We start from the raw sequence: 45,276 nt of genomic DNA, 5'->3' as shown, positions 1-45,276 counted from the left end.
GGGTACGCCCCGCACGCCGCCTTCGTGCCGCCCACCCGGGCGCCCAACGGGCAGCCGCTGGCCGGTTTCGGCGACCGGCTGCTCGCCTGGCTGATCGACACCGCGCTGGCGAGCGCGGTGGCCATGGTGCTCTTCCTGCCGGTCTTCCTCTGGCTGTGGTTCCGGATGTTCAACGAGATGATGACGGTCGCCCCGGACGGGACGGTGCCCGAGCCCGACCCGGCCACGATGCTGACCGACTTCTTCCTGCCGGTCCTGCTCGCCGAGGCCGGGCTGCTGCTGGTGATGTTCGCCCTCTACTGGCTCTACCACGTCGAGTACGCCCGCCGGACCGGCCAGACGCTCGGCAAGAAGGCGATGAAGCTGCGCATCGTCCCGCTCGACCCGACCGCGCCGCTGACCCGGGGCGTCCTCGGCCGGCGGTACCTGGTGGAGTTCGTCGCCGGCTCGCTGGTGCCCTTCGCCAACTACCTCGACGGGTTCTGGCAACTCTGGGACAAGCCCTGGCAGCAGACCCTGCACGACAAGTTCGCCGGAACGGTCGTCGTTAAGGTTGCACCGTGAGCGTGAGGAGTGAGCCGGGTTTGCGAGCCCCGCAGTCGCGAACTGAGATGACGCCGTGAAGCACAGCGAGGCACGGCCGTGAGCGTGCAGGCCGGCTGGTACGTCGACCCCGCCGACCCCGAGACCCGCCGGTACTGGGACGGCGAGGGGTGGGTCGGCGCGCCGATCCCCGTCGACGCCACCCCGCCCGAGGGACCACCGCCGCCCGAGCCGGCACCCGCCGCCGCACCGGCACCCGTCCCCGCCGCGCCGCACCCGGGCCAGCCGGCCCCGGTGCCGGGCCCGCACCCCGGCACGCCGGCCCCCGGGCCGTACCCGGGCCCGCCGGTCGGTGGCCCGGGACAGCCGTGGCCGGGGCAGGCCGGCCCGTGGCCTGGACAGCCGGGACAGCCCGGACAGCCCGGCCCGTGGGCGGGACAGCCGGGCCAGCAGGGACCGCCGCCGGGCTGGCCGTACCCCGGCTGGCCGGTACGGCCGCCGGCGCCGCGCCCGCACGGGCTGCCGCTCGCCTCGTACGGCGCCCGGCTGGTCGCCCGCCTGATCGACCTCGGCGTGGTGTTCCTGCTCAACGCCGTGGTCAACGGCTGGTTCGTCTGGCGCTACGTCGAGGAGATCTCGCCGTACCTGCGCGAGTCGGTGCGCCGGTCGCTGGCCGGGGACACCTCCACCGACGGGCTGCCCCAGCCGGGCGAGCAGGCCGCAGGGCTCCAGATCGCCATCCTGCTGATCGCCACCGCGCTGTGGTTCGCGTACGAGGTGCCCTCGATGGCCGCCCGCGGCCAGACCTTCGGCAAGCGGCTCATGGGTGTCCGGGCGGTGCCCGTCGAGGCGGACCAGCCGCTCGGTTTCGGCCGGGCCACCCGGCGCTGGAGCACGCTCGGCCTGCCCACCCTGCTCTGGTACTGCTGCGGCCTGGGCCTGCTGCTCCAGTTCGTGGACGCGGTCTCCCCGCTCTTCGACCAGCCACTGCGCCAGGCCCTGCACGACAAGCGGGCGCAGACCGTGGTGGTCCAGCTTCCCCGCACCCGGCCTGACACCCGTACCACCTCGCGCGACCGCGCCAACCCCCCGGGAGACACCCCATGACCGACACCGGACGTCACCAGCCTCCGCTGCGGCTCACCCGCGCCGACCTGGACGCGCTGCCCAACTACGTGCCCGGGCGCAGCCCGGCCGACCTGGCCCGGGAGCTGGGCCTGCCCGAGGCGATCAAGCTGGCCAGCAACGAGGTCCCGTACGGCCCGCTGCCCGGCGTCGTGGAGGCGGTCGCCGAGGCGGTCGCCGGCTCGCACCGCTACCCGGACATGGGCGTGGTGGCGCTGCGCCAGGCGCTCGCCGAGCGGTACGGCGTGGACGCCGACCGGATCGCCACCGGCTGCGGCTCGGTGGCGCTGGCCGAGCACCTGGTCCGGGCCACCTGCCTGCCCGGCGACGAGCTGCTCTACTCGTGGCGGTCCTTCGAGGCGTACCCGATCATCGCGGCGACCAGCGGCGCGACCAGCGTGCGGGTGCCGAACGACGCCGGCCACGGCCACGACCTGGCCTCGATGGCGGCGGCGGTGACCGACCGGACCCGGATGATCCTGGTCTGCAACCCGAACAACCCGACCGGCACGGCGGTCCGGAAGGCCGAGCTGGACCGCTTCCTCGACGCGGTGCCGGACGACGTGCTCGTGGTGATCGACGAGGCGTACCGGGAGTTCGTCACGGACCCCGAGGTGCCGGACGGCCTGAGCTACCTGGACCGGCCGAACGTGGCGGTGCTGCGCACCCTGTCCAAGGCGTGGGGCCTGGCCGGCCTGCGGATCGGCTGGCTGGTCGCCGAGCCGACCGTGGCCGCCGCCGTGCGCAAGGTGGTCACGCCCTTCTCGACGAGCATGGCCGCGCAGGCCGGCGCCCTGGCCGCGCTCGCGCAGGCCGACGAGGTCGAGCGGCGCTGCGCGCTGGTCGTCGCCGAGCGGGACCGGGTCACCGAGGCGCTGCGCAAGTTCGTCCCGGACGCGCCGGACAGCCAGGCCAACTTCGTCTGGCTGCCGCTGGGCGAGCGGGCCGTCGAGTTCGGCCGGGCGTGCGAGGCGCGCGGCGTGATCGTCCGGCCGTTCCCGGGCGACGGGGTGCGGGTCACCATCGGCACCCCGGCCGAGAACGACGCCTTCCTGGTCGCCGCCGAGGCCGCGCTGGCCTGATGGCGCAGGTCCGGGGCCGGTCCGTCAACCCCCCACGGACCGGCCCCGGACGCCTCGACCGACGGGATATTGGGAACTCTAATACCTTTTGTCCGTTTTGTCGAGCGAGCACCGGATCAGGTCGCGGCCAGGAGCACCGGCTCGGCCATCAGGAAGTACCCCTGGTCGTCGTCGTCCGGACGGGCCCGCTCGCGGAGCCGTTCCACCGCCACGTAGCCGCCCGCCGCGTGTGCCCGGCCGGGCTGCCAGCCGATCCCGTCCCGGCCGATGTCCAGGGCGAACCGGGACCGCTCCGCGCCGGTCGTCGGGTCGACGGTGACCAGCTCCCGCGCCTCGGTCAGCAGGTGCACCCGGCCCGGCTCGACCGCCAGGATCCGCACCGGTCCCAGGTCGGCCCGGCGCCACAGCTCCGCGCCGGTGCGGGCGGACCGGCCGGTGACCACGCCGCCCGCGATGACCACCGCGTGCTCGCCGTCCAGCTCGGTGTCCGGGCCGTCCAGGACGGCAGCGGCAACCGGATCGCCGGCGCCGGGGACCAGCCACCCCCGGCCGGTCTCGTCCCCCCGCCCGGAGGTACGCAGCCCGCGGCAGGCCGAGTGCCCGTCCCGGCAGCCGAGCGGCGTCACCACGAGCTGCTCCGGGGCGTCCGGCGGTCGCCAGCGGGTCCGTACCGCTCCGGTCGCGGCGTCCCGGAACTCGATGGTGGCCGGCCCGGCGCAGGAGTCCACCCCGAGCAGCTCGCCGGCGGCCGTCGTGCCCACGTCGGCGCGGCAGCCCCGCGCCACCTCCGCACGCCACAGCCGGCGGCCGTCCGCCAGGGCGTACCCGCCCACCGCACCGGGACCGGCGGCGACCAGCACGGCACGGCCGTCAGCGGCACGGGTCACGTGCAGGCCCGCCGGATCCCAGACCGTGGCGGCGTGGGTCCGGCGCGGCTTCGGCACGTCGCCCGGCTCCGGCCCGTCGGCCCGCCAGGCGACCCGCCCGGTACGCGCGTCCAGCGCCACCAGCTTCCCGTCGGACCAGCGACTGACCACCGTGGTGCCCTCGGCGAGCACCCCGACCAGCTTGGCCGGCCAGCGGCGGTACGACCAGAACGGGGTGACCCGGTGCTTCCCGGAGACGGGCTGGTCCGCGTACACCTGGCGGGCGCCCGCGTAGACGCGGAGCCGGCCGTCCACGACCAGCGGCGCCACCGGCAGCCGGCCGATCACCCCGACCGGCGGGGTCGGCGCGGCCGGGTACGCGCCCCGGGCGACCGTCTCGACCTCGGCGGGCGCGAGGACCCGGAGGATCACGGCGGCCGCCGCCGCGACGGCCAGCACCGCCACGACCGCCACCACGATCCGCCGCCCCGCAGGCTTGCCCATGCCGCACCTCCGCCCGGCACCCTACCCAGCGGCGGTTCCCGGGGGCCGCGCGCCCGGCCGGGGTCGGAGCCTCCGGCGGAGTCGGCTCAGGCGGCCTCGGCGGACCGGGTGGGCCCGACGGCCAGCGCCAGGTCGGCCAGGTCACGACGGAGGGCCCCCTCCACCGCACGGGCCGCCAGGCCGCCGAGGATCAGCGCCAGCACCCGCCCGTACGCGCGGGTCGGCACCGCCTCGTGCTCGACGGTGACCTCGGTGCAGCCGCGCCGCCGGCGCTCCACGGTGCGCAGCGTCCAGGTGATCCGGTAGTCGGCGCCCGCGCCCTGCGAGCTGAGCACCAGCCGCGCCGGGGCGACCGCCTCGACCACCAGGAACTCCTCCGGCTCGGCGACGCCGTCGGGCCGGACCCGGGTTTCCCGCCAGGCGGTGCCGGGCCCGAGGTCGCCGGGGCTGAGGACGTCGACCGCGCCGACCGCGGAGAGCCAGTCGGCCCGCGCCGGGAGGTCGGTGAGGAGCCGCCAGACGTCGACGTCCTGCGCTTCGATGAATGCGGAAACCGTCACCGTCGACATGGCACCTCCCGTGTCGTCCACGGTACGGGCCGTCACCGGGTAAGGGGAGCCTTGCGGTGACATTTCCACCACCGGTGCCCCGATCGGGGCACCGGGCGCGCGGTGAGCGGTCAGGAGCGGAAGGCGTCACCCCGGATCGCGGCGACGAACGCGGTCCAGCCCGGTGGGCTGACCGTGAGCGCCGGACCCTGGGGGTCCTTCGAGTCGCGTACGCCCACCACGCCGTGCGCGGCGACCACGTTGGTCGCCACCTCGACGCAGAGGCCCTGATCGTTGGAGCGGCTGCTGGTGCGCCAGACGGCGCCGGTCAACTCGGTCATCCTCGCGGTCCTTCCTGTTCCACTCGGGTGCGCCCCGGCCCGCACCGCCGGGGCGTACGCAATCCGCGACGATCAACGGCGCAGGAAACGCCCCCGGTCGCACAGCGGGTGCGACCGGGGACGCAGAGTGAACAGGCCGACTCAGCGGGCCGGCAGGACGGTGCCGCTGACCTCGCCGAGGGCGATCGTGGTGCCGTCCGGGCCGGGCGCGGTGGCGGTGATCGTCACCGTGTCGCCGTCCTCCAAAAAGGTGCGGGCGGCGCCGTCGGCGAACTTGACCGGCTCGGCCCCGCCCCAGGTCAGCTCCAGGAACGACCCGACCTGCCCGCGCTCCGGGCCGGAGACGGTGCCGGAGGCGTAGAGGTCGCCGGTCCGCAGGGAGGCGCCGTTGACGGTGAGGTGGGCGAGCTGCTGGGCCGGGGTCCAGTACATGGTGGCGAAGGGGGGTTCGGCGACCCGCTCCCCGTTCCACTCGACCGACAGGCTCAGGTCGAGGCCGAGGTGCGGGGTGTCGCGCAGGTAGTCCTGGACCGGCGGGTCCTGGTCGGGCGCGGGCACGAAGGCGTCGGCCAGCGCGTCCAGCGGGGTGACCCAGGCCGAGACCGAGGTGGCGAAGGACTTGCCCAGGAACGGGCCGAGCGGCTGGTACTCCCAGGCCTGGATGTCCCGGGCCGACCAGTCGTTGACCAGCACCACGCCGAAGACGTGGTCGGCGAAGTCCCCGACCGGGACGCGGTCACCGAGCCGGCTCGGCACCCCGACCACGAAGCCGACCTCGGCCTCGATGTCCAGCCGGACGGAGGCGCCCGTGGTCGGGCCCTGCGCGGTGGGCCGCTGGCCGGCGGGGCGCACCACGGGGGTGCCCGAGACGACCACGGTGCCGGCCCGGCCGTGGTAGCCGATCGGCACGTGCTTCCAGTTCGGCAGCAGCGGCGGCTGGCCGGGGCGGAAGATCTGCCCGACGTTCGACGCGTGGTGCTCGGACGAGTAGAAGTCGACGTAGTCCGCGACTTCGAACGGGAGCAGCAGTTCCACCTCGCGCAGCGGCACCAGCAGCGGCTCCACGGCCGGCCGGTGCGCCGGGTCGGTGAGCAGCTCGGTGACCCGCTGCCGCACGGCGGTCCACTGCGGACGGCCGAGCGCCATGAAGTCGTTGAGGGTGTGCCGCCCGAGCGCGCCGGCGGCCAGCACCAGCCCGGCGGCCTCCGCACCCGCCAGGTCCAGCACGAAGTCACCGATGCGCACGCCGATCCGCGGCTCGCGGTCGCCCTGCCGGAACACCCCGTACGGCAGGTTGCTCACCCCGTACGGCGAACCCGCCGCACCAGTCACCCAGCTCATTCCTCGAAGCCCCCGTTCACCAGCCCCAGCCGGATCAGATCGGTCAGTGGTTCGGAGATGCTGCACGAGCCGTAGCCGACCCAGAGCGGCCGCTCGGCCTCCTGGTGCGCCCGGGCCAGCTCGACCACCCGGAGCGGGTCCGTGGCGGCGAGCAGCTCGGCCACCCCGTCGACCTCGGCGCCCCCGGTGGCGGCCAGCGTCGCCGCCAGCACGTTGACGAACCCGTGGTGGGTGAAGCCGGTCTCCGGGTCCCGGTGCCGGAGCGCCTGGTGCAGCCCGGCGGTCAGCTTGAACGGCAGCCCCCGGTCCCGGCAGGCACAGATCACGGCGGCCAGCTCCACCGGGGTCGGGAAGAGTTCGGCGGCCAGCCCGCCGGTGCGGAACTTGGCGGCCACGGGCAGCCCGCCGGCCCGCGCCGCGGCGAGGGCGTCGAGCGCGCCCATCAGCCCGAAGGTCAGCGGGATCTCCGCGTACACGGTGGTGCCGGTGACGCGCTCGGCGAGCTTGAGCAGGTCGGCCAGGCCGGGCTGCGGGTCCTCGCCGCGCTTGGCGACGGGCGCCTCGACCTGGCGGACGGCGAGCCGGGCGTCCGCCTCGGCCAGGGCCGCCTCCAGGCGGCCGACCGGCACGTCGCCGATCACGCCGACCGCCAGGGTCGCCTCCGGAGCGAGCAGGTCGGGCAGGTCGGGCAGCGTCGAGGCGGGCAGGAGCAGCGGGCCGACCAGGTCGGCGTACCACCCGGTCCGATGCCGGCGGTGGGCGGTCACGGCGTCCGGCAGCGGGGCGCTGCCGGGCGGGAAGACCGCCGCGTCGTCGACCAGGCCGGCGAAGAGGCGGGGCACCTGCGTTGACACGAGACAAGAATCTACGGGACGCTACAAGGAACGGACAACTGCGTCCGATTATCGGACGTCACCGGCCGGAGAACGGGACATATCGGGAGGCGAGATGCCGTACTACCGCAGCGTCGGCGAGGTGCCCCGCAAGCGCCACACCCAGTTCCGCCAGCCCGACGGCACCCTCTACGCCGAGGAGCTGGTCGGCCAGGAGGGTTTCTCCTCCGACTCGTCGCTGCTCTACCACCGGCACGCGCCCACGGCGATCGTGGCCGCCGAGGAGTTCGCCCCGCCCGCCTTCACCCGCGCACCCAACCTGCCGCTCAAGCCGCGACACCTGCGCACCCACAAGCTCGACGGCGCCGGCGCCGACCCGGTGCTCGGCCGGCAGTACCTGCTCGCCAACGACGACGTGCGGATCGCCTACGTGCTGGCCGACCGGCCGTCGCCGCTGTTCCGCGACGCCACCGGCGACCACTGCCTCTACGTGGAGTCCGGGACGCTGCGGGTGGAGTCGCCGTTCGGCGTGCTGGAGGCGGTGGCCGGCGACTACGTCGTCATCCCCACCTCGACCATCCACCGCCTCGTGCCCACCGGCGACGAGCCGACCCGGCTGCTCGCCATCGAGGCCGCCGGCCACGTCGGCCCGCCCAAGCGCTACCTCTCGGTGCGCGGGCAGTTCCTGGAGCACTCGCCCTACTGCGAGCGGGACGTCCGCGGACCGGACACCCCGCTGCTGGTCGACGAGACCGACGTCGAGGTGCTGGTCCGCCACCGGCGGGGTTGGACCCGGTACGTGTACGCGAACCACCCGTTCGACGTGGTCGGCTGGGACGGGCACATGTACCCGTGGGCGTTCTCCATCCACGACTTCGAGCCGATCACCGGCCGGATCCACCAGCCGCCGCCGGTGCACCAGACCTTCCAGGGCCCGAACTTCGTGATCTGCTCGTTCGTACCGCGCAAGGTGGACTACCACCCGGGCGCCATCCCGGTGCCGTACAACCACCACAACGTCGACTCCGACGAGATGCTCTTCTACACCGGCGGCAACTACGAGGCCCGGCGCGGCTCCGGCATCGAGCAGGGCTCGATCTCGCTGCACCCGTCCGGCTTCACCCACGGCCCCCAGCCGGGCGCCGCCGAGCGGTCGATCGGGGCGGAGTTCTTCGACGAGCTGGCGGTCATGGTGGACACCTTCCGCCCGCTGGATCTCTGCGACGCCGCGACCGCCTGCGAGGACGACGCGTACGCCTGGACCTGGGCGCGCCGGGCCTAGCGCCGGGGGTGATGGCCGGGCCGGGCGAGCACGACGAACTCGGCCACCACCGTGGCCGTGATCCCGGCGACCAGCGGCCACGGGCCGCCGACCAGCGCGTAGAGCACCAGCAGCACCGGGGCGGCGGCCACCGCGCACACGGCCAGGGCCAGGGCCGGATCGGCGCGGAACAGCCCGGCCACGATCGTGCCCAGCCGATCGGGCAGCCGGGCCGCGTACCGCCGGGCCAGCAGAGCCCCGCCGACCGCGGTCAGCACCGCGAGGATCCGGGACGGTCCCGGCGCGACCGGCGCCAGGAAGGCGACCAGCACGCCGGCCACCAGCGACCAGCCCGCGCCGTAGAGAACCAGCTCGCGCAACCCGTCCGCCACGGTCCGGCGGGTGTCGCCGCCGGCCGGGTCCAGGGCCGCCGACTCGGCCAGGTGTTCCAGCGCCTCCGCGTAGCGGCGCTGCTCCAGCCGGAGCACACCCGTGTCGTGCCGCGCCTCGGCCAGCGCCGGATCCAGCCGCAACGCCTCCCGGTAGGCCCGCTCGGCCAGGTCGTACAGCTCCAGCCGGGCCGCGACCAGACCGAGCACCAGATGCGCCTGGGCGGTGTCCGGAGCCAGCTCCACACCGCGCCAGGCGGCGTTGAGCGCGGCCTGCCCGTTGCGCGCGCCGGCCAGGATCGCGGCGGCGCTCCGCTGGGCGTACGCGTCGTCCGGGCCGAGCGCCAGCATCTCGTCAGCCGTGCTCGCGGCGGCCTTCCACCGGCCCAGGTCGACCAGGGCGAAGCCGCGCGCCACCAGCGGCGACACGGTCCCGGGGGCGGCGGCCACGGCGGCCTCGGCGATCGGGAGCGCCTCCGCCGGCCGGGCTGCGGCGAGGTGCACCCGGGCCAGCATGGTCAACGCCGCGGCGTTGCCCGGATCGGTGGCGAGCGCCCCGTCGAGTTCCTCGGCGGCCTCGTCGTACCGGCCCAGTTCGGCGAGGAGCTGCGCGCGCTGGACGAAGCCGTCGGCGGCGGACTGGTCGGGGGCGGCGTCGTTCGGCATCCCGCCGAGCGTAACCGCCGGCCGCTGCCCCCGCCGCCGGCCGCGGACGCCGGTCAGGCGCTGTGGCAGCGGGACCGGTCCGGCGAGCGCCCGCAGGTACCCAGGCTGCACCAGCGCCGCAGCCCGCTCTCGTCCAGGAAGAGCCACCCGCACCGCTCGTCCGGGCAGCTGCGGAGGGCGAGCCGGCGCGGGTCGGCGAGCAGGTGGGCCGCACTCCACGCGACCGCGTGCAGGGGCATCCGGAGCCCGGCCGCGAGGTCCGGCCACCAGCGCCCGCGACCGTCGGTCTCGCGCCGGAACACCAGCTCCTTCGCGGCGGTCTCCGCGTACCGGGCGACCACCTCGAACCCGTGCCGGCCGTCCGGGTCGGTCAGGCACCCGTACAGCGCGTGCCGCAGGTCCCGGGCCTCGGCGAGCACCGCCTCGGCCCGGTCGGGGTCCCGCCGGGCCAGGTGCAGCAGCCGGCCCACCGAGACGTCGTCGACCAGCCCCACGTGCCCGGCCCACACGGCCAGGGTGCGGTAGCCGCGCAGCCACTCGGCGCCCGGCAGCGGCGGTTCGTGCCCCCATCCGGCGAAGGTGTTGCAGAAGTCCAGCGCCGGGTGCCCCCCGACGCTCCAGGGCAGGCACTCGTCGCGTACCCGGACCTCGTAGACGGGCCGCCCGGGCCGGTCCAGCCGGTCGTCGCCTCGCAGGATCCGGCGGTGCACCTCCCGCAGGCGCGGTCCCGGCTCGACGCCCAGCTCGTCCACCAGCAACTGCCGGGTGGTCCCGTACAGGCGCAGCGCGTCGGCCTGACGGGCACCCCGGTACAGCGCGGTCATCAGCACGGCGACGAGCTGTTCCCGGGCCGGGTGCCGGGCGGCCAGGGGCATCAGCTCGGCGACCGCCCGGGCGTGCTGGCCCAGTGCGAGCTGCGCCTCGGCACGCAGCTCGACGGCGACCAGCCGGAGCTCCTCGACGGTCCCGTGCAGCCGGTCCCGCAGCTCGCCGTCCGCCGCGTCCGCGAGCAGCGGCCCGCGCCAGAGGGCCAACCCCCGGTCGAGCAGCCGCACCCGCTCGGCGGGGTCGGCGGCGGCGCCGGCCGCCCGCACCAGCTCGCCGAACTCGTCGACGTCGACGCGATGCTCGTCCGCCTCGACGAGGTAACCCTGCCCCCGGGTGCTGATCCGCACCCCGTAGGGCGTCAGCGCTCCCCGCAACCGACCGATGTACGTCTGCACCGCACCGCGGGCCGACGCCGGCGGCCGGCCGTTCCAGAGCAGGTCGATGAGGCGGTCGGTCCGGACCATCCGTCCCGTGTCGAGCAGCAGCACACCGAGCAGGCAGCGCTCCTGACGGCGGCTGCCGACCTCGACCGGCCGGCCCTGGTGGCGGGCCTCGAAAGGTCCGAGCAGGCGGAACTCCATACCGAACAGACAGCCTGGCGCGGGCCGGCGGTTGTCATCCACAGGTGAGCGGATGGTGAGCGCACCGGCGGCCGGTCCGGCAGCCGGGCGGACCGGGCCGGCTGGAGCGGCAGGCGTGGTGGGTCCGTGGTGAGCGGGCCCGGTGATCCTGGTCCGGCCCTGACCAGAAGCACGGATGGAGTGACAATGCGTTTCAAGATGAGCGTCGCGGTGGCGTCGGTCGTGGCCGCGATCGTCACGGCCCTGCCCGGCTCGGCGTCCGCCGCCACCGGCGGCAGCGGCCACGGCGCCTGGGAGCCCGCCCCGCAGGAGGCGTTCGAGATGCCCGCCGGAGCCCGGTGCGACTTCGCGGTGCGGGTCGAACCGATCGTCGACGAGGTCCGGAAGCTGACCCTGGCGACGTACCCGGACGGCTCGCCGAAGCGGGAGCTGTTCACCGGCGCCCTGATCGACCGGGTGACCAACCTGGAGACTGGAGCCACGTCCACGGCGGACGCGAGCGGCACCTCACTGGTCGTCTACGGCACCGACGGGTCGATGACCTGGTACGTGACCGGGCCGGTGCTGCTCGGCTTCCGGGAGAACGCGGGCTCGCTGCCGAAGGGGCTGTGGATCGTCGACGGCCAGTTCACCGTGGAGTTCACGCCCACCTTCGACAAGACCATCACGATGCTCCACGGCACGACCCACAACGTCTGCACCGACGTCGACTGACCGGGCGCGGCGACCGGGCCACCCCGGTCGCCGCGTCACGCCGCCGGCGCCTCGTACACGAGGGCCACCGCGATCCCGGTGAGCCCCTCGCCGCGCCCGGTGAAGCCCAGGCCGTCGGTGGTCGCGGCGGACACGGTGACCGGCGCGCCGACCGCCGCGGAGAGCACCCGCTGCGCCTCCTCCCGGCGGGGACCGATCTTCGGCCGGTTGCCGACCACCTGGACCGACACGTTGCCGATCTCGAAGCCGGCCGCCCGGACCCGCCGGGCGCTCTCGGTCAGCAGGGCCACCCCGGACGCGCCCGCCCACTCCGGCTGGTCCACCCCGAAGTTGGCGCCCAGGTCGCCCAGGCCGGCCGCGGAGAGCAGGGCGTTGCAGGCGGCGTGCGCGGCCACGTCGGCGTCCGAGTGGCCGGCCAGGCCGTCCTGGTCCGGCCAGTGCAGGCCGGCGACCCAGCAGGGCCGCCCGGCCGCGAAGGCGTGCACGTCCGTCCCGATGGCCACCCGAGGAACGATCATGAACCGAGAGTACGCGTCAGGCGCCGGTGGCCAGCAGGTGCTCGGCCAGGGCCAGGTCGAACGGGCGGGTGATCTTCAGGGCCAGCTCCGACCCGGGTACGCAGACCACCGCGACGCCGAGCTTCTCGACGAGGCCGGCGTCGTCGGTGAGCGCATCGCCGGCCGCCTCGTGGGCGGCGGTCAGCACCGACCGGCGGAAACCCTGCGGGGTCTGCACCGCGCGCAGGGCGGCCCGGTCGACCGTGCCGAGGACCCGCTCGCCCGCGTCGACCTCCTTGACGGTGTCGACCACCGGCAGCACCGGGATCACCCCGTCGTGGCCGCCGCGGACGGCCGCGGCCACCGACTCGACCAGCTCGGGCGGGGTGAGCGCCCGTGCCGCGTCGTGCACGAGGATGATCTCCGGACCGGCGGGGACGGCGGCCAGCGCGGCGGCCACCGACGCCTGGCGCTCGGCGCCGCCGGGGACGACCGTCACCGGGGCCACCGGCGCGAGCAGCAGCCGCACCGACTCGACGTCGGCGGCCGGGGCGGCCACCACGATCGTGTGCACCGAGGGTGCGACGGCGATCCGGCGGACCGCGTGCACCAGCAGCGGCTCGCCGGCGAGCGGCCGGAGCGCCTTGGGGGCGCCCGGGCCGAGGCGTACCCCGGCGCCGGCCGCAGGAACAAGGACCGCGACGTCACCGCGCGGATTGAGCTGCGCGGTCACGTCGCGGTCCTCGGATTCGTTTGCTACGGGGTGGGTACGACGACTGCTGTGGATCAGGCCTCGGTCAGCACCTTGTCGAGCAGCGTCTCCGCCTCGTCCTTGGTGCTCTTCTCGGCCAGCGCGACCTCGCCGACGAGAATGTCGCGTGCCTTGGCCAGCATGCGCTTCTCACCCGCGGAGAGACCCCGCTCCCGCTCCCGACGCCACAGGTCGCGGACGACCTCGGCGACCTTCAGCGGGTTACCGGAGGCCAGCTTCTCCAGATTCGCCTTGTAACGCCGCGACCAGTTGGTCGGCTCCTCGGTGTGCGGTGCACGGAGCACGTCGAAGACCTTGCCCAGGCCCTCTTCGCCGACCACCTCGCGCACACCCACGATCTCGGCGTTCTCGGCGGGCACCCGGACCGTCAGGTCACCCTGCGCGACCTTCAGGACGAGGTACTGCTTAGGCTCGCCCTTGATGACCCGAGTCTCGATTGCCTCGATGAGTGCGGCCCCGTGGTGGGGGTAAACAACGGTCTCGCCGACACTGAAAACCATAGGTTCGAAACCCCTTTCGCTGTGTCTAGGGTAACACGCTCAGGCACCGATGTCTCACCGCTGTCCTGACCGTTGGCGCAGCTCAGGGGCCCTGTGAGAGGTATTTCTTCAGCTTGACAGGCGGTCTAGCCGATGGTTTCGACACGCTCCGTGACCAGTGGATGACAACCCGGTAAGAGTGACGGAAGCGTTCACATCTAGGGCTATGCGCTCCTCCCATGGTAGCTCCGGAATTCCAGATGCGCCCAGGTGTGGCGGTACGACGACCGGTGCGGGACGCTGGAGATGGACTGACGTCCGCTCCCGAGACGGCTCCTGGGGGTCCGATGGGCATGCCTGACGCTGAAGGCCACGGGCCGCCGGACGGGCTGCCCGACCTGCCCCCGGAGTGGGGCCGGGTGGTCGTCCCCGACGACGCCTCGGCGCTGGCCGAGGAGGCCCGTCAGGTCCGCCGCGAGCTGCGCCGGGCCGACCGCCAGGTCGGCCAGGGGCCGCACCTCGGTCCGGCCGTCCGGCCGTCGATCGGGCTGCCGGTCCTGGTCCTCCTGGTCGCCGTGCTGATCACCCTCACCGGGCTGGCCGCCGTCACCTGGCCCCGGGCCAGCCGCTCCGGGGGCGCGCCCACCGTGCTGCCATACCCGACGGCCCCCGTCGGGCCGCTGCCCGCGCTCGACCTGGTCGGCCCCGACGACGCACCGGTGCCGCTGCGCAGCCTGCTGCCCGCCATGATCGTCCTGGTGGACGCGTGCGCCTGCACGGAGCAGGTCAGCATCGCGGCGGCCGCCGCGCCGCCGGGGGTCACCGTGGTGACCGTCACCGAGGACCGCGCCGCCGGCGCCGCCACCGCACCAGGGGTACGCCCGCTCGCCGACCCGGCCGGCGGCCTCCGCTCCTACCTGCACCTGTCCGCCCATCCCGGCACGGCCGCCGCCCTGCTGGTGGACCGGCAGGGCGCCCTGGTCCGGGTGGTGCCGGAGTTGGGGCCGGTGACCGACTACCGCGACGACCTGGCGCGGCTGGCCGGCTGACCCGCGCTCAGTTGAGCTCGTCCAGCCGGGCGTCGAGGTCGACCTGGTCGCGGGCCGCGGTGAAGCGCACCAGGAGCGGCCCGCCGCGCGCCGTCACCACCACGCGGTCAGCCGGCCCGTTGCAGCTCAGCCCCAGCTCCGTCTCGTCCTCTGACGAGCCGGTGAACCCGACGGAAACCGCGCCCGCGCCCGAGCACGAGACTGTGAGCAGGAACCGGGCACCGTCCGACGCATTCGCCCGGCGGGTCACCGGGCCGCCGTCCGGCATCAGGAGGGACTGCTCCCGCCACACCGTGTGCGAGACGTCGCGCCACCGCGCCACCCCGTCGGGATTCTCCTCGATCACCACCGGCTCGTCCGGATCCGCCTCCGGCCCCGGCACCACCCGACCGGTCTTCACGTCAAGCGTCACCCGGAGGCCGGGTTCGAGGAAGGCGCCGGCGGACGCCGCGGGGTCGGGCCCGGTCCGCCCCAGCGCCGGCTCCGCCGCCCGCCACCAGGCCGCACCGGCCGCCAGCGCCGCCACCGTCAGGCCGGCCAGCAGCGCGCGCCGGATCCGCTCGTCGGGAGCCACGCGCAGAGCGTATCGGCGCGCGGCGGCGGCCACCGACCCGTCAGGCGGTGCGCTCCAGCAGGGACGCGTAGAGGGTGAGGCCCGGCCCGAAGGCCAGCATCACCACCCGCTCCGGCGGCGTCTCCGCCCGGCGCAGCCGGTCCAGGATCAGCAGCACCGTCGGCGACGAGCAGTTGCCGTGCTCGTCCAGGACGGCCCGGGACACGGCGAGCGCCGTCGGCGGCAGGGCCAACTCCCGCTCCACCACGTTCAGGATGCGGGGGCCGCCCGGGTGCACCGCCCAGCCGTCCACGTCGTCGCGGTGCCACCCGTGGCGGGCCAGCAGGTCGTCCACCAGGCCCCGGACGTGGTGCGAGAGCACCTGCGGCACCTTCGGTGACAGCCCCATCCGGAAGCCGGTGTCGGTGACGTCCCAGGTCATGTGGTCGGCCGTGGAGGTGTCGGTGACCGAGGTGACCTCGCGCAGCGCGTACCCCCGGCCGCCGGGGACGACCACGGCGGCGACCGCGGCGTCCGAGAAGAGCGCGTGCGAGACGATCTGCTGGGTGTCCACCCGGGCACCCGGCGGCTGGATGTGCAGGCTGGTCAGCTCCGCGCAGAGCAGCAGCGCGGGGCGGCCCCGGGCCGTCACGAAGTCGCTCGCCGCGCCCAGCCCGGGCAGGGCCGCGTAGCAGCCCATGTGCCCGACGAACATGCGCTGGGTGTCCGGGGCCATGCCCAGGTCCCGGGCGAGCAGGATGTCCAGCCCCGGGGTGGCGTACCCGGTGCAGGAGCAGACCACGAAGAGCCCGACGTCACCGGCGTCCAGGCCGGCGGCCGTCAGCGCCCGGCCGACGGCCTCCTTGCCCAGCGGCAACGCCTCGACCTGGTAGCGCCGCATCCGGCGTTCCGTGGGCCACTCGGAGACGTCCTCCAGCAGCGGGTTCACCGCCGCCTGCCGGCGGGACACCCCGGAGTTGGCGAAGATCCGCTCGGCCAGCGCCCGGGTGGTCCCGGAGAAGTGCTTCGCGAAGAAGCCCGCCCACAGCTCGTCCTGCGCGGCGGACGGCGGCTGCGCCGTACCCAGGCCCGCGATCACCGGCACGCCCATGTCCCCCACCTCTCGTCCCGCAACCCCACGCTTCACCAACGAGGCCCGCCCGCTCACGACTGCGGCCCTCGCAAAACCGATTCACCAAGCCACCTTCGTTCGCGACTGCGGGGCTCGCAGGACCGGCTCACTCCTCGCGCTCACCAAGCCACCCTTCGTTCGCGACTGCGGGGCTCGCAGGACCGGCTCACTCCTCGCGCTCACCAAGCCACCCTTCGTTCGCGCCTGCGGGGCTCGCAGGACCGGCTCACTCCTCGCGCTCACCAACGAGGCGCCGAACCGTCGCGGTCCGGGTCCCCACCGAGCGCGGCGATGCCGAGCCAGTCGGCGCAGACGTCGGACGTGGCCGGGTGCAGCGAGCCGCACCGGGCGTCCCGGTAGAGCCGCTCCAGGGGATGCCCCCGCCGGGTGGCCGAGGTGCCCGCGGCCTCCAGCATGGACGCCGCCACGTCGGCCGCCGTGGTGCCGGCGAGCAGCTTCGCGCGCCACACCCAGCGGTTGGTCTCCTCGTCGCCGGGTGCCTCGTCGACCCGGCGGGCCGCCTCGGCCACCACCAGCTCGGCCGCCGCGACGGCCGCGTCGGCCCGGCCCAGCCGGGCCCGGACCGCCGGCAGGCCGGCCAGGTTGCGGGCGTTGAGGTGCTCGGCCGCCGCGTCGATCGAGGCCCGGGCCACCCCGACGTAGACGGCCGCGTAGCTGGCCACCAGCCAGTGCGGCATGAGCTGGGCGACCACCAGGGCCAGACCCTCCACTCCGCCGAGCAGCCGGTCGGCCGGCACGGTCACGTCCAGGTGCAGGTCGTGGGAGGAGGTGGCGCGCATGCCCAGCGAGTCCCAGGTGGGCTCGACGGTGATCCCCTCCCCGGCCGGCACCAGGAACTGGGAGACCACCGACTGGTCGGTGGCGCTGCGGGCGGCCACCAGGTAGCCGTCCGGGTGGCCCGCGCCGGAGCAGAACGTCTTGCTGCCCTTGAGGTGCCAGCCGCCCTCGGCGGCCTCGTAGACCGTGCTGAGCTGGGACAGCCGGGCGCCGGCGCCGCGTTCGCTCATGGCCACCGCGTACCAGGCGCCCTCGGCCGCCGCGCGGAGCAGCCGGTCCCGGGCGGCCAGCGCCTCATCGGGTACGCCGAGCGCCTCGGCCAGCTCCTCGGTCACCGCCCCCAGCGCGCCGGTGACCGAGGCGTGCATGTTGAACACCAGCGCCGTCGCGCCGTTGCCCCGGGCCAGCTCGGTGGCGACCGCGGCGTACTCGGCGAAGGTGGCGCCCAGGCCGCCCAGCTCGCGCGGCACCATCAGCCCGAACAGGCCGGCCTCGCGGAGGTCGGCGAAGTCCTCGACCGGGAACGAGCCGTCCCGGTCGTGGTCGGCCGCGCGGGCGGCCAGTCGCGGCGCCAACCTGCGGGCCGCCTCCAGCGCGTGCACAGTCATGTAGCCCCCTTCTCGGCGTCCCTTTACCCCGGGCGGCCCCCGCTACCCGCTCCGGTGCCCGCGGCCCTGGTAGAGCACGGCGGTCGACCACGTCGGCACGATGCGCGGCTCCGTCCGGGCGGGACGGTCGCCGCCGCGCAGCCGGCGCAGCAGCCAGGCCAGTGTGCCGCCCAGCTCGGGGCGGATCCCGCGCAGCCGCAGCGCCACGCCGTGGCGGGCGCATTCGGCGGCCAACGCGCGGGCGTCCACGAACAACCGTGGATCGTGGATGCCGCGCGGCACGGTGGGCAGCCGCTCGCCGAGCTCCACCGCGACCAGCCGCGCCAGCAGGGTGTCGTTGAGCGTGTCGAGCACCAGCAGGCCGCCGGGCCGCAGCAGCCGGCAGGCCTCGGCCACCGCGCGGCGCCAGTTCGGTACGTGTTCCAGCAGCTCACCGGCGGAGACCACGGTGGCGCAGCCGTCCGCGAGCGGGACGGCGGTGGCATCGCCCTGGATCACCGTCACGCCGTGCGCGGCGGCCTGGTCGAGGGCGGAGCGGGTCAGGTCCACGCCGACGTGCCGGTAGCCCTTGCCGACCAGGTGGGGAGCGAGCAGGCCGGCGCCACAACCCAGGTCGACGAGCAGCGCGTCCCTTTCGGACGCCGGTGGCACCATGGCCGCACGGGCCCGGGCCAGCCAGTGCAGCATCGCGAACGCGCCGTCCGGTCGCCACCACTCGCCGGCCAGGTCGTCGTACTGGCGGGGATCGTTGGGCGGCAGCACCCGGGGTGGGGTGGACACCGGTGCCGCGTCTCGCATGGACCGAGCGTGGCACGACTCCCCGGTAACGACCAGACTTCCCTTATGTCGATGTCGGTGTTAGGGCTGGTCAAGGCGAGCCACCCGGAGCCGGCCGCCGCGGTGACCGTGGTGGCCGGGCTGCTCGCCCGGGCGGTGGGGCACGGTCCGGGCGGGGTCGCCGTCGTGTCGCTCACGGTGCTGGCCAGCCAGCTCGCCGTGGGCTGGAGCAACGATCTGATCGACGCCGACCGGGACGCCACGGTGGGGCGTACCGACAAACCGGTGGCCACCGGCGCGGTCTCGCGGCGGGTCCTGGCCCGCGCCACCGTGCCGGCCGCCGTCGCCACCCCGCTGCTGGCACTGGCCGCGGGTCCGGCAGCGGCGCTCTGCGCCACCCTCGGCCTGGTCTCGGCGCTGCTCTACAACTGGCCGCTGAAGTCGACTCCGGTCTCGGTGCTGCCCTACGCGGTCTCGTTCGGCGCGCTCCCGGCCTTCGTGGTGCTGGCCCTGCCGAACGCGCCCGCGCCACCGGTCTGGTTGGTCGCCGCCGCGGCGCTGCTGGGCGCCGGGGCGCACTTCGCCAACGTGCTGCCGGACCTGGCCGACGACGCGCGGACCGGGGTGCGCGGGCTGCCCCACCGGCTCGGGCCGGCGGGCAGCCGGGTGGCCGCCGCCGGGCTGCTCCTCGCGGCCACCGTGGCGCTGGTCGTCGGCCCACCCGGACCGCCGTCGTGGGCCGGGTTGGCGGCGGTCGCCGCCGCCGTCGGGGTCCCGGCCCTCGGCTGGTACGCCGGACGCACGGCGACCGGGGACGGCGCCCGACCGGTGGCCGCCTTCCGGGCGGTGATGGTCGTGGCCCTGATCGATGTGGTGCTCCTGGTGGCGAGCGGTCGGGTCGTCTGACCGGTCCCCTCGAAGGTGGCAATACCGGGTCGGCGTGCGGGCCTCGATCAGCTCCAACTACCCTGGAGCGCGGTCTGCGCGGGTATGGCCACCCCGTGTCCGGCGTCCGGCCGGGTGGGGATCGTGACGAGGAGGACCGACGTGACGCGCTCGATCAGGGGTTCCCGGCGGGCGGCCCTGTTGCTGGCCGGTACGGCGGCGGCAGCGAGCCTGCTGCTGACCGGGTGCGGCGCCGGCCAGGTGGCCGAGACCGCCAACAAGATCCCGTCGGTGCAGGGCGTCAACGTCCAGACCCCCGACAACCTCTACAAGGTGCGCGGCCTCTACCTGGAGTTCCCCGGCCCCGAGGGCTACAAGGCGGGTGCGCAGGCCCGGGTCAACGTCGTGGTCTACAACGACAGCCGGGAGCCGGTGACCGTGACCGTCACCACCGACAGCGCGCGGGAGATCGTGCTCAGCGGCGCCGGGGCGGGCAGCGACGAGGCCACCCCGACCGGCTCGCCGACCGAGCCGGCCTCCGCGTCGCCCACCGCGACCGACCCGAGCGCCTCGCCGAGCCAGTCGCTCGGCACCGAGGAGTCGCCGTCGGCCAGCGGCTCCGCCTCGGCCAGCGGATCGGCCTCGGCCAACCCGTCGCCGTCCGCCAGCTCGGCCCCGGCCGGCCGGCCGGCGCGGTTCGAGATCCCGGCCCTGAGCTACCTCCAGCTCACCAGCAACAGCCCGCAGTTCCTCCAGCTCGTCGGCCTGAACGAGGACCTGCTCGTCGGCCAGCGGGTCAACCTGACCTTCGACTTCGGCGGCGGCAAGGTGATCAAGACCGGTGCGGCCGTCGGCGTCCCACTGACCCCGCCGGCGCCCGCCTCGCCCGTGGTGCAGCCGCGCGAGGAGGGTGGCGCCGGGCACCCGGGTGGCCTGGAGGAGGGCGGCAACGAGGGCGGCGGCCACAGCTGACCGTCCCCGCGATCGTCGACGACACCGCCGCCGTGGCCAGCGCCACGCCGGCGGTGTCGCCGTTTCCGGGTGGGCTTTCGTCGTACCGTCCGGTTAGCGTCCTGGGGTGAGCACGCCCCGATCCGCCTCGCCCCGACCCGCCGCCGGTCGCGGCCGCGCCGCCGCCCGTGAGCCCCGCCCGGCCTACGAGTGCGACGCCTGCGGCCACCAGCCACCCAAGTGGGTCGGGCGCTGCCCGGAGTGCGGCGAGTGGGGCTCGGTGGTCGAGTGCACGGTGAGCGGCCCGCTGGTCTCCGGCCGGGTGGTCAGCTCCCGGATGCCCGCAGAGCCGGCCCGCCCGATCGCCACCATCAGCGCCGCGCCCGCCCGGGCCCGGGCCACCGGCGTCAGCGAGCTCGACCGGGTGCTCGGCGGCGGTCTGGTCCCCGGCGCGGTGGTGCTGCTCGCCGGCGAGCCGGGGGTCGGCAAGTCCACCCTGCTGCTCGACGTCGCCCAGCAGTGGGCGGCCAACGCGGGCAGCCCGTCGCTGGTCGTCAGCGGTGAGGAGTCGGTCAGCCAGGTGCGGCTGCGCGCCGAGCGGATGGGCACCCTGCACGATCAGCTCTACCTGGCCGCCGAGAGCGACCTGTCGGCGGTGCTCGGCCACCTCGACGCGGTCAAGCCGGGGCTGCTGGTCCTCGACTCGGTGCAGACGATCTCCACGACCGGCACCGAGGGCGTTCCGGGCGGGGTCACCCAGGTCCGGGCGGTCACCGCGGCGCTGGTCGCGGTCGCCAAGGAGCGCGGCGTCGCCACCGTGCTGGTCGGGCACGTCACCAAGGACGGCCAGGTCGCCGGCCCCCGGGTGCTGGAGCACCTGGTCGACGTGGTGCTGCACTTCGAGGGCGACAAGCACTCCTCGCTGCGCATGGTCCGGGGGGTGAAGAACCGGTTCGGCGCGGCCGACGAGGTGGGCTGCTTCGAGATGCACGAGGGCGGCATCAGCAGCCTGGCCGACCCGTCCGGCCTCTTCCTGACCCGCTACTCCGAGCCGGTGCCGGGCACCTGCGTGACGGTGGCCATGGAGGGGCGGCGGGCCCTGGTCACCGAGGTGCAGGCGTTGATCGGCGCCACGGTCGCCGGCTCCCCCCGGCGCACGGTCTCCGGGCTGGACGGCGCCCGGCTGGCCATGGTGCTCGCGGTGCTCCAACGGCGCACCGAGCGGCTGACGCTGCACGACCGCGAGGTCTTCGCCGCCACGGTGGGCGGCATCCGGGTGGTCGAGCCGGCGGCCGACCTGGCCGTGGCCCTGGCGGTCGCCTCCGGCGGGCTCAACCTGGCCCTCAACCCGCAGCTGGTGGCCATCGGCGAGGTGGGCCTGACCGGCGAGGTGCGCCGGGTCGGGGCGGTGCCTCGCCGGCTGGCCGAGGCCGCCCGACTCGGCTTCCGGCAGGCCCTCGTGCCGCCCGGCTGCGGCCCGGGCAGCAGCGGGGTGGCCCCGGAGAACATGCGGGTGACGGAGGTCACCGACGTCCGGGCGGCCCTCCAGGCTGCCGCGCGCGCGTCGGCGGAGTGACGGTCGGTAGGCGTGCGGTGGGACCGGCCGGGCGATTCCGGACAGCCGGCGCACCCGGTCGGCGACCGGGGGAGCCGGACATCGTGACACATCACAGTAACCACGAGAGCACCCACCGCACCGCAGTCCGTAGACTGTGCCCGTGCCGATCGACCGCGATGCCACCAAGCCCGCCGCGACGACGCCGCACGCCCGCACCGGCGCCGTGGGCTCCCCCACCCGTGCCATCAGCGTGAGCGTCACCGGAAGCGTCGGCGGGGCCGGCGGCGACCCGTTGCGGGCGAACCTCGCCCTCATGGCGCCGGGCACCGCCCTGCGCGACGGCCTGGAGCGGATCCTCCGCGGCCGCACGGGCGCGCTGATCGTGCTCGGCTACGACAAGATCGTCGAGCAGATCTGCACCGGCGGCTTCCCGCTCGACGTCGAGTTCTCCGCAACCCGGGTCCGTGAGCTGTGCAAGATGGACGGGGCCGTGGTGCTCTCCAGCGACGGCACCCGGATCGTACGGGCCGCCGTGCACCTGATGCCCGACCCGTCGATCCCCACCGAGGAGTCCGGCACCCGGCACCGCACCGCCGAGCGGGTGGCACGCCAGACCGGCTACCCGGTGATCTCGGTCAGCCAGTCCATGCGGATCATCAGCCTCTACGTCAACGGCCAGCGGCACGTGCTGGACGACTCGGCGGCGATCCTCTCCCGGGCCAACCAGGCGCTGGCCACCCTCGAGCGCTACAAGCTCCGGCTGGACGAGGTCTCCGGCACGCTCTCCGCCCTGGAGATCGAGGACCTGGTCACCGTCCGCGACGCCGTGGCCGTGGTGCAGCGGCTGGAGATGGTCCGGCGGATCGCCGACGAGATCGCCGGCTACGTCGTGGAGCTGGGCACCGATGGCCGCCTCCTCGCCCTCCAGCTCGACGAGCTGATGGCCGGGGTGGACGCCGACCGCACCCTCGTCATCCGGGACTACCTGCCGGTGGGCCGGAAGTCGCGCACCCTCGACGAGGCGCTGGTCGAGCTGGACCTGCTCAGCGCCACCGAGCTGATCGACCTGGTCGCGGTGGCCAAGGCGATCGGCTACCCGTCCGCCTCCGACGCGCTCGACGCCGCCGTGAGCCCGCGCGGTTTCCGCCTGCTGGCCAAGGTGCCCCGGCTCCCGGCGGCCGTGGTGGACCGGCTGGTGGTGCACTTCGGCAGCCTCCAGCGCCTGCTGGGCGCGACCGTGGAGGACCTCCAGGCGGTCGAGGGGGTGGGCGACGCCCGCGCCCGCGGTGTGCGTGAGGGCCTGTCCCGGCTCGCCGAGGCGTCCATCCTGGAACGCTACGTCTGACGCCGTTCAGCCGGTGATGGTGAGCTTCACCGGCTCGCCGAGCTTGGTGCCCACCCGGGCGAAGAGCTGGTACGTACCGATCGGGGCGTACGGGCCGGCGGCCACGCCGTTCTTGCAGGCGCTCACGTCCCGCCCGTTCCAGCCCAGCTCGTAGGAGCGCTCGAAGTTCGGCGTGAACGACTGCACGTCGGAACCCTTGCCGGTGCCGCAGGTGTCCGACGACCAGACCTTCGCCGCGCCGGCCTTGATGTAGAGCTCCTGCAGGTCGGCCCCGACGTCCCGGCTGCACGTGCGCTCCGAGATGTTCCTGACCTTGAGGCGCAGGGTGACCACCGTGCCCCGCTGCGCGGAGGCCGGCAGCGCCACCGGCGTCACCCGGAGCTCCGAGTCCGCGCAGGTGCCGTCGTCGGCCACCGGGGCGGCCGGCGCGCCGCCGTCGTTCGCGCCGCCGCCGTTCTGGCCGCCGCCGTTGTCGGTGCCCGTGCCGCCACCGTCGCTCGTCCCGTTGCCGCCGCCCGACTCACCCGAGGAGGGCGACGGGCTGGTGGACTGCGGGGTCAGCAGCGAACCGGTCGGGCCGGGAGCGGCCGCCGACGGCGTTCCTCCCGCGTTGCCCCCCGCCTTGCCGGTCGGGGTGTCGTTGCGGTCGGTGCCGGTGCACGAATAGAGCAGGACAATCAGGAAAAGCAGCCCGGCTCCGAAGACGACGGCTCGACGCCGCCAGTACACGGCGGGAGGCAGCGGGCCGACCGTCATACGCATGATGCGTTCACCGTAACGGGGCGACGCCCGGCCCGCTGGCGCGACGCGCCGGAGGCCCTTCGGCCCGGTCCCGCGGTGCTCCAGAATGGACGCCGGAGGTCACCGAGCGGCGCCGCCGGACCACGGCCCGTCAGAGGTAGACCTTGCGCTGGTAGACGGCGTGCGCCCCGGCCACCCGGTCCAGGAAGAGCAGACCGGCGCAGTGGTCGATCTCGTGCTGGAGCGCCCGCGCCTCGAACCCGTCGGTCACCAGCCGCACCGGGTCCCCGCTGCCCGGCAGCACACCCTCCACCACCAGCCGGCTGGCCCGCTTCACGTCGCCGGTCAGGTCGGGCACCGACATGCAGCCCTCCCGCCCGGCCTTCCAGCGGCTCGCCTCCACCACCGTGGCGTTGCACAGCACGAACGCGCCGTGCACGGTGATCGCCTTCGGGTGCCCGGTCACGTCCACCGCGAACACCTGGGCGCTCACCCCGACCTGCGGCGCGGCCAGGCCCACGCAGCCCGGCGACACCCGCATGGTGGCGACCAGGTCGGCGGCCAGTTGGACGATCTCGGCCGAGGTGGGGTCCACCGCCGGGCCGGGCCGGCTGAGCACCGGGTCGGGCGCGGCCACGACCGGGCGTACGGCCCCGGGGACGTCGAGTTTCTCCGGTGTCCAGCCGCCCAGGCCGGCGTACTCCTCCGCGGTCACAGCAGGTCCGGGTCCGCCGGGCGGAGGCTGACCCCCACGCCCAGCTCCGCGGCCGTACGGGCGAGCCGGCCGGCCACCTCGTCGGCGCTGCCCGGCGGCAACTCGACCTCGGCGACCACCACGTACAGCGAACCGGTCAACCGGGTGCTCAGGTCGGTCACGTTGCCGCCCGCGTCGGCCAGCACCCGGGTCATCGCCGCGACGATGCCCATCCGGTCCGCGCCGTGCACCGCCATGACGTACGGCTCGCCGCCGGGCGCGGCCTGCCCGTCGGGGGTGACGGCGCGTACGGTGGCCAGCAGCTGACCGTCGGCGGCGAGCGGGGCCAGCGCGGCCTCGACGTCGGCGGCGGCCGGGCCCACGCAGATCAACGTCATCGCGAAGTGTCCCCGCAGCCGGGTCATCGTCGAGTCGGTGAGGTTCGCGCCGAGCCGCGCGAGGACCTCGGCGACGTCGGCCACGATGCCCGGCCGGTCCCGGCCGATGACGGTGATCGCGAGCTCGTTCATCCGGACATTCTGCCCCGTCGCCGCCAAGGATGTCACGGGTGGCTTTCCCGCGGGTTGGGCGGCGCGATGTCTGAGCCCACCTTCGCCACCCTGGTCAGCCGGTGGTACGAGCGCAACGCCCGCGACCTGCCCTGGCGCGAGCCGGGGATCGGGGCCTGGGCGATCCTGGTCAGCGAGGTCATGCTCCAGCAGACACCCGTGGTCCGGGTGCTGCCCGCCTGGGAGGCGTGGCTGTCCCGCTGGCCCACCCCGGCCGCGCTGGCGGAGGACACGCCGGCCGAGGCGATCCGGATGTGGGGCCGGCTCGGCTACCCCCGCCGGGCCGTACGCCTGCGCGACTGCGCGGTGGCCATCGTGGAACGGCACGGCGGCGAGGTGCCGGAGCGGCTCGACCAGCTGCTGGCGCTGCCCGGGGTCGGGACGTACACGGCGCGGGCGGTCGCGGCCTTCGCCTACGGGCAGCGGCACCCGGTGGTCGACACCAACGTCCGGCGGGTGGTGTGCCGGGCGATCGCCGGCGAACCCGACGCCGGGCCCGCGACCCGCCCCGCCGACCTGGTCGCCACCGAGGAGCTGCTGCCCGTCGAGCCGGCCGCGGCGGCGCTGGCCAGTGCGGCGTTCATGGAACTCGGCGCGGTGGTGTGCACCGCCCGGGCCCCGCGCTGCGGGGTGTGCCCCGTCGAGTCGAGCTGCGCGTGGCGGGCCTCCGGCCAGCCGGCCCCGGCCGGCCCGACCCGCCGCCCCCAGCGTTACGCCGGCACCGACCGCCAAGTGCGCGGCCTGCTCCTCGCGGTGCTCCGCGACGCCTCCGGGCCGGTGCCGCACCAGCGGCTGGACCAGGTCTGGCACGACGACGTGCAGCGGGCCCGTGCCCTGGCCGGACTGGTCACCGACGGCCTGGTCGAGCCGGTCGGCGAGGAGTCCTTCCGGCTCACCGGCGACGGCCCGCCGGTCCCGCTCCCCTGCCCCTGAACCGCCGCTCTGGACGAGGAAAGGCGACGGCCCCGGCGGCTCTCGCCTGCCGGGGCCGTCGCCCTCGATCGGTTGCCCGAACTTACGCCGCGTCGTCCGCGCCCGTGGCGGCGGTGCCGCCGAGGTCCGCCGGGACCGCGTCCGGAACGGCCACCGGCCGGTCGGCGCCCCGGAAGACGAGCTTGGACTTGTCGATGTCGCTCGGGTCGCCCTCGCAGTCCACCACCACGATCTGACCCGGGGTCAGCTCGTTGAAGAGGATCCGCTCGGACAGGTTGTCCTCGATGTCGCGCTGGATCGTGCGACGCAGCGGCCGCGCGCCCAGCACCGGGTCGAAGCCCTTCTTCGCCAGGTACTTCTTGGCGTTGTCGGTCAGCTCCAGGCCCATGTCCTTGTTCCTGAGCTGCGTCTCGATCCGGGCGATCATGATGTCCACGATCTGGAGGATCTCGTTCTCGCGCAGCTGGTGGAAGACGATGGTGTCGTCGATCCGGTTCAGGAACTCGGGCCGGAAGTGCTGCTTGAGCTCGTCGTTGACCTTCTGCTTCATCCGGTCGTAGTTCGACTCGGAGTCGTCAGAGGCCTGGAAGCCCAGCGACACCGCCTTGGCGACGTCCCGCGTGCCGAGGTTGGTGGTCAGGATGATGACCGTGTTCTTGAAGTCCACGATCCGGCCCTGACCGTCGGTGAGGCGCCCGTCCTCCAGGATCTGGAGGAGCGTGTTGAACACGTCCGGGTGGGCCTTTTCGATCTCGTCGAAGAGGACCACCGAGAACGGCCGGCGACGCACCTTCTCGGTCAGCTGCCCGCCCTCGTCGTAGCCGACGTAGCCGGGAGGGGCACCCACCAGCCGGGACACCGTGTAACGGTCGTGGAACTCGGACATGTCGAGCTGGATGAGGGCGTCTTCGCTGCCGAACAGGAACTCGGCGAGCGCCTTGGAGAGCTCGGTCTTACCGACGCCGGACGGGCCGGCGAAGATGAACGAGCCGGACGGGCGCTTCGGGTCCTTCAGGCCGGCCCGGGTGCGCCGGATCGCCTTCGAGACCGCCTTGACCGCGTCCTCCTGGCCGATGACGCGCTTGTGCAGCTCGTCCTCCATGCGCAGCAGGCGCGAGGTCTCCTCCTCGGTCAGCTTGTAGACCGGGATGCCGGTCCAGTTGCCGAGGACCTCGGCGATCTGCTCGTCGTCGACCTCGCTGACGACGTCCAGGTCACCGGCCTTCCACTCCTTCTCCCGCTGGGCCTTCTGGCCGAGGAGCTGCTTCTCCTTGTCGCGGAGCTGGGCAGCGCGCTCGAAGTCCTGCGCGTCGATCGCGGACTCCTTGTCGCGGCGGACCTGGGCGATCCGCTCGTCGAAGTCACGCAGGTCTGGCGGCGCGGTCATCCGGCGGATGCGCATCCGGGCGCCGGCCTCGTCGATCAGGTCGATCGCCTTGTCCGGCAGGAAGCGGTCGGAGATGTAGCGGTCGGCCAGGGTGGCGGCAGCCACCAGAGCGGCGTCGGTGATGCTCACCCGGTGGTGCGCCTCGTAGCGGTCCCGCAGGCCCTTGAGGATCTCGATGGTGTGGGCCAGCGAGGGCTCACCCACCTGGATCGGCTGGAAGCGGCGCTCGAGAGCGGCGTCCTTCTCCAGGTGCTTGCGGTACTCGTCGAGCGTGGTGGCGCCGATGGTCTGCAGCTCGCCGCGGGCCAGCATCGGCTTGAGGATGCTGGCGGCGTCGATCGCGCCCTCGGCGGCACCCGCACCCACCAGGGTGTGGATCTCGTCGATGAACAGGATGATGTCGCCGCGGGTGCGGATCTCCTTGAGCACCTTCTTGAGGCGCTCCTCGAAGTCACCGCGGTAGCGGGAACCGGCGACCAGCGCACCGAGGTCGAGGGTGTAGAGCTGCTTGTCCTTCAGCGTCTCGGGCACCTCGCCCTTGATGATCTTCTGGGACAGGCCCTCCACCACGGCGGTCTTGCCGACGCCGGGCTCACCGATCAGGACCGGGTTGTTCTTGGTCCGGCGGGAGAGCACCTGCATGACCCGCTCGATTTCCTTCTCGCGCCCGATGACCGGGTCGAGCTTGCCCTCGCGGGCGGCCTGGGTCAGGTTCCGGCCGAACTGGTCCAGCACGAGGCTGGTCGACGGCGCGGCCTCGCCCGGCGCGGCGCCCGCCGCGGCCGGCTCCTTGCCCTGGTAGCCGGAGAGCAGCTGGATCACCTGCTGGCGGACCCGGTTGAGGTCGGCGCCGAGCTTGACCAGCACCTGGGCGGCGACGCCCTCGCCCTCACGGATCAGGCCGAGCAGGATGTGCTCCGTGCCGATGTAGTTGTGGCCGAGCTGCAGCGCCTCGCGCAGCGACAGCTCCAGCACCTTCTTGGCCCGCGGCGTGAACGGGATGTGCCCGCTCGGCGCCTGCTGGCCCTGGCCGATGATCTCCTCGACCTGCTGACGGACGCCCTCGAGGGAGATGCCGAGGCTCTCCAGGGCCTTTGCCGCGACACCCTCACCCTCGTGGATCAGGCCCAGCAGGATGTGCTCCGTACCGATGTAGTTGTGGTTGAGCATCCGGGCCTCTTCTTGGGCCAGGACGACAACCCGTCGCGCTCGGTCGGTGAACCGCTCGAACATGCCCTCGTGCTCCTCACGTGCCGTGCGCCTTGATGGTCAGATCTCGGCGGGGCCGGTGCGCGGACGTCCGGGACGGGCGTCCGTGCCTCCTTACTCTATCGCCGCGGACCGACTCCGCTGAGGTCGTGTGTCCCCGCGAATGGCCGTTCACGCGTCGTTTCTGACAACCGTCCGCGCTCAGGAGGTGTTCCGGTACCCCCGCCTGTACGCGCAGAGCGAAATTCGACCGCCGGTGGAAAAGCCCGGTCGAGGGGCTGGAGCGGGGGCGTGGGCGCCCGGCCGCGGTCTTCCACAACCTGTGGACAGAATCTCCACCGCCTGTGGACAACGGCGCGGGACGCCGGTTTCTTCCCGCGCCCGGCGACGCCGCGCACCCGCCCGGCATGGGACCGGACAGACGGCGCAGGCGGGCGGAAACGGCGACGCCGGCCCGGAGAGGCACTCCGGTCCGGCGTCGTGTCGCCCGCTGCGGGGGTCGTCGGGGTCAGTGCCCCGCCTTCGCGTGGTACTCGTCCACGATCTCCTGCGGGATGCGCCCCCGGTCGGAGATGTCCTTGCCGGCCTTCTTGGCCCACGCCCGGATCGCCTTGTTCTGCTCGCGGTCGGCGGTCGCGCCGCCACGTCCCCGGGCGGCCCGGCCACCCACGACCACCCCGCCGCGGCCGACCTTCGTGCCGTGCGCGATGTACTGCGCGAATACGTCGCGCAATTTTTCAGCGTTGGAAGCGGAGAGGTCGATCTCGTACTGCACACCGTCGAGCGCGAACTTGACGGTCTCGTCAGCGTCCCCGCCGTCCAGGTCATCGACCAGCTTGTGAATGATCTGCTTGGCCACGTCCCACATTCCTTTCGAGCAGGGTTGTGCTCCTGCAATACAGAAGCACAATAGCCCGCCCGCCGCTCGCTCCGTCAATAGGACGCGGTAACGACCCGGAGAAGCTCGTGTGCTACTCGGGCCGGACCAACGGGAACAGGATGGTTTCCCGAATTCCCAGGCCGGTCAGCGCCATCAGGAGCCGGTCGATTCCCATTCCCATACCACCGGCCGGCGGCATTCCGTACTCCATCGCCCGGAGAAAGTCCTCGTCCAGCCGCATGGCCTCGTCGTCGCCCCGCGCCGCGAGCTGCGCCTGGGCCACCAGCCGCTCCCGCTGCACCACCGGGTCCACCAGCTCCGAGTACGCGGTCCCCAGCTCGAAACCGAGCACGTAGAGGTCCCACTTCTCGGCCAGGCCCGGCTCGGTGCGGTGGGCCCGGGTCAGCGGGCTGGTCTCCTCCGGGTAGTCGCGGACGAAGGTGGGCGCCCGGAGCGACGGGACCACCAACTCCTCGAACAACTCCTCGGCCAGCTTGCCCGGGCCCCACTTCGGGTCGACGGAGAGGCCGACCTTGTCCGCGTACTCGACCAGGCGGGACCTTTCGGTGCGGACGGTGACCTCCTCACCGAGCGCTTCGGAAAGAACACCGAACAGCGACACCGAGCGCCACTCGCCGCCCAGATCGAACTCGCGGCCGTCGGCGTGGGTGACCACCGTCGAGCCGGCGACCGCGAGAGCGGCCTGCTGCACGAGATTCCGGGTCAGCTCGGCCATGGTGTTGTAGTCGCCGTACGCCTGGTAGGCCTCGAGCATCGCGAACTCCGGCGAGTGCGAGGAGTCGATGCCCTCATTCCGGAAGTTGCGGTTGATCTCGAAGACCCGGTCGACGCCACCGACGACCGCGCGCTTCAGAAACAGTTCCGGCGCGATTCGCAGATACAGATCGGTGTTCAACGCATTGCTGTGGGTCACGAATGGGCGGGCCGCCGCGCCGCCGTGCAGCAACTGGAGCATCGGCGTCTCGACCTCGACGAAGTCCTGCCCGTGCAGGGTGTCCCGGAGGCTGCGCACCGCGGCGGCCCGGGTGCGGACCATCTGCCGGGCCTGCGGGCGGACCACGAGGTCCACGTAGCGCTGGCGGACCCGGGCCTCCTCGCTGAGCGGCTTGTGCGCCACCGGCAGCGGGCGCAGGGCCTTCGCCGTCACCGCCCACTCCTCGACGAGCACCGACAGTTCGCCGCGCCGGCTGGTGATCACCTCACCGGTCACCCCCACGTGGTCGCCCAGGTCGACCAGGCGCTTCCAGTCGTCCAGCCGCTCGGCGCCGACCCGGTCCAGGGAGAGCATCGCCTGGAGTTCGGTGCCGTCGCCGTCCCGGAGGGTGGCGAAGCAGAGCTTGCCGGTGTTGCGCACGAAGATCACCCGGCCGGTGACCGAGACCCGGTCGCCGGTGGCCGTGTCGGTGGGCAGCTCGGCGTACCGCTCGCGGATCTTCGCCAGGGTGCTGGTCCGCGGGAAGCCGACCGGGTACGCCTCGACGCCCTCGGCGAGCATCCGGTCCCGCTTCTCCCGGCGGACCTTCATCTGCTCCGGAAGGTCGTCGGCGGGGTCTACTGGCAGGGCGTTCTGCTCGGTCACGGCACGCTTCCTCAGACGGAGAATTCGGGCGGGGTCAGGCCCCGAGCGTACTCAAGGGGCTGCCGGGTCGTTACGGGATAACCTGCCCGCCATGACCGACCCCACTGAGGCCCTCTCGTTCGGCACGGCCGCCGCCGACTACGACCGCTACCGGCCCCGCTATCCCGAGGCCGCGCTGCGCTGGGCGCTCGACGACCTCACCCCGCCGGCCCGCACCGTCGACCTGGGCGCCGGCACCGGGATCGTCAGCCGCGGCCTGCTCGCCCTCGGGCACGAGGTGACCGCCGTGGAGCCCGATCCGGCGATGCGCGCCCAGTTCGAGGCCGCCACGCCGGGCGTCGCCGCCCGGGAGGGCAGCGCCGAGTCGGTCCCGCTGCCCGACGGGTACGCGGACGCCGTGCTGGTCGGCCAGGCGTACCACTGGTTCGACCGGGAGCGGGCGCACCCGGAGATCGCCCGGGTGCTGCGGGCCGGCGGGATCTTCGCGGCGGTGTGGAACCTCCGGGACGACCGGGTCGGCTGGGTGACCGAGCTGAACCGGATCGCCGAGATCGGCGACACCGTCGACCACCTGCGCGAGACCGTGACCGGCTTCGGTACCCGGTTCGCGGCGCCCGGGTGGGCCGAGTTCGACCACGCCACCACACTGACACCGGACGAGCTGCTCGGCATGGTGCGCACCCGCTCGCACTACCTGACCGCCGGACCGGAGCGCCGCCGTGAGGTCGACGCGGAGCTGCGGGACCTCCTCGCCGGCCACCCGGACCTGGCCGGCCGGGACACGATCAACCTGCCCTACCGCACGCTCGTCGCCCGCACGCGCCGTAGCTGACCCCCCGCGCGGCCGGCCGCCGCACTAGCCTCACCTCATGGTCGACGTCATCCCGGCACTTTCCTTCGGCGCCGCCGCCGCCGAGTACGACCGGTTCCGCCCCCGCTATCCCGAACCGGCGCTGCGCTGGGCGCTGGACGGGCTGGCCGCCCCGGCCCGGGTGGTGGACCTCGGCGCGGGCACCGGCATCCTCACCCGCGGGGTGCTCGCGCTGGGCCTTGAGGTCGTACCCGTGGAGCCGGATCCGGGGATGCGGGCGCAGCTCGCGGCCGCCACCCCGGGCACGACGGCGCGGGCCGGCAGCGCCGAGTCGGTGCCGCTGCCCGACGGGTCGGCCGACGCGGTGGTGGTGGGTCAGGCCTACCACTGGTTCGACCGGGAGCCGGCGCACGCCGAGATCGCCCGGGTGCTGCGGCCGGGCGGCACGTTCGCGCCGCTCTGGAACGTCCGGGACGAGCGGGTGGCCTGGGTGGCGGAGCTGACCCGGATCGCCCACCTCGGCGACAACGCCGGCGACGTGACCGAGAAGTACGCCGACTTCGGCCCCGCCTTCGAGCCGGTCGAGCTGGGCGAGTTCGCCCACGCGACCACGCTCACCCCGGACGAGGTGGTCGGCATGCTGCACACCCGCTCGTACTGGCTGACCGCGGCGCCGGACGAGCGGGCACGGATCGACCGTGAGCTGCGCGAACTCTTCGCCACGCACCCCGACCTGGCCGGCCGCGCGACGGTCGAGCTGCCCTACCGCACCCTGGTCCTCCGCTCCCGCCACCGCTGAGGCTCAGAGGTTGCGCTCGTAGACCATCCGCAGGCCGATCAGGGTGATCATCGGCTCGTGGTGGGTGATGGTGCGGCACTCGCTGAGCACCAGCGAGGCCAGGCCGCCGGTGGCGATCACGGCCTTCACCTCGCCCAGCTCCTCGGTCATCCGCTCGACGATCCGGTCCACCTGGCCGGCGAAGCCGAAGTAGAGGCCGGCCTGGAGGCACTCGACGGTGTTCTTGCCGATCACCGAGCGGGGCCGGGTGGCCTCCACCTTCCGGAGCTGGGCGGCGCGGGCCGCGAGCGCGTCGAAGGAGATCTCGATGCCCGGCGCGAAGGCGCCGCCGAGGAACTCACCCCGGCCACTGATCACGTCGAAGTTGGTGGTGGTGCCGAAGTCCACCACGATCGACGGCCCGCCGTAGAGGGTGTACGCGGCCAGGGTGTTGACCACCCGGTCCGCGCCGACCTCCTTGGGGTTGTCGATGGCGAGCTGCACGCCGGTGCGCACGCCGGGCTCGACGATCACGCTGGGCAGGTCGGCGTAGTAGCGGGCCAGCATGGTGCGCAGCGAGCGCAGCGCGGCCGGCACGGTCGAGCAGGCGGCCACCCCGGTGATCTCCACGGCGTCACCGGCCAGCAACCCGCGGAACATGAGCCCCAGCTCGTCCGCGGTGGACCGGGCGTCGGTCTTGATCCGCCAGTTGTGCACCAGCTTGTCGCCGTCGAAGGTCGCCAGCACGGTGTTGGTGTTCCCGATGTCGATGCAGAGCAGCACGATCGCAGCCTAGACAACCGCCGTGCGGGCGGGCGCGCAGCGGCGGCCGAACCGTATCCTGAACACATCGCGGCATGAACATGGTTCTATCCACGGCACGGCCGGACGGGGAGCGGACATGTCGAGGACGTGGTGGGTCCGGGGGCGCAGCGCCCTGCTGCGCCGTCGCCGGCACGTGCTGGTGCTCGCGGTGCTGGCCGGTGGGGCGCTGTGGATGATCGTCCAGGCCGGGCAGTCGTGGCAACGCCACGGGCAGACCTTCCGCGGCGACCTCTACCTCAACGTCGGCGCCGCCCTGATTATGACGCTCCTGACCTATCTGGTGCTCAACCCGCTCTTCCGGGAGCTCAGGACCGCCACCATCATCGAGCACCCGCGGCTGGACCGGGACGCGCTGATCCAGCGGGTGGCGCAGTCCCGCGAGGTGGTCGCCATCCTGGAAACCTTCACCAGCATGCTGGAGGGGCCGTACACCACCCGGTTCCTCGCCGCGCTGCGCTTCGCCCTGGCCAACGGCGCCACGGTCAAGGTGCTGCTGCTCGACCCGGACTCCCCCGCCGTCCGGCTACGCGCCGAGGAGCTGCGCCGCGCCGACACCGCCGTCGCCATCATGAACAACCTCTACCATTTCGGTCGCCTGCAGCAGCAGCTCGCGCCGGCCGCCCGCTCACGCCTCCGGGTACGGATCTACGCCACCGCCCCCTCGGTCCAGATGTACCGCTGGGACGACAAGGCGTTCATCTCGTTCTTCCCCGTGCACGGCAAGACCTTCGACGCCCAGCAGTTGGAGGCGTTCGTCTCCACCCCGCTCGGCGAGTTCGTCGACGACCGGTTCAGCGAGCTGTGGGAGACGGCCCCCGTACGCGACCTCGACGCCTGCCTGACGCTCAACGTCTGCCTCCGCCGCGGCGACACCGAGCTGGAGTCCTGCGACGCCCGCTACGTCCGGCTGGACGGCACCTGGTACATCGCCGGCGGCGACCTCGTCCGCAACGTCGCCCGGCACGGGCTGGCCGGGCTGAGTGTGGTGCTGCTGAACCGGCCGGAGGCGGCCGGGCAGGCGTTCGCCCTCGCCGAGGCCGACGAGCTGGAGGCCGAGATCTACCACCGCGCACTCCAGCTCTTCCGCGCGAAGTACGGGCTGGACGCCCGGGACGACACCGAGAGTCAGGTCATCTTCAACCTGGTGCCGGCCACCGCGCTCACCGCCCGGCTGAGCTGACCGTCACTCCTCCCGCAGGTCCAGCGCGATGTCCAGGATCGGCGAGGAGTGGGTCAGCGCGCCGACCGAGAGGAAGTCGACGCCCGTCGCCCCGTACTCGGCGGCCACCGGCAGGGTGAGCCCGCCGGTCGCCTCCAGCTCCGCCCGGTCGCCCACCGCGGCCACCACCTCGCGCAGCTGCGCCGGGGTCATGTTGTCCAGCAGCAGGAAGGCGGCGCCGGCCTCGACGGCCTCCACCGCCTCAGCCAGGGTGTCCACCTCCACCTGCACCGGCACCTCCGGGAACGCCTCCCGGACCCGGCGGAAGGCGGCGCCGATCCCGCCCGCGCCGACCTTGTGGTTGTCCTTGATCATGGCGACGTCGTGCAGACCCATCCGCTTGTTGGTGCCGCCGCCCGCGCGGACCGCGTACTTCTCCAGGGCGCGCAGGCCCGGAGTGGTCTTGCGGGTGTCGAGCACGGTCGCCTTGGTGCCGGCCAGCGCGTCGGCCCAGGCCCGGGTGTGGGTGGCCACCCCGGACATCCGGGAGAGCAGGTTCAGCGCCGTCCGCTCGGCGGTGAGCAGCAGCCGGGTGGGGCCGGTCACCGTGGCCAGCACATCGCCGCGCGCCACCCGCTGCCCGTCGTGGGCCACCAGCGACACCTCGACGGTACGGTCCGCCCCGGTCACCTCGCCCACCAGCTCGAACACGGCCGCGGCCACCGGCAGCCCGGCCACCACGCCGTCGGCGCGGGCGACCAGGTCGGCGGTGTCGTTCTGCGCGTCCGGGATGGTGGCGACGCTCGTCACGTCGAGGAAGTCCGGGCCCAGATCCTCGGTGAGCGCGTCGACGATCACCCGCCGGACCTGCTCCGGGTCCAGGCCACCGGCCCGCAGCGCCCGCTCCGTCGACTCCCTCACTGTGCCTCCTTCGTTCGCGACTGCGGGGCTCGCAGGACCGGCTCACTCCTCGCGCTCACTGCTGTTCCTCCCAGCGCTCGGTCAACAAGCCCTCGATTCCGATTCCCGCCACGAGGTGGCCGCGCCACCGCTCGTCGGCCGTCGGGAAGTCCTCCCGCCAGTGGCAGCCCCGGGTCTCCCGGCGGGCGTACGCGGCGGCGACCAGCGTCGACGCCACGGTGAGCAGGTTCGTCGCCTCCCAGTCGGCGGTGCGCGGCACACCCCGGGCCTGGCCCAGCTCGGTGAGGGTGGCCGCGGTCCCGGCGAGCGTCGGCGCCGACCGCAGCACGCCCGCGCCCCGGGTCATGGCCCGCTGCAGGGTGTGCGTGGCCCCCGCCGGCACCAGCCAGCCCTGGCCGCCCACCCAGGCGCCGACCTCGGCCGGTTTCGCCTGCTCGGGCAGCCCGGCGGCGATGTCCTCGGCGATCCGGCGGGAGAAGACCAACCCCTCCAGCAGCGAGTTGCTGGCCAGCCGGTTGGCGCCGTGCACACCGGTGCAGGCGACCTCGCCGCAGGCGTACAGGCCGGGAATCGAGGTGTGGCCGCGCAGGTCGGTCCGGACGCCGCCGGAGGCGTAGTGGGCGGCCGGGGCGACCGGGATCAGGTCGGCGGCCGGGTTCACCCCGATGGCCAGGCAGGAGGCCACGATGGTCGGGAAACGCCGGGCCAGGAAGTCGCCGCCGAGGTGACGGGCGTCCAGCCAGACGTGGTCCGCGCCGGTGGCCAGCAGCACCCGGTGGATGCCCTTGGCCACCACGTCGCGGGGCGCCAACTCGGCCATCTCGTGCTGGCCCACCATGAACCGCTTGCCGTCGCCGTCGACCAGGTGGGCGCCCTCGCCGCGCAACGCCTCGGAGACCAGCGGCTGCTGGGCGAGGCCCGCGCCGGGCTCACCGGCCGGCACGATCAGCGCGGTCGGGTGGAACTGCACGAACTCCAGGTCGGTGACCGCCGCGCCGGCCCGCAGCGCGAGCGCCACGCCGTCGCCGGTGGAGACGGCCGGGTTGGTGGTGGCCGCGAAGATCTGCCCCATCCCGCCGGTGGCCAGCACCACGGCCCGGCCCAGGATGGCCCCCACGCCGTCCTCGCTGCCCTCACCGAGCACGTGCAGGGTGATCCCGCAGGCCCGGCCGAGCCCGTCCGGCCCGTCACCGGGGGCGCGCAACAGGTCCAGCACCAGGGCGTGCTCGACCAGCCGGATCCACGGGTCGCGGCGCACCGCGGCGTGCAGCGCCCGCTGCACCTCGGCCCCGGTGGCGTCGCCGCCGGCGTGCACGATCCGGTCGGCCCGGTGGCCGCCCTCGCGGGTGAGCATGAGGGAGCCGTCCGGGTTGCGGTCGAACTCCGCCCCGATCCGCATCAGCTCGCGCAGCCGGGTCGGGCCCTCCTCGACCAGCACCCGGACCGCCGCCGGGTCGCAGAGGCCGACGCCGGCCACCTCGGTGTCGTACGCGTGCGCCGCCGGCGTGTCCGCCGGGTCGAGCACGGCCGCGATGCCGCCCTGCGCCCACCGGGTCGAACCCTCGTCGATGTTGACCTTGGTGACCACGGTGACGTGCAGGCCGGCCTCGCGCAGGTGCAGCGCGGCGGTCAGCCCGGCGACCCCGGAGCCGACGACGATCACGTCGGTGGTCTCGACCCAGCCCGGCGCGGGCGCGGCGAGCAGCCTCGGCAGGGCCGGCAGGTCGACGGTCGGAAGGTCCATGGGAACAGTCAACCCGAAGGCCTCTCGTCCCGGGCGCCGGGGGCGGGACGAGTGGTTTCGGCTACCTCGTCCGGACCGGGAGGCCCGTCGGCCCGGCCCCCTTGAGCGAGGCCGTCACGGTGCGGTCGCTGAGCCAGAGGTAGCAGCGCACGCCCCGGTCGCCGACCGCCCACCGGCCGGCGCCGGGCGGGCGCACCACCACGCCGCTGCGGAACCGCAGCGTCGGGTCGTCGGGCACACCGGCGTACGCGGCCAGGACGCTGTTGCAGCCGGTGTAGAGGGGCGCCCAGTCGGCGTCCTTCCGCGGGTACGGGCGGTCCGGCGCCGCCCACACCCCGACGAACTCGGCGTCGTGCGGGGTGCGGCAGTCGACCGGCGTGAGCGTCTGCACCCGGCGCGCGTCCCGGCCGGTGCGCTGGCAGCCCAGCCGCAGCGGGGACGGGCCCTTGAGCGCGTCGCGGAGGCTGCCCGTCCGAGTCACCACGGTCGCCGCCGCCTCGACCGTGGTCAGCTCCGCCAGATCGCAGCGGTACCAGCGCGAACCGGCCGCCCAGCCGGGCGAGGTGGGCAGCGCCACGGCCAGCCGCAGCCGGCCGGCCCGCCAGTTGTCACCGACGTAGCGGCCGGCCCGGGTGTCGCAGTCGGCGAAGGCCGTCCGCAGCTCGGGCGAGCCGAGCGCCGGCGGGCCGGCCCGCTCGACAGTGAACATCCCGACGTGCACCGTCTCCACCCGGTGCGGCAGGTCGCAGCCGACCGGGTCGTAGCCGGACAGGCCCACGGTGGGGGTGAAGTCGCCGACCTGGCAGACCCCGGCGGCCGGGGTGAACGCGCCGGCCGGCGGCAGGGCGGCCCAGTCGTCCGTGAGGTTCCCGTCCAGCCCGCCCGACGGGGCACACCCGGCCAGCGCCGCCCCCGCGACCAACGCGGCGACGAGGCTCCGCATCGCCCGGCCCATCGCGCCTCCCCCAGCCCGACGACCGTCGATTCCGACGGTCCGACCAGGGTAGCGGGAAATGACCTTCTGGTGACAGACCGTGCGTGCGGCCCGGGATCAGTTGAGGGCGGCGGCCAGCGGGTTGGGGACGGGGTCGCCGGCGGTGCCCGGGGCGGCCGTGGTCGGGTCTGCGGTCAGGTCGACGACCCGGTTGTCGGCGTCCACGTGCACCACCCGCGGCTGGTACGCGCGCGCCTCGGCGTCGTCCATCTGCCCGTACGAGATGAGGATGACCAGGTCACCCGGGTGCACCAGGTGCGCCGCGGCGCCGTTGATGCCGATCACGCCGCTGCCCCGGCGCCCCGGGATCACGTACGTCTCCAGCCGGGCGCCGTTGGTGATGTCGACGATCGCGACCTGCTCGCCGGGGATGAGGTCGGCCGCGTCGAGCAGGTCCTCGTCCACGGTCACCGAGCCGACGTAGTGCAGGTCGGCCTGGGTCACCGTGGCCCGGTGGATCTTCGACTTGAGCATGGTCCGGAGCATCGGGGTGCCTTTCCGAGGGATCTGGTCGGGTCAGGAACGCGGGGCGAGGTGGATCGCCGTGTTGTCGATCAGGCGGGTGGCGCCGACCCAGGCGGCGACCAGCAGCCGCGCCGCGCCGGAGACCGGGCCGGGCTCCAGGTCGGCGTCGGTGAGCACCAGGTAGTCCAGCCGCGCGCCGGGCGTACCCGATTCGAAGGCCCGGTGGGCGGCGGCCAGCACGGCGCCGGCGTCCGCGCCCTGGTCGGCGGCCTCGACGCCGGCCCGCAGCGCGGCGGAGAGGCTCAGCGCGGCCTGCCGCTCCTCCACCGACAGGTAGCGGTTGCGGCTGGACAGGGCCAGGCCGTCCGGTTCCCGCACGGTCGGCACGCCGACGATCTCCGTCGGCACGTCCAGGTCGCGGACCATCCGCCGGACCAGGGTGAGCTGCTGGTAGTCCTTCTCGCCGAAGAAGGCCAGGTCGGGGCGGGTGAGCTGGAGCAGCTTCAGGACCACGGTGAGCACCCCGTGGAAGAAGCCGGGCCGGCTCAGCCCCTCCAGGTCCTCGCCGAGCGGCCCCGGGTTCAGGCGCACCTTCGGCTGGCCCTCCGGGTACATGTCCGCCACGGCGGGGGCGAAGACCACGTCCGCGCCGGCCCGCCGGCAGATCTCCAGGTCGGCGTCGAGGGTGCGCGGGTAGCGGTCGAAGTCCTCGTTCGGGCCGAACTGAAGCGGGTTCACGAAGATCGTCACGAGCACGTGGTCGGCCCGCTCCCGGGCGGCCCGCAGCAGGGTCTCGTGCCCGGAGTGCAGCGCGCCCATGGTCATCACCACGCCCACCGTGCCGGTGAGGCCCTCGCGGGCCGCCGCCAACTCCTTGCGGGTGTGCACCAGCTCCGTCATCAGCACCTCCTCCGTTCGCGGCCGCGGGGCTCGCCCAACTGCCTCACGCCGACACCCGCATGCCGTCCAGGACGTCCAGCAGCGGCGCCGCGTCGGCCGGCCGCAGCCGACCCGCCGCGATCGCCCGGTCCGCCGTCCGTCGGGCCAACGCCAGGTAGGGGGGCACCGATTCCGGGGCGGTCGCCGCCAGCCGCTCCAGGTGCCGGCGTACGGTGCCCGCGTCCCCCCGGGAGACCGGGCCGGTGAGCGCGTCGTCGCCGAGGCGCAGCGCGTTCTCCAGGGCGGCCCGGAGCAGCGGGGCGAGCACCTTCTCCGGCCGGTCCACCCCGGCGTCGCGCAGCCGGTCGGCGGCCTCGTTGACCAGGGTGACCAGGTGGTTGGCGCCGTGCGCCAGGGCAGCGTGGTAGAGCGGCCGGTCGCCCTCCGCCACCCACTCCGGCACGCCGCCCAGGTCGGCCACCAGCCGGGCGGCGAACGCCCGCAGCTCGGCCGGGGCGGTCACCCCGTAGGAGATGCCGGCGAGGCGGCTCAGGTCGTCCGGCGTACCCGTGAAGGTCATCGCCGGGTGCAGCGCGAGCGGCCGGGCGCCGGCGGCCGCGGCCGGGGCGAGGACGGCCAGCCCGTGCGCGCCGGACGTGTGCGCGACCACCTGGCCGGGGCGCAGCGCGCCGGCCTCGGCCAGGCCGGCCACCACGCCGGCGAGGGCGTCGTCGGGGACCGCCACGACCAGCACGTCGGTGGCGGCGCGGGCCACGGCGGCGGCGGATCGGGTCGGGGTCTGCGGCAGCAGCAGCGCCATCCGGGCCCGGGTCGTGCCGGAGGCGCCGGCGGCGGCGACCACCCGGTGACCGGCGGCGGCGAGGGCCGCGCCGAGCACGGCGCCGACCCGGCCGGCGCCGATCACGCCGACCGTGAGGGTGCGCGGGAAGACGAGCGGGGCGTCGGCGGCCCGGAGCGGGGCGGCCGGACGCGAACGCAGCGGTGCGCTCATGGCAATCGATCCAGTCCTCGAAGGGGGTACCGGTCGATCGCAAGTATGCGCCGGGGCCACAGAGCCGAAACAAGGATGTGTGAAAACCTTCACCGACGGCGCGACCGGGCCGCTCCGGCGGCGCCCAACGGCCCCATCTGTTACGTCGGCACACGTCACGCGGGCGCCGGCCGTCCGCCCGCCGTAGGGTCGGCACGGTGACGCCCCCCGCACGTGCGCTCCGCTGGCGCGAGGCCATGGCGACGGCCCTCTACGGCCCGGACGGCTTCTTCGTCTCCGGCCCGGGGCCGGCCGCCCACTTCCGCACCAGCGTCCACGCGTCCCCGGTCTTCGCCTCGTGCCTGCTTCGGCTGCTGTCTTCTCTCGATGCGGCTCTCGGCCATCCCGCTCGGCTGGACGTCGTGGACGTCGGTGCCGGCCGCGGGGAGCTGTTGCGGTCGCTGTCGGTCGCCGTGGGGGTTTCGCTGGCCGATCGGGTACGCCTCATCGCGGTCGAGAAGGCACCCCGACCGGAGGACCTGCCGGCGGAGATCGAGTGGGTGGACGAGATCCCCCAGGGCGTCACGGGCCTGCTGGTGGCCACCGAGTGGCTGGACAACGTGCCGCTGGACCTCGCCGTGCACACCCCCGAAGGCTGGCGCTACCTACAGGTGAACCCGGCAACGGGCGAGGAGTCGACGGGCGACCCGCTGAGCGCGGAAGACGCCGACTGGCTGGCCCACTGGTGGCCCGCCCTGCCCCCGGACGCGTCGATCAAGAAGTTTGCGTCGACGGGGACCGCGAAAACTGACGCAAACCTCTTGATCAACGGGCTGGGAGATCGGGTTGAGCTCGGGCGGTCCCGCGACGAAGCCTGGGCAGAGGCGATCGGGAAGATGGCGCGAGGAATCGCACTCGCGGTTGACTACGGGCACCTGCGGGGCGGGCGGCCGGTCGGCGGGAGCCTCACCGGGTACCGGGGTGGGCGGCAGGTGGCGCCGGTGCCGGACGGGTCGTGCGACGTGACGGCCCACGTCGCCATGGACTCGGTCGCCTCCGCCGGTGAGCGGGTCGCGCGGTGCGCGTACACCCTGGTGTCGCAGCGGGAGGGGCTGCGGGCGCTCGGGGCCGACGGCGGGAGGCCGCCGCTGAGCCTGGCCTCCCGGGACCCGGCCGGCTACGTGCGGGCCCTCGCCGCCGCGTCCTCGGTGGCCGAGCTGACCGACCCGGCCGGCCTCGGCGGGCACTGGTGGCTGCTGCAACCGGTCGACGTCACCCTCGATCCGCTCATGGCACGATGACGGACATGACCACCGACGCCGGCGACCTCCGCGAACTGACCGTCGGCACCGGGGCCGGCGGGGAGCAGCTCGGCACCGACATGGTGCTCAACATCGGGCCGCAGCACCCGTCGACGCACGGCGTGCTCCGGCTGAAGCTGGTGCTCGACGGCGAACGGGTGATCTCCGCCGAGCCGATCGTCGGCTACATGCACCGGGGCGCGGAGAAGCTCTTCGAGGTCCGCGACTACCGGCAGATCATCGTGCTGGCCAACCGGCACGACTGGCTCTCCGCGTTCTCCAACGAGCTGGGCGTGGTGCTCGCCGTCGAACGGCTCATGGGCATGGAGGTGCCGGAGCGCGCCGTCTGGCTGCGGATGGCGCTCGCCGAGCTGAACCGGGTGCTCAACCACCTGATGTTCCTCGGCTCCTACCCGCTGGAGATCGGCGCGATCACGCCGATGTTCTACGCGTTCCGTGAGCGGGAGACCATCCAGGCCGTCATGGAGGAGGTCTCCGGCGGCCGGGTCCACTACATGTTCAACCGGGTCGGCGGGCTCAAGGAGGAGGTGCCGGCCGGCTGGACCACGCGGGCCCGAGCGGCGATCGGCGAGGTCCGCCGCCGGATGCCCGACCTGGACAACCTGATCCGGCGCAACGAGATCTTCCTGGCCCGCACCGTCGGGGTCGGCGTGCTGTCCGCGGCCGACGCCGCCGCGTTCGGCGCCTCCGGGCCGGTCGCCCGGGCCTCCGGGCTCGACCTGGACCTGCGCCGGGACGAGCCCTACCTGGCGTACGACCAGCTCGACGTGCCCGTGGTCACCAAGACCGCCGGGGACTGCCACGCCCGCTTCGAGGTGCTGCTCGACCAGGTGTACGCCTCCCTCGACCTCGCCGAGCAGTGCCTGGACCGGGTCGACCGGCTCACCGGGCCGGTGAACACCCGGCTGCCCAAGGTGGTGAAGGCGCCCGAGGGGCACACCTACGCGTGGACCGAGAACCCGCTCGGCATCAACGGCTACTACCTGGTGTCGCGCGGCGAGAAGACCCCGTGGCGGCTCAAGCTGCGCACCGCCTCGTACGCCAACGTGCAGGCGCTGGCGACCCTGCTCCCCGGCTGCCTCGTGCCGGACCTGATCGCCATCCTCGGCTCGATGTTCTTCGTGGTCGGCGACATCGACAAGTAGCCCGGGGCTCAGCGCCAGCGGTCGGTGGGCCGGGCGCCCCCGGCCCGGGGGACGTCGTCGCGCGGCGGGTAGCCGTAGCGGGCCGGCTCGGGCTCGACCTGACGCCACTCCGGCTGGCCGCTGCGCTGCGTCGGGGGCCGCCACTCGTCCGGCACCGGCACCCCGCCGGCCGGAAGCGCCGGCCTGGCCTCCTCGGCCCGGTCGCCGCCCGTGTCGCCGGAACCGGCCCTGCCGCGGACGGACGCCCAGCGGTCCTCGACCCGGTACTCGGTGCCGCCGCCGTCGGCGTGCACCGCGGCCCGCCGCTCCCCGACCCGGATCTCCCGGCCGTGCTCGTCGTCACGGACCGCGGCCCACCGGTTGCCGGTACGCAGCTCGGACCAGTAGTCACCGTCCGGATCGTCGCCCACCGCCCGGCCGGGCTGCTCGGCCGGCGCCCGGCCCGGATCGGTCCCCGCCCAGCCGTCGGCGGCCCGCTCGCCGTAGCCGCCCCGGTCGCCCTGGCCCGCCCACGCGCCCTGGCCGCCGCGGGCGGCGTCGTCGCGCGGGGCGGCGGCCCAGCCGGTCTCCTCGCGGCCGCCGTGCGCCGGCGGCCAGGACCGGTCGCCGGCCGGCCCCTCCTGGCCAGATCGCCAGGACCGGTCGCCGGACCAGCCCCGGTCCTCGCCCTCCCGCGCGGACCAGTCCCGGTCCTCGCCCTCCCGCGCGGACCAGCCGCGGTCGTCGGCCTCCCGCGCAGACCAGCCGCGGTCGTCGGCCTCCCGCGCGGACCAGCCCCGGTCGTCGCCCTCCTGGGCGGACCAGCCGCGGTCGGCGCCGGACGCCCGGCCGACGCCCGCCCACGGGTGCTCGCCGCCGCTCGTCCCCGACCAGGAGGCGTCATCCCGGGAATCGGGCGAGCCGGACCAGCCCGCCTGCGCGGTCCGGGAGCGCTCGTCCCGAGCGGGCCGGAGGTGGTCGTCGTCGTCGCCGCTCCGGTATCCGGCGCGGGGGCGTTCGTCCGGCTCCCCGCCGCTCCACGAACGCTCCTCCGGCACCGGGGACCAGCGGCCGGCGTAGCCGCCGTAGCGGGTGCCGACCGGGTCGGCGCCCCCGTCCACGATCGTGTGTCGGGTGGTGACGTGCACGGTCTCGGTGTGGTGCACCACCCCGACCTGCCGGGGTTCCGCCCGGACCTCCGACTCGGGAGCGCGGGGCGCGCCGTAGACCCCGGCCTGCGGGCGGTCCGCGCCGTAGACCCCGGCCTGCGGGCGGTCGCCGCCGTAGACCCCGGCCTGCGGGCGGTCGCCGCCGTAGACCCCGGCCTGGGGGCGGTCGCCGCCGTAGCGGCCGGCCTGGGAGCGGTCGGCGCTGTGACCATCGGCCTGGGAGCGGTCGGAGCCGTGACCGGGGTGGTCGGCGGCAGGGTCGGCTCCGTACCGGGTGCCGGGCTGCGGGCGGCGGACCGCCTCGTCCTCGTCCCGGGCGGCGGCCTGCCCCCGGCCCGGCTCGGTCCGGGCGCGCCCCTCGTCGTGGGGCTCGGTGGCCGGCACCCGCGCGCGGCCGCCGGCCGGCTCCTCGGCGGCGGACGTGGCCAGCCCGGCGGCGGCGGCAATGCCGGCGGCCGCGGCGTCCAGCCGCCGGCGCATCGCGGTGACCGACTCCTGGGTCCGCTGGACCTGGTCGAGTGCCTGGTTGCCGCGCTGGGCGGCGGCCACGATCTCGCCGCGCAGCTCGCGGCGGAGCTGCTCGATCTCCTCGCGCAGCTCCTCCGCGCCGGAAGCCCCGCCGCCGCTCTCCGCCCGCAACGCGACGGAGAGGCCGATCAGCACCACGGCCAGGATCGCCAGCACGGCGCCGAACCGGAGCGAGCCGTTGCCGTCGGCCACGAGCAGGATGAGTGCCGCCAGGGGCGCGAGCGCCACACCGATCCAGAACAGGACGGTCAGCAGCTGCGGGGTGCGGTTTTCGGCGGGGGCGACCGAGGCGGGCATGGCTGAGCAGACTACCGAGACTTGCCCCGGTAGGGAACGGGCCGAAGGCATCGATGTAAAGCCGGTGACCAGGGCTTCCCTCCCGGCCACGGCGGCTGCCTCCGCCGCGCCGGTCTTCAGGGCGTTCTTGGTCTGCGGGCCGCCCGCGTCGAGCGAGCTGAACGAGCCGGCCTTGAAGTCGTAGACCTCGACGAGGCCGGCCTGGCACTTCGGCCGCTGCGGGCACTCGG

43 protein-coding genes and 1 pseudogene are annotated in these 45,276 nt (G+C 74.4%); 16 read left to right on the top strand and 28 right to left on the bottom strand.

Translation table 11 applies throughout. From position 1 onward, the window contains the following. The 3 genes from F8274_RS11020 to hisC all read left to right on the top strand — a co-directional run. Positions 1–564: RDD family protein (locus F8274_RS11020; protein ID WP_225853718.1), on the top strand; the 564-nt coding region annotated here is incomplete at its 5' end. A gap of 78 nt (positions 565–642) precedes the next feature. Then, a complete protein-coding gene (locus tag F8274_RS11015) occupies positions 643–1,650 on the top strand; it encodes an RDD family protein (RefSeq protein WP_151462193.1) in 1,008 nt (335 codons plus the stop codon). Further along, positions 1,647–2,750 carry a histidinol-phosphate transaminase gene (gene hisC / locus F8274_RS11010; RefSeq protein WP_151462192.1) on the top strand — a complete coding sequence of 368 codons (1,104 nt, stop codon included), beginning with the start codon at positions 1,647–1,649 and terminating at the stop codon, positions 2,748–2,750. Before F8274_RS11015 ends, hisC begins: the two co-directional genes overlap by 4 nt. 116 nt (positions 2,751–2,866) lie before the next feature. Here the strand turns inward: hisC and F8274_RS11005 are convergent, their stop codons facing one another. From F8274_RS11005 to F8274_RS10985, 5 genes are all read right to left on the bottom strand, one after another. Continuing rightward, positions 2,867–4,120, bottom strand: coding sequence for a PQQ-binding-like beta-propeller repeat protein (locus tag F8274_RS11005; protein WP_151462191.1), 1,254 nt, complete (start codon positions 4,118–4,120; stop codon positions 2,867–2,869). An 86-nt stretch (positions 4,121–4,206) separates the two neighbouring features. Then, on the bottom strand, positions 4,207–4,689 hold the full coding sequence (locus F8274_RS11000; RefSeq protein ID WP_151462195.1) for an SRPBCC family protein: 483 nt from the start codon (positions 4,687–4,689) through the stop codon (positions 4,207–4,209). Positions 4,690–4,799: 110 nt separating this feature from the next. Beyond that, positions 4,800–5,009 carry a DUF397 domain-containing protein gene (locus F8274_RS10995; RefSeq protein ID WP_151462190.1) on the bottom strand — a complete coding sequence of 70 codons (210 nt, stop codon included), beginning with the start codon at positions 5,007–5,009 and terminating at the stop codon, positions 4,800–4,802. Positions 5,010–5,150: 141 nt separating this feature from the next. Then, the gene (gene fahA / locus F8274_RS10990) at positions 5,151–6,350 is read right to left on the bottom strand and encodes a fumarylacetoacetase (RefSeq protein ID WP_151462189.1); all 1,200 of its coding nucleotides are present in this window, start codon (positions 6,348–6,350) and stop codon (positions 5,151–5,153) included. Then, positions 6,347–7,204, bottom strand: coding sequence for a hypothetical protein (locus tag F8274_RS10985; RefSeq protein WP_151462188.1), 858 nt, complete (start codon positions 7,202–7,204; stop codon positions 6,347–6,349). The genes fahA and F8274_RS10985 overlap by 4 nt, the downstream gene beginning before the upstream one ends. Positions 7,205–7,298: 94 nt before the next feature. Between F8274_RS10985 and F8274_RS10980 the strand changes: the two genes are divergently transcribed. Beyond that, positions 7,299–8,465 (top strand): homogentisate 1,2-dioxygenase, encoded by a 1,167-nt coding sequence (locus tag F8274_RS10980; RefSeq protein WP_151462187.1) that lies wholly within the window; start codon positions 7,299–7,301, stop codon positions 8,463–8,465. Here the strand turns inward: F8274_RS10980 and F8274_RS10975 are convergent. After that, positions 8,462–9,499: a lipopolysaccharide assembly protein LapB gene (locus tag F8274_RS10975; RefSeq protein WP_151462186.1), complete on the bottom strand. Its 1,038-nt coding sequence runs from the start codon at positions 9,497–9,499 to the stop codon at positions 8,462–8,464. The two genes, F8274_RS10980 and F8274_RS10975, sit on opposite strands and share 4 nt — an antisense overlap. A gap of 53 nt (positions 9,500–9,552) precedes the next feature. Further along, complete coding sequence (locus F8274_RS10970; protein ID WP_151462185.1) at positions 9,553–10,908, bottom strand: BTAD domain-containing putative transcriptional regulator; 1,356 nt, start codon at positions 10,906–10,908, stop codon at positions 9,553–9,555. Positions 10,909–11,094: 186 nt separating this feature from the next. Between F8274_RS10970 and F8274_RS10965 the strand changes: the two genes are divergently transcribed. Continuing rightward, on the top strand, positions 11,095–11,622 hold the full coding sequence (locus F8274_RS10965; protein WP_151462184.1) for a hypothetical protein: 528 nt from the start codon (positions 11,095–11,097) through the stop codon (positions 11,620–11,622). A gap of 35 nt (positions 11,623–11,657) precedes the next feature. Here the strand turns inward: F8274_RS10965 and ispF are convergent, their stop codons facing one another. The 3 genes from ispF to F8274_RS10950 are packed head-to-tail and all read right to left on the bottom strand — an operon-like array spanning position 11,658 to position 13,391. Then, the gene (gene ispF / locus F8274_RS10960) at positions 11,658–12,140 is read right to left on the bottom strand and encodes a 2-C-methyl-D-erythritol 2,4-cyclodiphosphate synthase (protein WP_151462183.1); all 483 of its coding nucleotides are present in this window, start codon (positions 12,138–12,140) and stop codon (positions 11,658–11,660) included. A 16-nt stretch (positions 12,141–12,156) separates the two neighbouring features. Beyond that, positions 12,157–12,852: a 2-C-methyl-D-erythritol 4-phosphate cytidylyltransferase gene (ispD, locus tag F8274_RS10955; protein WP_151462182.1), complete on the bottom strand. Its 696-nt coding sequence runs from the start codon at positions 12,850–12,852 to the stop codon at positions 12,157–12,159. A gap of 53 nt (positions 12,853–12,905) precedes the next feature. Next, positions 12,906–13,391 (bottom strand): CarD family transcriptional regulator, encoded by a 486-nt coding sequence (locus tag F8274_RS10950; protein ID WP_091626665.1) that lies wholly within the window; start codon positions 13,389–13,391, stop codon positions 12,906–12,908. A gap of 326 nt (positions 13,392–13,717) precedes the next feature. On the opposite strand from F8274_RS10950, the gene F8274_RS10945 reads away from it, so the two are divergent. After that, entirely contained in the window at positions 13,718–14,419 is a 702-nt protein-coding gene (locus F8274_RS10945; RefSeq protein ID WP_151462181.1) for a hypothetical protein, read from the top strand. A 7-nt stretch (positions 14,420–14,426) separates the two neighbouring features. Here F8274_RS10945 and F8274_RS10940 read toward each other — a convergent pair whose 3' ends face one another. The 4 genes from F8274_RS10940 to F8274_RS10925 all read right to left on the bottom strand — a co-directional run bounded on the left by F8274_RS10940 (position 14,427) and on the right by F8274_RS10925 (position 18,308). Further along, the gene (locus F8274_RS10940; protein ID WP_151462180.1) at positions 14,427–14,993 is read right to left on the bottom strand and encodes a hypothetical protein; all 567 of its coding nucleotides are present in this window, start codon (positions 14,991–14,993) and stop codon (positions 14,427–14,429) included. A 40-nt stretch (positions 14,994–15,033) separates the two neighbouring features. Then, positions 15,034–16,083 carry a type III polyketide synthase gene (locus F8274_RS10935; protein ID WP_151462179.1) on the bottom strand — a complete coding sequence of 350 codons (1,050 nt, stop codon included), beginning with the start codon at positions 16,081–16,083 and terminating at the stop codon, positions 15,034–15,036. A 260-nt stretch (positions 16,084–16,343) separates the two neighbouring features. Continuing rightward, complete coding sequence (locus F8274_RS10930; RefSeq protein ID WP_151462178.1) at positions 16,344–17,510, bottom strand: acyl-CoA dehydrogenase family protein; 1,167 nt, start codon at positions 17,508–17,510, stop codon at positions 16,344–16,346. Positions 17,511–17,552: 42 nt separating this feature from the next. Next, the gene (locus tag F8274_RS10925; RefSeq protein ID WP_151462177.1) at positions 17,553–18,308 is read right to left on the bottom strand and encodes a methyltransferase domain-containing protein; all 756 of its coding nucleotides are present in this window, start codon (positions 18,306–18,308) and stop codon (positions 17,553–17,555) included. Between the two features lie 45 nt (positions 18,309–18,353). Between F8274_RS10925 and F8274_RS10920 the strand changes: the two genes are divergently transcribed. The 4 genes from F8274_RS10920 to disA all read left to right on the top strand — a co-directional run bounded on the left by F8274_RS10920 (position 18,354) and on the right by disA (position 23,026). Further along, complete coding sequence (locus F8274_RS10920; protein WP_151462176.1) at positions 18,354–19,193, top strand: UbiA family prenyltransferase; 840 nt, start codon at positions 18,354–18,356, stop codon at positions 19,191–19,193. Between the two features lie 141 nt (positions 19,194–19,334). Continuing rightward, complete coding sequence (locus F8274_RS10915; protein ID WP_151462175.1) at positions 19,335–20,144, top strand: hypothetical protein; 810 nt, start codon at positions 19,335–19,337, stop codon at positions 20,142–20,144. A 106-nt stretch (positions 20,145–20,250) separates the two neighbouring features. After that, complete coding sequence (gene radA, locus F8274_RS10910) at positions 20,251–21,699, top strand: DNA repair protein RadA (protein WP_151462174.1); 1,449 nt, start codon at positions 20,251–20,253, stop codon at positions 21,697–21,699. A gap of 142 nt (positions 21,700–21,841) precedes the next feature. Continuing rightward, positions 21,842–23,026 carry a DNA integrity scanning diadenylate cyclase DisA gene (disA, locus tag F8274_RS10905; protein WP_151462173.1) on the top strand — a complete coding sequence of 395 codons (1,185 nt, stop codon included), beginning with the start codon at positions 21,842–21,844 and terminating at the stop codon, positions 23,024–23,026. A gap of 6 nt (positions 23,027–23,032) precedes the next feature. Here the strand turns inward: disA and F8274_RS10900 are convergent, their stop codons facing one another. From F8274_RS10900 to F8274_RS10890, 3 genes are all read right to left on the bottom strand, one after another. Then, the gene (locus tag F8274_RS10900) at positions 23,033–23,788 is read right to left on the bottom strand and encodes a hypothetical protein (protein ID WP_151462172.1); all 756 of its coding nucleotides are present in this window, start codon (positions 23,786–23,788) and stop codon (positions 23,033–23,035) included. Between the two features lie 130 nt (positions 23,789–23,918). After that, entirely contained in the window at positions 23,919–24,482 is a 564-nt protein-coding gene (locus tag F8274_RS10895; RefSeq protein WP_151462171.1) for a peptide deformylase, read from the bottom strand. Further along, a complete protein-coding gene (locus tag F8274_RS10890; RefSeq protein WP_151462170.1) occupies positions 24,479–24,991 on the bottom strand; it encodes a glycine cleavage system protein R in 513 nt (170 codons plus the stop codon). The genes F8274_RS10895 and F8274_RS10890 overlap by 4 nt, the downstream gene beginning before the upstream one ends. 66 nt (positions 24,992–25,057) lie before the next feature. Between F8274_RS10890 and F8274_RS10885 the strand changes: the two genes are divergently transcribed. Next, on the top strand, positions 25,058–25,963 hold the full coding sequence (locus tag F8274_RS10885; RefSeq protein WP_151462169.1) for an A/G-specific adenine glycosylase: 906 nt from the start codon (positions 25,058–25,060) through the stop codon (positions 25,961–25,963). A gap of 82 nt (positions 25,964–26,045) precedes the next feature. Here the strand turns inward: F8274_RS10885 and F8274_RS10880 are convergent, their stop codons facing one another. The 3 genes from F8274_RS10880 to lysS all read right to left on the bottom strand — a co-directional run bounded on the left by F8274_RS10880 (position 26,046) and on the right by lysS (position 31,039). Continuing rightward, positions 26,046–28,583, bottom strand: a complete 2,538-nt coding sequence (locus F8274_RS10880) for an ATP-dependent Clp protease ATP-binding subunit (RefSeq protein ID WP_151462168.1) — start codon at positions 28,581–28,583, stop codon at positions 26,046–26,048. A 484-nt stretch (positions 28,584–29,067) separates the two neighbouring features. Next, positions 29,068–29,418: an Lsr2 family protein gene (locus F8274_RS10875; protein WP_091267630.1), complete on the bottom strand. Its 351-nt coding sequence runs from the start codon at positions 29,416–29,418 to the stop codon at positions 29,068–29,070. Between the two features lie 112 nt (positions 29,419–29,530). Then, the gene (gene lysS, locus F8274_RS10870; RefSeq protein WP_151462167.1) at positions 29,531–31,039 is read right to left on the bottom strand and encodes a lysine--tRNA ligase; all 1,509 of its coding nucleotides are present in this window, start codon (positions 31,037–31,039) and stop codon (positions 29,531–29,533) included. Between the two features lie 91 nt (positions 31,040–31,130). Here lysS and F8274_RS10865 point away from each other — a divergent pair, with 91 nt between their 5' ends. Continuing rightward, on the top strand, positions 31,131–31,871 hold the full coding sequence (locus tag F8274_RS10865; RefSeq protein ID WP_151462166.1) for a class I SAM-dependent methyltransferase: 741 nt from the start codon (positions 31,131–31,133) through the stop codon (positions 31,869–31,871). 37 nt (positions 31,872–31,908) lie between these two features. After that, the gene (locus F8274_RS10860) at positions 31,909–32,649 is read left to right on the top strand and encodes a class I SAM-dependent methyltransferase (RefSeq protein WP_151462165.1); all 741 of its coding nucleotides are present in this window, start codon (positions 31,909–31,911) and stop codon (positions 32,647–32,649) included. 3 nt (positions 32,650–32,652) lie between these two features. On the opposite strand, the gene F8274_RS10855 is transcribed toward F8274_RS10860, so the two are convergent. Continuing rightward, positions 32,653–33,411 carry a type III pantothenate kinase gene (locus F8274_RS10855; protein WP_151462164.1) on the bottom strand — a complete coding sequence of 253 codons (759 nt, stop codon included), beginning with the start codon at positions 33,409–33,411 and terminating at the stop codon, positions 32,653–32,655. 118 nt (positions 33,412–33,529) lie between these two features. Here F8274_RS10855 and F8274_RS10850 point away from each other — a divergent pair, with 118 nt between their 5' ends. After that, the gene (locus F8274_RS10850) at positions 33,530–34,633 is read left to right on the top strand and encodes a hypothetical protein (RefSeq protein WP_151462163.1); all 1,104 of its coding nucleotides are present in this window, start codon (positions 33,530–33,532) and stop codon (positions 34,631–34,633) included. Between the two features lie 3 nt (positions 34,634–34,636). Here F8274_RS10850 and nadC read toward each other — a convergent pair whose 3' ends face one another. From nadC to F8274_RS10820, 6 genes are all read right to left on the bottom strand, one after another. Beyond that, positions 34,637–35,533: a carboxylating nicotinate-nucleotide diphosphorylase gene (gene nadC, locus F8274_RS10845; protein ID WP_151462162.1), complete on the bottom strand. Its 897-nt coding sequence runs from the start codon at positions 35,531–35,533 to the stop codon at positions 34,637–34,639. Between the two features lie 55 nt (positions 35,534–35,588). After that, on the bottom strand, positions 35,589–37,277 hold the full coding sequence (locus F8274_RS10840; protein WP_151462161.1) for an L-aspartate oxidase: 1,689 nt from the start codon (positions 37,275–37,277) through the stop codon (positions 35,589–35,591). 61 nt (positions 37,278–37,338) lie between these two features. Continuing rightward, a complete protein-coding gene (locus F8274_RS10835) occupies positions 37,339–38,232 on the bottom strand; it encodes a septum formation family protein (RefSeq protein ID WP_151462160.1) in 894 nt (297 codons plus the stop codon). 96 nt (positions 38,233–38,328) lie between these two features. After that, on the bottom strand, positions 38,329–38,757 hold the full coding sequence (panD, locus tag F8274_RS10830; protein ID WP_151462159.1) for an aspartate 1-decarboxylase: 429 nt from the start codon (positions 38,755–38,757) through the stop codon (positions 38,329–38,331). Positions 38,758–38,787: 30 nt separating this feature from the next. Beyond that, a complete protein-coding gene (gene panC, locus F8274_RS10825) occupies positions 38,788–39,636 on the bottom strand; it encodes a pantoate--beta-alanine ligase (protein WP_151462158.1) in 849 nt (282 codons plus the stop codon). Positions 39,637–39,679: 43 nt separating this feature from the next. Beyond that, the gene (locus F8274_RS10820; protein ID WP_151462157.1) at positions 39,680–40,627 is read right to left on the bottom strand and encodes a Rossmann-like and DUF2520 domain-containing protein; all 948 of its coding nucleotides are present in this window, start codon (positions 40,625–40,627) and stop codon (positions 39,680–39,682) included. Between the two features lie 236 nt (positions 40,628–40,863). On the opposite strand from F8274_RS10820, the gene F8274_RS10815 reads away from it, so the two are divergent. Beyond that, on the top strand, positions 40,864–41,907 hold the full coding sequence (locus F8274_RS10815; protein WP_151462194.1) for an SAM-dependent methyltransferase: 1,044 nt from the start codon (positions 40,864–40,866) through the stop codon (positions 41,905–41,907). After that, on the top strand, positions 41,904–43,073 hold the full coding sequence (locus tag F8274_RS10810) for an NADH-quinone oxidoreductase subunit D (protein ID WP_192579784.1): 1,170 nt from the start codon (positions 41,904–41,906) through the stop codon (positions 43,071–43,073). The genes F8274_RS10815 and F8274_RS10810 overlap by 4 nt, the downstream gene beginning before the upstream one ends. A 2,033-nt stretch (positions 43,074–45,106) precedes the next feature. Here the strand turns inward: F8274_RS10810 and F8274_RS10800 are convergent. Beyond that, positions 45,107–45,276: pseudogene (locus F8274_RS10800) on the bottom strand (glycine/betaine ABC transporter substrate-binding protein); the annotation flags it as partial.

The organism is Micromonospora sp. AMSO31t (genome assembly GCF_008868175.1).
Taxonomy (GTDB): domain Bacteria; phylum Actinomycetota; class Actinomycetes; order Mycobacteriales; family Micromonosporaceae; genus Micromonospora.
The sequence above is the reverse complement of the archived record's forward strand: the minus strand, read 5'-3'. Positions and strand labels throughout refer to the sequence as shown.

What these genes read in the sequence shown, in the direction of transcription:
- F8274_RS10980 (WP_151462187.1), top strand. Translation starts at nt 7,299, where the DNA reads ATGCCGTACTACCGCAGCGTCGGCGAGGTGCCCCGCAAGCGCCACACC.
- F8274_RS10880 (WP_151462168.1), bottom strand. Translation starts at nt 28,583, where the DNA reads ATGTTCGAGCGGTTCACCGACCGAGCGCGACGGGTTGTCGTCCTGGCC.
- fahA (WP_151462189.1), bottom strand. Translation starts at nt 6,350, where the DNA reads ATGAGCTGGGTGACTGGTGCGGCGGGTTCGCCGTACGGGGTGAGCAAC.
- F8274_RS10820 (WP_151462157.1), bottom strand. Translation starts at nt 40,627, where the DNA reads ATGAGCGCACCGCTGCGTTCGCGTCCGGCCGCCCCGCTCCGGGCCGCC.
- F8274_RS10810 (WP_192579784.1), top strand. Translation starts at nt 41,904, where the DNA reads ATGACGGACATGACCACCGACGCCGGCGACCTCCGCGAACTGACCGTC.
- F8274_RS11005 (WP_151462191.1), bottom strand. Translation starts at nt 4,120, where the DNA reads ATGGGCAAGCCTGCGGGGCGGCGGATCGTGGTGGCGGTCGTGGCGGTG.
- F8274_RS10840 (WP_151462161.1), bottom strand. Translation starts at nt 37,277, where the DNA reads ATGGACCTTCCGACCGTCGACCTGCCGGCCCTGCCGAGGCTGCTCGCC.
- F8274_RS10890 (WP_151462170.1), bottom strand. Translation starts at nt 24,991, where the DNA reads ATGAACGAGCTCGCGATCACCGTCATCGGCCGGGACCGGCCGGGCATC.
- F8274_RS10860 (WP_151462165.1), top strand. Translation starts at nt 31,909, where the DNA reads ATGGTCGACGTCATCCCGGCACTTTCCTTCGGCGCCGCCGCCGCCGAG.
- F8274_RS10885 (WP_151462169.1), top strand. Translation starts at nt 25,058, where the DNA reads ATGTCTGAGCCCACCTTCGCCACCCTGGTCAGCCGGTGGTACGAGCGC.
- F8274_RS11000 (WP_151462195.1), bottom strand. Translation starts at nt 4,689, where the DNA reads ATGTCGACGGTGACGGTTTCCGCATTCATCGAAGCGCAGGACGTCGAC.
- F8274_RS10815 (WP_151462194.1), top strand. Translation starts at nt 40,864, where the DNA reads ATGGCGACGGCCCTCTACGGCCCGGACGGCTTCTTCGTCTCCGGCCCG.
- F8274_RS10920 (WP_151462176.1), top strand. Translation starts at nt 18,354, where the DNA reads ATGTCGATGTCGGTGTTAGGGCTGGTCAAGGCGAGCCACCCGGAGCCG.
- F8274_RS10865 (WP_151462166.1), top strand. Translation starts at nt 31,131, where the DNA reads ATGACCGACCCCACTGAGGCCCTCTCGTTCGGCACGGCCGCCGCCGAC.
- F8274_RS10965 (WP_151462184.1), top strand. Translation starts at nt 11,095, where the DNA reads ATGCGTTTCAAGATGAGCGTCGCGGTGGCGTCGGTCGTGGCCGCGATC.
- ispF (WP_151462183.1), bottom strand. Translation starts at nt 12,140, where the DNA reads ATGATCGTTCCTCGGGTGGCCATCGGGACGGACGTGCACGCCTTCGCG.
- hisC (WP_151462192.1), top strand. Translation starts at nt 1,647, where the DNA reads ATGACCGACACCGGACGTCACCAGCCTCCGCTGCGGCTCACCCGCGCC.
- F8274_RS10925 (WP_151462177.1), bottom strand. Translation starts at nt 18,308, where the DNA reads ATGCGAGACGCGGCACCGGTGTCCACCCCACCCCGGGTGCTGCCGCCC.
- F8274_RS10945 (WP_151462181.1), top strand. Translation starts at nt 13,718, where the DNA reads ATGGGCATGCCTGACGCTGAAGGCCACGGGCCGCCGGACGGGCTGCCC.
- panD (WP_151462159.1), bottom strand. Translation starts at nt 38,757, where the DNA reads ATGCTCCGGACCATGCTCAAGTCGAAGATCCACCGGGCCACGGTGACC.
- F8274_RS10900 (WP_151462172.1), bottom strand. Translation starts at nt 23,788, where the DNA reads ATGCGTATGACGGTCGGCCCGCTGCCTCCCGCCGTGTACTGGCGGCGT.
- F8274_RS10950 (WP_091626665.1), bottom strand. Translation starts at nt 13,391, where the DNA reads ATGGTTTTCAGTGTCGGCGAGACCGTTGTTTACCCCCACCACGGGGCC.
- F8274_RS10835 (WP_151462160.1), bottom strand. Translation starts at nt 38,232, where the DNA reads ATGGGCCGGGCGATGCGGAGCCTCGTCGCCGCGTTGGTCGCGGGGGCG.
- F8274_RS10850 (WP_151462163.1), top strand. Translation starts at nt 33,530, where the DNA reads ATGTCGAGGACGTGGTGGGTCCGGGGGCGCAGCGCCCTGCTGCGCCGT.
- F8274_RS10935 (WP_151462179.1), bottom strand. Translation starts at nt 16,083, where the DNA reads ATGGGCGTGCCGGTGATCGCGGGCCTGGGTACGGCGCAGCCGCCGTCC.
- F8274_RS10930 (WP_151462178.1), bottom strand. Translation starts at nt 17,510, where the DNA reads ATGACTGTGCACGCGCTGGAGGCGGCCCGCAGGTTGGCGCCGCGACTG.
- F8274_RS10975 (WP_151462186.1), bottom strand. Translation starts at nt 9,499, where the DNA reads ATGCCGAACGACGCCGCCCCCGACCAGTCCGCCGCCGACGGCTTCGTC.
- panC (WP_151462158.1), bottom strand. Translation starts at nt 39,636, where the DNA reads ATGACGGAGCTGGTGCACACCCGCAAGGAGTTGGCGGCGGCCCGCGAG.
- F8274_RS10995 (WP_151462190.1), bottom strand. Translation starts at nt 5,009, where the DNA reads ATGACCGAGTTGACCGGCGCCGTCTGGCGCACCAGCAGCCGCTCCAAC.
- F8274_RS10970 (WP_151462185.1), bottom strand. Translation starts at nt 10,908, where the DNA reads ATGGAGTTCCGCCTGCTCGGACCTTTCGAGGCCCGCCACCAGGGCCGG.